Consider the following 53683-nt stretch of genomic DNA (forward strand, 5'->3'; position numbering starts at 1 on the left):
GGACCGACCCAGCCGGCCATGATCCAGCTGTCACCCGGGTACATCAGGTTGAAGCCGATGAGCCAGTACATGATCGCCGCGAAGGAGTAGAGGGCGATGTTCTTGGTCATCTGCATGGTGACGTTCTTCGAGCGGACGAGCCCGCCTTCGAGCATGGCGAAGCCGCAGGCCATGAAGAACACCAGGAAGCCTGCCATGCAGAACAGCAGGGTGGTCATGATGTACGGACCGATTTCGTCGAAGCCCGGGGCCGCGGCCTCCTGGGCGAGGGCGAGTGACGGCAGCGCGGTCAGTGCCGCGGCCCCAAGCCCGAATTTCACAAGACGTTTCATTAGATAAAGCTCCTTTCCCTGCACGCGGTATTTACAGCGCGTCTTCGTTGGTTTCGCCGGTGCGCACGCGCATGGCTTGTCCGATGTCGAGCACGAAAATCTTGCCGTCGCCGATCTTGCCGGTGCGGGCAGTCTTGGCGATGGTTTCGATTACCTGGTCGGCCATCGATGCGGAGACGGCGACCTCGAGCTTGATTTTCGGGACAAAGTTCACGGCGTATTCGGCGCCGCGGTAGATTTCGGTGTGGCCGGATTGAGCGCCGAAGCCCTTAATCTCGGTCACCATCATGCCGCGGACGCCGATCTCGGTCAGCGCTTCGCGAACATCCTCAAGCTTGAACGGCTTGATGGTTGCTACAATGAGTTTCACAGGACACCCCTTTCGGATTCTCAGTGCAAGGGTTAGTTTTGCACCCGCAGAAAAGCCGCCTGACCGGGCATTCGGAAGATGACTCGCAGGGTTGGGCGCGATAGAAACGGGCATCGTGCTTAAAAAATGAGCAGTAAAATTTGTATGCCTATTAAATAGGCTATTCAAAAAGACAAAGCAGGGGTCAACTTTGGACGGAAGGCAGTTTATCATCTGTCCATCGGGCAAGATCCGAATGGGGCGAGCATGAGCAATAATGGTCGGAAGGATCCGCGTCTTGTCGCGGACGATCGGCGCAGGAAAAAGACGGCGAAGCCGCAGGCGACAAAGGCCACCAAGACCACGCGGCGCAAGACGGCGCCGAAGCGGAAGAGCGGGCGCAGAGCGCCGCTGGTGGTGCGGCTGTTCGGGGGGCTGTTCGGCTGGATCTTCCGGCTGATCTGGGCCGCGACCTGGCGGATCACCGCGGTGGTGGTGCTGATCATCGGCATGGCGGTGCTGTATACCTATTCGACCCTGCCGGACGTGCGAGAGGTGCTGGACGGGCGCGCGCGGGGCTCGGTCACGCTGCGGGACCGCGACGGCGAGGTCTTTGCCTGGCGCGGCGACCAGTTCGGCGGCGTGGTGACCGCCGAGACGGTGAGCCCGCACCTGAAGAACGCCGTGGTCGCGACCGAGGACAAGCGGTTCTACCGGCATTTCGGGATCAGCCCGCGCGGCGTGGCCGGCGCGGTTCGCATCAACCTGAGCGAGGGGCGGGGGCCGCTGTCGGGGCATGGCGGCTCGACCATCACGCAGCAGACCGCGAAGCTTCTGTGCCTTGGCGTGAAATACGACAAGAGCGTCTGGGAGAGCGAGCAGGATTACGTGCAGGATTGCCGGCGCGGGTCACTTTGGCGGAAGGCCAAGGAAGCGATCTATGCGCTGGCGATGGAGGCCAAGTACACCAAGAACGAGATCCTCTCGATCTACCTGAACCGGGCCTACATGGGCAGCGGCGCCTTTGGCGCCGAGGCCGCGGCGCAGCGGTATTTCGGGCGCCACGCGGCCGAGCTGACCCCGCAGCAGGCCGCGATCCTGGCCGGGTTGCTGACCGCGCCGACGCGGCTGGCGCCGACCACGAACCTGGAGCGGTCGCATGACCGCGCGGCGACGGTGCTTCGGCTGATGTACCAGCAGGGCTACCTGAGCGAGGCCGAGATGGAGGAGGCGCAGAACAACCCCGCCATGCTGTCGGAGGCGGCGGAGGCCCAGACCGGCGGGTATTTCGCGGACTGGGTGATGGAATCGGGGCCGGACTTCTTCACCCGCGACACGACCGAGGACGTGCTGATCAGCACCACGCTCGACCAGCGCATCCAGCGCGCCGCCGAGGAGGCGCTTCAGGCGGTGTTCGACGAGAAGGTGAAGGACGGATCGAAGGCGCAGGCGGCGATCGTGGTGATGTCGGCCGACGGCGCGGTGCGCGCCATGGTGGGCGGGCGCAAGACCAAGGTGACGGGGGCGTTCAACCGGGCGACCATGGCCAACCGGCAGACCGGCTCGGCCTTCAAGCCGTTCGTCTATGCCACGGCGCTGGAGCTGGGCTACAGCTACAATTCGACGGTGGTGGACGAGCCCTATTGCCTGAACATTCCCGGATCGGGCCAGTGGTGCCCGGAGAACTATACCCGCAAGCATTACGGGCGGGTGACGCTGGCCGATGCGCTCAGGCGGTCGCTCAACGTGCCGGCGGTGAAGGTGTCGGAGGCGGTGGGGCGCGAGCAGGTGCGCAAGGTCGCCTCGGATTTCGGGATCGAGAGCAGCCTGGCGGACGGCCCGGCGCTGGCGCTGGGGGCGTCGGAAAGCACGCTTCTGGAGATGACAGGGGCCTATGCGGGCATCCTGAACGGCGGGTCGTCGGTGACGCCTTACGGGCTGGTGGAGCTGTCGCTCCTGGGCGAGGGCGAGCCGATGATGGGCGCCGGCGGCGGTATCGGCGAGCGGGTGATCCGCGAGGAGGCCGCGAAGGAACTGATGTTCATGATGAACCAGGTGGTGATGACCGGCACCGGCGGGCGGGCGAAGCTGCCCGACCGCGAGGTGGCGGGCAAGACCGGCACGACGCAGGCGGCGCGGGATGCGTGGTTCCTCGGGTTCTCGGCGGATTACGTGGCGGGCGTCTGGATGGGCTACGACGACAACTCGCCCCTGCAGGGGGTGACCGGCGGCGGGCTTCCGGCCGAGATCTGGCGCGAGGTGATGATCCGGGTGCACGAGGGGCTGGAGCCGAAGCCCTTGCCGATGCTGCGCGGGCAGCAGGTGGCGAGCGACCGGGACATCGACCCGCGCCCGCAGCAGCAACCCCAGCAGCAGCCGCAGCAGGGCCGGGGCGAGACCGCGGTGGAGCGAATCCTGCGGGACCTGCTTGGCGGGGGGAACCGGTAGGGGAATGGTGGCGGTGATGCACTGCACGCAGGCCGCCATTCACGATCCGGTGAGAAGCCGCGCATCGCCGGGCCGTGGTGCGGCGAACTAACGGTGGTATTGCCACTTTATGCCCGCAAAGCACCTCGGACCCAACGATGCTGCGCCTGTCTCACCAAATCGCCGTGCCGTGGCGACGGCCCGGCGATGCGCGGCGGGCTTCGCCCTGGATTCCGCGCAGGTGCCGGCCCCCTAGCCGGCGCGCTGGAGGTCCTGGATCAGGGCGTCGATATTGCCGCGGCGGGCGTCGAGCATGGCGCCGATCTCGGTGCGTTCGCTGAGGCGGAGGCTGACGCCCTCGATCAGCATGTCGAAGAACAGGTCGCGCCCGGAGCGGTCGGAGACGAGGAAGCGCACCTCGAACGGTGCCTCGCCGCGCAGGTAGACGGTGGAGATGACCTCGTGCCAGGATTTCACCTGGCGGACGCCCTGCACCTCGATCCGGCCGCCGACGAACTGGCGGAACTGCTTGCCGTACTTGCGGGCGATGTAGCCGCGGAAGGCATCGGTGAAGGCGCGCATCTGGGCCGCGCTGGCGCGGCGGGAATCGGCGCCGAGCGTGGATTGGGCGATGATGTTGACGTCGGCATAGCGGGCGAAGATGCGCTCGAAATCCTGGATCATCGCGCCGAGGGACTTGCCCGAGGCGATGACGCGGTTGATCTCGGCCACGACCTTGTCGATGAGGGCCTTGGCGGTCGCGTCGTTCAGCGCCAGTGCCGGCAGGGGCAGGGCCAGCGCCGTGGTGGCGGCGAGGCCTGTGCCCAGCAGGTGGCGGCGGGTGAAGTTACTCGGCATACGGGTCGTCATAGGGGTCCTCATAAGTCGCGCCATACGGGTCTTCGTAGGGATCAACATAGGTCTCGCCATCGGGCCCGCCCAGCTTGAACCTGCGATTCTGGAGATAAAGTGAGCGGGACTGCGCGTAGCTGTCGGCGCTGTCGTAGAGGATGGCGTCGATCGAGTCGCCGTAGCGGCCGCGCTGCGACAGGGTCGAGGAGAGCCGGGCCGCGGGCGGGATGTAGGATTCGGGCGATTCGAGGACGTATCTCAACGGGTTGGTGAGCAGGTCGACCCAGCGGCCGGCATAATCGCGTTCCGTCGAGGGGCCGAAGACGGGGGTTTCGACATAGGCCCCCTCGGGTACGCCCCAGACGTGCAGGGTTTCGCCGAAATCGGTGTCTGTCGCCTCGGGCATGCCCAGTTCGGTGGCCGGATCGAAGAAGCCGCCGAGCCCGATCGTGGTGTTGACGACGAATCGGTAGGTGTCCTCGGTGGCGCCGCGCATGTTGCCCTGGAGGATGTTGTTCACCACCGCCTGCGGGATCGACAGGTTGAAGGAAAACCGCGACACGGCGGTTTCGATGTCGTCGGGCATGAAGGCGCTGTAGCCGCGGCTGACCGGGCGGAGCACGTTGCGGTCCAGCCCCTTGTTGAACTTGTGAATCTTGCGGTTGCGCTCTTCATGCGGGTCCCAGGGCGTGCCCGGCGGATGGTCGGGGCCGGGGGCGGAACAGGCCGCGAGACCGGCCGCCAGCAGGCATGCCAGCAGGGCGCGCAGAAGGCGGGAGGGCGAGAGAGTAAGATGATAGGTCAAGAACTGGCAGCCACCGTGTTAATAGAACGGTACATAAACTATAGGATCATTCTGCCCAGAAGTCGCCCGCAGGATCGAGGAAGATGTGGCGCCCCGGCGACAGTAGGTCTATGGCAGGACGGAGGTAATTTGCAAGATCGGCCCGCAACAAGAAGAGCCACGATGCCATGACCAGTCAATCGCAGGATATGCGGCGGGGCAGGGCTGAACTTCGGGCCGCGCGGAACGAGAGCCGGGCGCTGTACTGGTTCGTCGGGCTGTTCAGCTTCTTCGTCAACCTGCTGATGCTGACCGGGCCGCTTTACATGCTGCAGGTCTATGACCGGGTGCTGGGCAGCCGGTCGGTCGAGACGCTGATCGCGCTGTCGGTGCTGGTGCTGTTCCTCTACTGCATGATGGGCCTGCTGGATTATGCCCGCGGGCGGATCATGGGGCGCGTGGCGGCCCGCTTCCAGGCCCGGCTCGACCGGCGGGTGTTCGACGCGGTGATCCGCAAGTCGGCGGTGGCGCCGGACGCCAACAGCGCGACCGGGCTGCGCGACCTCGAGGCGGTGCAGCGGCTGATGTCGTCGCCCGTGCTGATGGCGGTGTTCGACATTCCGTGGACGCCGTTCTTCCTGGCCGGGATCTTCATCTTCCACCCGTGGCTGGGCACGCTGGCCATCGTCGGCGGGGCCGTGCTTGTCCTGATCACCGTACTCAACCAGCGCCTGACGAATGCCCCGTTGCAGGAGGCCAATGCCGCGGTCGTGCGGGCGGAGCAGGTGGCCGAGCAGATTCGCACCGAATCGGAGATGGTGCAGGCGATGGGGATGCGCGACGCCGCCTTCGGCCGGTGGCAGGAGGCGCGGTCGCGGGCGTTGAACGGCCAGATCGAGGCGTCGGACCTTGGCGGCACCTTCTCTACCTCGACCCGGGCGTTCCGGCTGTTCCTGCAATCGGCGATGCTGGGGGTGGGCGCCTACCTGGTGCTGCAGGGCGAGCTGACGCCCGGCGCGATGATCGCCGGGTCGATCCTGCTGGGCCGGGCGCTGGCGCCGGTGGAGCAGGCGATCACCCAGTGGCCGCTGGTGCAGCGGGCGGTGCGGGGCTGGCAGAGCCTGGAAGAGCTTCTGTCGGCGGTGCCGCCGGAGGTGCCGAAGACGCCGCTGCCGCGGCCGATGGCGCGGCTTGACGTGCAGCGGATGACCGTGGCCCCGCCGGGCGAGAGCCAGGCCTCGCTGCGGGGGGTCAGCTTTACCGTCGAGCCGGGGCAGGCGGTGGGGGTGATCGGGCCGTCGGGGGCGGGCAAGTCGTCGCTGGCCCGCGCGATCACCGGGGTCTGGCGGCCGGCGGCCGGCTCGATCCGGCTGGATGGCGCGGCGCTGGACCAGTACGAACCGGCGGTGCTGGGCCAGCATATCGGCTACCTGCCGCAGCGGGTGCAGCTGTTCGACGGGACGATCGCCGAGAATATCGCGCGGCTGGCCGGGGCGCCGGATGCCGCGCAGGTGGTGGCGGCGGCGAAGATGGCCGACGCGCACGAGATGATCCTGAAGCTGCCGCAGGGGTATGACACGCGCGTCACCGCGTCGAGCGCGCGGCTGTCGGGCGGGCAGATGCAGCGGATCGGGCTGGCCCGCGCGATGTATGGCGATCCGGTGATCCTCGTGCTGGACGAGCCGAACTCGAACCTCGACAACGAGGGGAACGCGGCGGTGAACGCGGCGATCAAGCGGTTCAAGGCGCAGGAACGCTCGGTGCTCGTGATGGCGCACCGGCCCGCCGCGATCCAGGAATGCGACCGGATCCTGATGCTGGAGGGCGGGCTGGTGCGCGCCTTCGGACCCAAGGAGGAGGTGCTGAAACAGGTGGTGCACAACCACGCGGAGATTGCCAAGGCACGCGGCGCGGGGGGTGTGCAATGAGCGCCGCCGAAGGCCGGAGCTGGTCGGTCAGGGGGCCGATGACCGCGGGGCTGGTGGGGCTGTTCCTGCTGGTGGGCGGGTTCGGGACATGGGCCGGGGTGACGACGATTTCCGGTGCGATCATCGCGCCCGGGCGGATCGAGGTGGACCAGAACCGGCAGGTGGTGCAGCACCCCGATGGCGGTGTCGTGGCCGCGATCGAGGTGGACGAGGGCGACCGGGTGGAGGCGGGCGACGTGCTGATCCGGCTGGACGAGACGGCGCTGGCCTCGCAGCTGGCGATCACCGAGAACGAGCTGTTCGAGATCATGGCGCGGCGCGGTCGGCTGGAGGCCGAGCGCGACGAGAGCGGGGCGGTGCAGTTCGACCCGCTGCTGGTCGAGGTGGCGGCGGCGCGGCCGGACGTGGCGGGCCTGATGGAGGGCCAGAAGCGGCTGATGGAGGCGCGGGCCGAGTCGATCGCGCAGGAGATCGACCAGCTGGAGAAGCGGCGCGGGCAGATCGCCAACCAGATCGAGGGGATCGCCGCGCAGGAAAAGGCGCTGGCACGGCAGCTGGAGCTGATCGAGAGCGAGCTGGCGGATCAGCAATCGCTGCTCGACCGGGGGCTGGCGCAGGCGGCGCGGGTGCTGGGCCTGCAGCGCGAGCAGGCAAGGCTGAGCGGGCAGGTGGGGGAGCTGGCCGCCTCGAAGGCGCAGGCGGCGGGCCGGATCACCGAGATCGAGGTGGAAATTCTGCGGCTGGGCTCGCGCCGGCGGGAGGAGGCGATCACCAACCTGCGCGATATCCAGTACCGCGAGCTTGAACTGCTGGAGGAGCGGCGCGCGCTGCTGGAGCGGCTGGACCGGCTGGATATCCGGGCGCCCGCCGGCGGGGTGGTCTACGGGCTGACGGTGTTCGCGCTGCGGGCGGTGGTGCGGCCGGCCGACCCGCTGCTGTATATCGTGCCGCAGGACCGGCCGCTGATCATCAACGCCGAGGTGGACCCGATCCATATCGACAAGCTGTATCTCGACCAGGACGTGGTGCTGCGGTTCCCGGCGCTGGACCAGCGGACGACGCCGGAGCTGACCGGGACGGTGATGCAGATCTCGGCCGATGCGTTCCAGGAACAGGAGACGCGGCGGAGCTTCTACCGCGCCGAGATCGCGCTGAGCGAGGGGGAGCAGGCGAAGCTTCCGGAGGGGGTGGCGCTTATCCCGGGGATGCCGGTGGAGGCGTATATCCGCACGGCGGACCGGACGCCGATTGCCTACCTCGTGAAGCCGCTGACGGATTATTTCACCAAGGCGTTCCGGGAGTAGGGCAGCTGCGCGGAACAAAGGGCGAAGCCCGCCGCGCATCGACGGGCCGTCCCGACGGCACGGCGATTTGGTGAGGGCAGCGCGACGGTCTCTGGGTGGAGGGACTTGGCAGGCATAAAGTGGCATCCACTGGCGTAGGATCGCCGTACCACGGCCCGCCGATGCGCGGCTCCTCGAGAGCGGCATTCCCCCCTGACAGCGAAATCCGGCGTGGCGCGGACGTTTCGGGTTTTCAACCCGGATCGGCGCGGGTAGCGTCCGCCGCAACGGACACGGCAAGGAGGGAGCCATGGGTAAGTTCGAGGACAAGCTGGCCGAGATGGGGGTGAGCCTGCCCGACGCGCCTGCGCCGGCGGCCAATTACGTGCCGTACGTGCAGGTGGGTGACACGCTCTATGTCTCGGGCCAGATTCCCAAGGCGGGCGAGAAACTGATCACCGGCAAGCTGGGGGACGACATGGACACCGCCGCCGGGGCCGAGGCCGCGAAGGTTTGCGCCATCGCGCTCCTGGCGCAGGTCAAGGCGGCGTGCGGCGGTGACCTGGACCGGCTGAAGCGGGTGGTGAAGCTGACCGGGTTCGTGAACTCGACGCCTGACTATGGCGAGCAGCCGATGGTGGTGAACGGCGCGTCGGATTTCATGGCCGAGGCGCTGGGCGAGGCGGGGCGGCATTCGCGCTCGGCGGTTTCGGCGGCGTCCCTGCCTTTCGGCGTGGCGGTCGAGATCGAAGGCATCTTCCAGATCGGATGAGCGGGCTTCCGACAGATTTCCTGCGGCTGCCGATCGCGCACCGGGCGTTGCACGACGTGGGCGACGGCCGGCCGGAGAATTCGCGCGCCGCGATCGGGGCGGCGATCGAGGCGGGGTATGGAATCGAGATCGACCTGCAGCTCAGCCGGGATGGCCGGGCGATGGTGTTTCACGACTATGACCTCGGGCGGCTGACCGGCGACAAGGGGCCGATCCGCCAGCGCGAGGCGGCCGAGCTGTCAAAGATCGGGCTGCTGGGCGGGCACGAGGGGATCCCGGGTTTTGCCGAGGTGCTGGCGCTGGTGGGCGGCCGGGTGCCGTTGCTGGTGGAGCTGAAGGACCAGCACGGGCAGATGGGCGAGACGGACGGGGTGCTGGAACGGGCCGCGGCGGCGGACTTGCACGGATATGACGGGCCGCTGGCGCTGATGTCGTTCAACCCGCACATGGTGGTGCGGATGGCGGAGCTGGCGCCGGGCTGGCCGCGGGGCATCGTGTCCTGCGGGTACGAGGCCGAGGACTGGCCGCTTCTGAAGGACGAGACGCGGGCGCGGCTGCGGGATATCCCGGATTACGAGGCGGCGGGCTGTAGCTTCATCAGCCATCATGCGCCGGACCTTGGCCGCGAGCGGGTGGCCGGGCTGAAGGCGGCGGGGGCGGGCGTGCTGTGCTGGACGATCCGGACGCCCGAAGCGGAGGCAGAGGCGCGCAAGGTTGCCGATAACGTGACCTTCGAGGGGTTCCGCGCCGCCATTCCGGCTTGAACTCGGGCCCATCGGGCACAAGTCTAGGCGGGACACTCACGGCGAAGGCAGCAAGCAATGGACGGGCAGGCGGTCACCATCACGGTGCATGACCGGCTTGACCAGATCGGTCAGGCGGCTTGGGATGGCTGTGCCTGTCCGGAGGCCGAGGATGGCGGGCGGCCGCGCGACCCGTTCACCACCTACCGGTTCCTGAAGGCGCTGGAGGACAGCGGATCGGTCGGGCCCGGCACCGGGTGGCATCCGCAATACATGGCCGCCGAGATCGACGGGCAGGTGATCGCCTGTGCGCCGCTTTATGCCAAGACCCACAGCCAGGGCGAGTATATCTTCGATTTCAACTGGGCCCATGCCTATGAGCGTGCCGGTGGACGGTATTACCCCAAGCTCCAGGTCGCCGTGCCGTTCACGCCGGTGACGGGACGGCGGCTGCTGACCCGGCCGGGCTACGAGGAGGCGGGGCAGGCGGCGCTGGTGCAGGGAGCGGTGCAGCTGGCGGACCGGAACAGCATCTCGTCGCTGCATATCACCTTCTGCACCGCGGAAGAATCGGAGGCGGGGGAGGCGATGGGGCTGATGCCGCGGGCGTCGCAGCAGTTCCTGTGGCGGAACCGGGGCTACGCCGATTTCGACGGGTTCCTGGCCTCGATGTCGTCGCGCAAGCGCAAGAACATCCGCAAGGAGCGGCGGGAGGCCAATGATTTCGGCGGCGAGGTCAGGATGCTGACGGGCGCGGATATCGAGCCGCATCACTGGGATGCCGTCTGGACCTTCTACCAGGATACCGGCGCGCGGAAATGGGGGGTGCCGTACCTGACGCGGGAGTTCTTCGATATCGCCCACGAGGGGCTGCGCGACGATATCCTGCTGGTCCTGGCCGAGCGGCAGGGCCGGCCCGTGGCCGGCGCGCTGAACATGATCGGGCGGGAGGCGCTGTTCGGGCGCTACTGGGGCTGTACCGAGCATCACCCCTGCCTGCATTTCGAGCTGTGCTATTACCGGGCGATCGATTTCGCCATCGAGCAGGGGCTCGACCGGGTCGAGGCCGGGGCGCAGGGGGAGCACAAGCTGGCCCGCGGATACCTGCCGGCTGAGACGTATTCGCTGCACTGGATGCGCGATGCGGGTTTCGCCGAGGCGATTGCGCATTATCTAGAGGCGGAGAGGAACGCGGTGGAGGAGGATATCGAGATCCTCACCAGTTACGGCCCGTTCCGGAAGGACAATAGAGAGGAACGCCAGTGACCGAAAAACTCAGCGATACCGCCCGCAAGACCACGCTGGAGCCGCTGCTCGAGGCCGGCTGGGAGATGGATGGCGAACGCGACGCCATCAACAAGACCTACGAGTTCGGCAACTTCGTCGAGGCGTTCGGCTTCATGACGAAATGCGCCATGTGGGCGGAGAAGTGGAACCACCACCCGGAATGGTCGAACGTGTACAAGACGGTGAAGGTGACGCTGACCACGCATGACGTGGATGGGCTCAGCTCGCTTGACGTGAAGCTGGCCCGGAAGATGGACGGGTTGGCGGAGTAGCGCGCGGGGCTCAGGCGGGTTCGCGCAGGACGCGGGGCACCTTGAATTCGACGTTTTCCTGCGCCGTTTCCACCTGTTCGGTGGTCACGTCGTACCGGGCGCGGAAAGCGTCGATCACCTCGTCCACCAGCACTTCCGGCGCCGAGGCGCCGGCGGTGATGCCGATGGAGCGGATGCCGTCCAATGCGCGCCAGTCGATATCGGCGGCGCGCTGGACGAGCTGGGAATAGGTGCAGCCGGCCTTGGCGCCCACCTCGACCAGCCGGCGGGAGTTGGAGGAGTTGGGGGCGCCCACGACCAGCATGGCATCGGCCTTTGCCGCCATCGCCTTGACCGCCTCCTGGCGGTTGGTGGTGGCGTAGCAGATGTCTTCCTTGTGCGGGCCCTTGATGGCGGGAAACCGCGCGTTCAGCGCCGCGACGATATCGGTGGTGTCGTCGACAGAGAGGGTGGTCTGGGTGACGAAAGCCAGCTTCCCGGGGTCGCGGACGGTGACGCCCGCCACGTCATCGACGGTTTCCACGAGCAGGACGTCGCCGTCGGGCAGCTGGCCCATGGTGCCGATGGTCTCGGGGTGGCCGGCATGGCCGATCATGATGATCTGGAGGCCGTTGGCGGCGTGGCGCTCGGCCTCGATGTGGACCTTGGAGACCAGCGGGCAGGTGGCGTCGACATAGACCATCTCGCGGCGCGCGGCCTCGGCCGGGACGGCCTTGGGTACGCCGTGGGCCGAGAAGATCACGGGCCGGTCGGCGGGGCAGTCCTCAAGCTCCTCGACGAAGACGGCGCCCTTGGCGCGCAGGTCGTCGACCACGTACTTGTTGTGCACGATCTCGTGGCGCACGTAGACGGGGGCGCCCCATTTCTGCAGCGCCATCTCGACGATCTTGATTGCCCGGTCGACACCGGCGCAGAAGCCGCGCGGGGCGGCGAGGTAGAGGGTGAGGGGCGGTTTGGTCATCGGGCCTCCTGCGTCGTGGGCCAGAGGTAAGGCCTGTGGCGGCCCGCGTCCAGAGGGGGCGGACATGCGAAGGCCCGGGCGGCGGGCGCCCGGGCCGGATGGTGACAGATCACGGCGCTTCTAGCCGGAAGGCTCAGCTTTCCTGGGCGTAGGCCGCTTCGCGCTCGGTGTTCTGGTTGTCGCGCGGGGGGCGGCCGATCACGTCCTTGAGGTCTTCCAGCTCGATGAAGTTGTCGGCCTGGCGGCGCAGGTCGTCGGAGATCATCGGCGGCTGGCTGCGGATGGTCGACACGACCGACACGCGCACGCCCTGGCGTTGCAGGCTTTCCACGAGCGGGCGGAAATCGCCGTCGCCGGAGAAGAGCACGATATGGTCCACACGCGGGGCGAGTTCCATGGCATCGACCGCAAGCTCGATATCCATGTTCCCCTTGACCTTCCGGCGGCCCTGGCTGTCGGTGTATTCCTTGGCCGGCTTGGTGACCATGGAAAAGCCGTTGTAGTTCAGCCAGTCGACCAGCGGACGGATGGGCGAGTACTCGTCATTCTCCAGGAGTGCGGTGTAGTAGAACGCCCTCAGGAGCTTGCCCCGGCGCATGAATTCGGCACGGAGCAACTTGTAATCGATGTCGAAGCCCAGGGATTTGGCCGCCGCATACAGATTGGAACCATCGATGAACAGCGCAAGCCGTTCGTCCTTGTAAAACATCGAAATGTCCTTTCAAATGTAAAGCCCGGTCCGGTTTCGAGTGGTGTGAGTGGTGGTATGGCATTCCCGGAGTGGGCTGGCCAAGAAGGATAGGAGGTCCGCCGGGGATGCACAAGGGAGTTTGATGCGACCTCAATTCAACTTTGAGCGGTAAACCGGGCAAGGCGCTGTGTCAAAAGATCAATTTTATCTGATAGCTCTCGGCGCGAACCTGCCGTCGGCGGCGGGCGCGCCGGAAGTGACGTTGCGTTCCGCGCTGCAGAAAATGGCGGAGGCGGGGGCGAGAGACGTGGTGGCGAGCCGGTTTTTCGCCACGCCGTGCTTTCCGCCGGGGGCCGGGCCGGATTACGTGAACGCCGCCGCGGGCCTGTGGTTCGGCGGCGGGCCGGAGGCGCTGCTGGCGGTGATGCACCGGATCGAGGCGGATTTCGGGCGGGAGAGGGAGCAGCGCTGGGGGCAGCGGGTGCTCGACCTCGACCTGATCGCGGCGGGGGAGGCCGTGCTGCCGGACGAGGCGGGGTATCGGGCGTGGCTGGATTTGCCGCTGGAGGAGCAGAAGCGGCAGGCGCCCGACCGGCTGATCCTGCCGCATCCGAGATTGCAGGACCGGCCCTTCGTGCTGGTGCCGCTGGCCGAGGTGGCGCCGGACTGGCGCCACCCGGTGCTGGGCCGGAGCGTGGCCGAGATGGTGGAGGCGTTGCCGCAGGCGGCGCGGGACGAGGTCGTCCCGCTCTGAGCCCGTCAGTTGGCGGGGCGGCCCGTGGGGATCAGCGCCCAGTACTGCCCGCTGTAATTGGCGCAGGGCACGAGATGGGTGAAGTTGTCGAGCCCGCCGCCATTATGGACGTCGAGGCACATGTTCGGGCCGCGGAAATCGGTGGTCAGCCGGTAGCGGTTGTTGTCGGGCCGGATGGTCCAGAACTGGCCGGAATAGTTTCCGCAGGGCGCGAGGTGGGTCATGTTGTCCTGCGGCCCGCCATTGACCACGTCGAGGCACATGTCGCGGCCGCGGAACTCGGTCGTCAGGCGGTAGCGGTCGGCGCCCGCCGGTTCGAGCCGCCAGTATTGGCCCGAGTAGTTGCCGGCCGGGGCGAGGTGGCTGAAGTTGTTCATTGCCCCGCCATTGGCGATGTCGAGTTGCATCCCGGGCCCGCGGAAATCGGTGGAGAGCTTGTAGAAGACCGAGGTGTCGAAGGCCGAGGCGGGCGCGGCGAGGGCCAGCAGCGCGGACGCCGCGAGGGCGGCGAGGCCGCGGGGAATCGGGAAGGCGAACATATGCGAAATCTCCGGTGAATGGCGGGCGGTCCGAAATGGTTATGCGCCGCGCGGAGTATCGTTAGGCGGCGGCCGGAATAAATCAATCTTTCTTGTGGAAACGGGCGCCGGAACCGGGCGGTTGAGGCCAAATATCTCCTTGTAACTCGGGCGGAGAGGATTTAGATAAGGCACTTCCATATTTCTGTGCCACCCTCTGGAGGTCTCATGGCCCGCGTGACAACCGAAGATTGCGTCGACAAGGTTCCGAACCGGTTCGATCTGGTGATGCTTGCCGCCCACCGGGCGCGCGAGATTTCCGCCGGATCGCAGATCACCGTGGACCGCGACAACGACAAGAACCCGGTTGTCGCCCTGCGCGAGATCGCCGAGGAAACGCAATCGGCCGACGAGCTGCGCGAGCGGCTGATCGAGTCGAACCAGACCCAGATCGAGGTGGACGAGCCGGAAGACGATTCCATGGCGCTTCTGATGGGCGGCGGCGAGCCGGACAAGCCGGCCGAGGACGACATGTCGGAAGAGAACCTTCTGCGGGCGCTGATGGAGGCGCAGGGGCAGGGCTGACCTGTCCCCCGCCTTTGAGGGGTTTCGCACGGCATGATCGCGGCACAAGACCTTATCGAGCTTGTCCGCACCTATAACCCGCGAACCGATGAAAAGCTGATCACCGCGGCCTTCGATTTCGGCCGCGAGATGCACGAGGGGCAGTTCCGCCACTCGGGCGAGCCGTATTTCACGCATCCGGCCGCCGTGGCCGCCATCCTGGCCGAACAGCGGCTGGACGACGCGACCATCGTCACCGCCCTTCTGCACGATACGATCGAGGACACGCGCGCCTCGTACAAGATCGTGGCCGAGAAGTTCGGACCGGAGATCGCCGACCTTGTCGATGGCGTGACCAAGCTGACCAACCTGCAGCTTTCCAGCACCGAGACCCAGCAGGCCGAGAATTTCCGCAAGCTGTTCATGGCGATGTCGAAGGACATGCGGGTGATCCTGGTGAAGCTGGCCGACCGGCTGCACAACATGCGCACGATCAAGGCGATGCGGCCCGAGAAGCAGCTCAAGAAGGCGCGGGAGACGATGGATATCTTCGCGCCACTGGCGGGCCGGATGGGCATGCAGTGGATGCGCGAGGAGCTGGAGGACCTGGCGTTCCGGGTGATCAACCCGGATGCGCGCGCCTCGATCATCCGGCGGTTCATCACGCTGCAGAAGGAAGCCGGCGACGTGATCGAGCGGATCACCTCGGACATGCGGCACGAGCTGGACAAGGCGAAGATCGAGGCCGACGTGCTGGGCCGGGCGAAGAAGCCCTACTCGATCTGGCGGAAGATGCAGGAAAAGGAGATGGGCTTTTCGCGCCTGTCGGACATCTATGGCTTCCGCATCATCACCCGGAGCGAAGAGGATTGTTACCGCGTGCTGGGCGCCATCCACCAGCGGTGGCGGGCCGTGCCGGGGCGGTTCAAGGATTACATCAGCCAGCCCAAGTCGAACGGCTATCGCTCGATTCACACCACGGTATCGGGGCGCGACGGCAAGCGGGTCGAAGTGCAGATCCGCACCCGCCAGATGCATGACGTGGCCGAGACGGGGGTGGCGGCGCACTGGTCCTACCGCGACGGGGTGCGGGCCGAGAACCCCTTTGCCGTCGATCCCGCCAAGTGGATTTCCAGCCTGACCGAGCAGTTCGATTCGGAAGAGGATCACGAGGATTTCCTCGAGGCCGTGAAGCTGGAGATGTATTCGGACAAGGTGTTCTGCTTCACGCCGAAGGGGGACGTGGTGAAGCTTCCGCGGGGGGCGACGCCGATCGACTTTGCCTATGCCATTCACACGCGGATCGGCCATGCCTGTGTCGGCGCCAAGATCGACGGGATGCGGGTGCCCTTGTGGACACGGATCAAGAACGGCCAGTCGGTCGAGGTGATCACCGCCGACGGGCAGACGCCGCAGGCGACGTGGCTGGACATCGCCACCACCGGCAAGGCGCGGGCCGCCATCCGCCGGGCGCTGCGCGAGCTGGACCGGGACCGGTACATCAAGCTTGGCCGGGAACTGGCGCGGTCGGCCTTCGAGCACGTGCGCAAGCGGGCGACCGAGAAGGCGCTGACCGCCGCCGCCAAGACGCTTCGGCTGAAGAATGCCGACGAGGTGCTGGCCCGGCTGGGCAGTGCCGAGCTGACCGCGCAGCAGGTGCTGCACGCGGTCTATCCCGACATTGCCCCGGACGAAAGCAACGTGGTCGGCCGCGACCGCGCGGTGATCGGCCTGGCGCGGAACCAGAGTTTCGACCGGGCGCGCTGTTGCCAGCCCCTGCCGGGCGAGCGTATCGTGGGCATCACCTATCGCGGCAAGGGAGTCGTGGTGCACACGATCGACTGTGAAGCGCTGTCGGCGTTCGACGATCAGCCGGGCCGCTGGCTTGACCTGCACTGGCATGCCGGCAAGCACCCGGCCGAGTACGAAGTGACGCTCGATATCACGATGAGCAACGACGCGGGCGTGCTGGGACGTATTTGCACATTGATCGGAGAGCAGAAGGCAAATATCTCGGACCTGACATTCGTCGACCGCAAACCGGACTTTTACCGCCTGCTGATCGATGTCGAGCTGCGCGATGCCGAGCATCTTCACAGCGTGATCTCGGCACTGGATGCGGAAAGCGACGTGGCCGCGATAGAGCGTTTCCGCGATCCGGGCCGGGCCGGTGGCGGGGAGAACAAGTGAACCGGGGAGCCGCGCAAGGTGGTCTTCAAGCGCAGAGACAGACGACCATGGTGGAAGATCGTTTATGAAACGGTCTGGCCTAAGGGCGGCTGGAAACGTGCGTTCTATTACATCAAGCACCGGGTGCGCCGCCTGCCCGATCCGCCGCACCGGATCGCCCGGGGGATCTTTGCCGGGATCTTCGTGACCTTCAGCCCGTTCTTCGGGATGCATTTCTTTGCCGCGGCTTTGCTGGCGCTGATCATCCGGGGCAATATCATCGCCTCGCTGCTGTCGACCTTCGTGGGCAACCCGCTGACCTTCGTACCGATCGGGGCGATCTCGTTCCAGACGGGCAATTTCCTTCTGGGCCGGACCTTCAAGCACGAGACCGGCGCGCACCGGTCGCTGGGGGGCAAGTTCGTCGATGCGTGGACCGACCTGAAGGACAACTTCATGACGCTGTTCGGCGACGGCAAGGCCGACTGGCACAACCTGTACGTCTTCTATGACGAGGTGTTCTTTCCCTACATGATCGGCGGGATCATTCCCGGGCTGATCTGCGGGATGATCGGCTATTACGTCAGCCTGCCGGTGATCCAGGCCTACCAGAAGGGCCGCAAGGGGCGGATCAAGGACAAGTTGCTGGCGCTGAAAGAAAAAGCCGCGGGCAAGGCTGACGCCAAGCAGAATCAGGATTAGGGTGGCGGCGACCCCCGGTGGAAACGGGCTTGTAGAGGAGGGCGGCATGACGTCTGCGGGAAACCTGCGCCTTGGCGTGAACATCGACCACGTGGCGACCGTGCGGAACGCGCGCGGCGGTGAGTACCCAGACCCGGTGCGCGCTGCGAAGCTGGCCGAGGAGGCGGGCGCCGACGGCATTACCGCGCACCTGCGCGAGGATCGGCGGCATATCTCGGACGGGGATATCGACGGGCTGATGGCGGCCCTGAGCGTGCCGCTCAACTTCGAGATGGCGGCGACGGAGGAAATGCAGAAGATCGCGCTGCGCCACCGCCCGCATGCCGTCTGCATCGTGCCCGAGAAGCGCGAGGAGAAGACAACCGAGGGCGGGCTGGAAGTGGCACGCGAGGAGAACCGGCTGGCGCATTTCATCGCGCCGTTGCGGGATGCGGGCTGCCGGGTGTCGATCTTCATTGCCGCCGACAAGCGCCAGATCGAGGCCGCGCACCGGATCGGGGCGCAGGTGATCGAGCTGCATACCGGCGCCTATTGCGACGCCCATGCCGAGGGGCGGACCGGGGACCGCGACCGGGAACTGGCCGGGCTGCGCGAGATGTCGGCCTATGCCCATTCGCTGGGGCTGGAGGTGCATGCGGGCCACGGGCTGACCTACGACACGGTGCAGCCGGTGGCGGCGTTTCCGGAGGTGATGGAGCTCAATATCGGGCATTTCATCATCGGCGAGGCGATTTTCCGCGGGCTGCAGCCGGCCATTGCCGAGATGCGGCGGCTGATGGACGAGGCCCGCGGGACAGAGGCGCGGTCGGCGGGATGAGCGCCGTCAGCCTGATCCGCTATGCGCTGGTGTTCCTGGCCGTTGCCGTTGGCGTGGCGCTGTTGGTGGGGTTCCTGAACACGCAGGTTGATTCCGCGCTGGGGTCGTCGGCACAGCTTATGGTGCCGGCGATGATCGCCGCGGTGATCGAGGGGCAGCAATTCGCCCGGCGCGAGAAGCGCAAGCCGGGCGGCGCGGAAGCGTGGAACTTCGCCTGGATCGCGACGGTGATCGCGGTGGCACTGAACGTGGCGCTGGCCTATGGCGCGGGGCGGTGGCTGCCGGAGTTCGGCAAGCTGGCGGTGACGGCGCCGGGGTCAAGGCAGTTCCTGATATTGCTGGGGCTGTATGCCGGGGGCTACCTGATCTGCAACCGGTTCTTCCTTGGCATCGCGGCGGGCAACCAGGTGAGCCTGATGCGCGGGCGGGGAGAGATCGAATGAGGTGCGCGGTGAAGTCGGCGGCCTTCGGGTTGGGGCTGATGGCCGGCCTGCCGGCGGTGGCGCAGGAGGCGGTGCCCTGCGACTGGCCCGCGCGGGCCGACAATATCGCCGAGCCGTGGGAGGAGAACACGCGCACTTTCGCCAATGGCGATGTGCGGCTGGCGCTTCTCGACACGGTCGAGCCGGCGGGGGCGCCGTTTCATATCCTCGTGATGTCGCCGCCCTATGACGAGCTGGGCCTGCGGCAATGCCGGACGGTGGGGCTGAACGGCATGGGGTTCGGCGGGGCGGATTTCGGCAGTCTCGAGGCGGGTTATGACCCGGCGGAGGGGCTGGTCTTCACCATGGCGGTGAAGGTCTATGAGGGGGCGGATTTCCAGCCCCACACGCTGCGGTTCACGCTGAACCAGGCGACAGGGGCCATCGGGGCGCAGCTTCTGCCATGATCCTCGGCATCGGCACCGACCTTGCGAATATCGACCGGATCGCCGGCACGCTGGAGCGGTTCGGCGACCGGTTCCGCAACCGGGTCTTCACCGAGGTCGAACAGCGCAAGGCCGAGCGCCGGGCCGACACGCCGGGCACCTATGCCAAGCGCTGGGCGGCGAAGGAGGCCTGTTCCAAGGCGCTGGGCACGGGCCTTCGGATGGGGATCGCGTGGAAGGACATGGCGGTCAGCAACCTGCGCACCGGGCAGCCGGTGATGCACGTGACCGGCTGGGCCGCCGAGCGGCTGGCGGAGATGACGCCGGAGGGGCACGAGGCGATCATCCACGTGACGCTGACCGACGATCACCCCTGGGCGCAGGCCTTTGTGGTGATCGAGGCGCGGCCCCTGACCCGTTAGCTTTCGCGGAGCAGCTTCAGGAGTTTGCGCGACACGACCGACCGGTTTCCGGCGCGCAGAAATGGTGTCGGGATGGCCCGCAAACTGGGTTCGATGCGTGCCGGACGGTCTTTTCTGGCGATATGATCGAGGATGCGAAGCGCGTGCCCGCGGCTATAGGCCCACAGGACGTTTCCCTTGATGTCGACCTGATAGAACGCGTCCTGCGGCCAGTTCAGCACGTGGGCCCGGTTACACCCGCAATGGCGGCACAGGATCGTGCCGTGCATCGAGGACAGCATCTTCTCGTCATTTCCCCATCCCCTGGTGTAGCGATCTTCCGGCCCTAGCGAGGCGGATGGCAGGCGAAGGTCTCTGAACGACCTGGCCTGCGTGGCATACCGGCCGAACCTGGCGTTCAACGACGATTTGTAAGCCGAACGGAAGCGGTGCCCCTTTTTCTTCAGCCCGAGAGGATCGGCGGGGTTCGTCCATCGCGGCGGGTTATTCGCGAACGCCGCTTCGCGGCTGCAATCGGGGCAGGCGATCGAAACCTCGTGCAGATAGGCGTTCGGGTAGATGTGAGTCGCGGTATCGGTGCGATTGACCATGGGTTCCCTCAAATCGGCCGCCGCCGTCCGCACGAGTTTACAGGGTGGTCGGGACACTGCAACTCTGTCGGCTGTGTCGGATCACCACGGGCTGTGCGACTTGACACTATCCCGCGTGACGCTCATGAAACCCGCAACTACCCGGAAACCGAGGCGCGGAGACAGGCATGGCCGAAGAGGGCAAGAAATCGAGCTCGCTGTGGGAGACCGTCAAGACGGTGTTCTGGGCGCTGGTGATCGCGGGGATCTTCCGCACCATCTTCTTCCAGCCGTTCTGGATTCCCTCCGGTTCGATGAAGGATACGCTGCTGATCGGCGATTTCCTGTTCGTGAACAAGATGGCCTATGGCTATTCCTACGCCTCCTGCCCGTCGATCCGTATCCAGCGGTTCGGGATCAATATCGACGCCAAGGATATCTGCGGTTTCCTCGACGGCGACAACACGCGGCTTTTCGGCGGCGAGCCGGAGCGGGGCGACATCATCGTCTTCCGCCACCCGGTGCAGGGCACGGATTTCATCAAGCGGGTGATCGGCCTGCCCGGCGACCGGGTGCAGATGAAAGAGGGCGTGCTGCATATCAACGATGAGGCGGTCGGGCTCGAGGATGCGGGCACCTTCACCGAGATCAAGGAGCGGCAGGGCCCGCTCCAGGTGACGCCGCGCTGCGAGAACGGGCCGGTGGGCATGGGGGCCGAGTGCCGCAAGTCTCGCCAGATCGAGACGCTGCCGAACGGGCGGAGCCACGCGATCCTGAACATCTCGCGGCAGTCGCTGGACAATACCGGCGTGTTCACGGTGCCGGAGGGGCATTATTTCTTCATGGGCGACAACCGCGACAACTCGACCGACAGCCGCGTGCCGCTGGCCGCCGGGGGTGTCGGGTTCGTGCCGTATGAAAACCTGATCGGGCGCGCGGGGCGGGTGATGTTCTCGTCCGCCGGGCGGTCGATGCTGTTCTTCTGGACATGGCGGGGCGACCGGTTCTTCGAGAAGCTTGAATGAAGCTTTCGGGGGAGCTGAAGGCCTTCGAAGGCCGGCTGGGGCACCGCTTTGCCGAGCCGGAGTTGCTGGTGCGGGCGGTGACGCATTCCTCGATGTCGTCGCCCAACCGGGACGACAACCAGCGGCTTGAGTTCCTCGGGGACCGGGTGCTGGGTCTGGTGATGGCCGAGGCGCTGCTGGAACGGGACCTGGCGGCGCAGGAGGGGCAGTTGGCGCCGCGGTTCAACGCGCTGGTGCGCAAGGAAACCTGTGCCGACGTGGCAAGGCAGATCGACCTTGGCAAGGTGCTGAAGCTCGGCCGGTCGGAGATGATGTCGGGCGGGCGGCGCAAGCAGGCGCTGCTGGGCGACGGGATGGAGGCGGTGATCGCCGCCGTCTATCGCGATGCCGGGTTCGAGGCGGCGCGGGAGGTCGTGCTGCGGCTGTGGGGCAAGCGGATCGAGAGCGTCAAGGAGGACGCGCGCGACGCCAAGACCGCCCTGCAGGAATGGGCGCAGGCGCGGGGGCTCAACCCGCCGGACTATGTCGAGACGGCGCGGTCGGGTCCTGACCATGCGCCGAAGTTCACCATCGAGGCGCGGCTGGCCGACGGGCAGGCGGAGAGTGCCACGGCCGGGTCGAAGCGCCAGGCCGAGCAGGCGGCGGCGCAGGCTTTGCTGGCGCGGGTCGAGGCGGGGTAGGGTCGTCCGGCGCGGCGTCACGCCTTACAGCCGCGTCAAGGCATCCTCCAGGTACCTGACCCAGTTCGCCGGCGCGTGGTCGGCGCGGGCCTGTATCTGGGCCGTCTGGGCGATGGCCTGGGCGGCGTCGCTGTCGGTGAAGAGGCCCTCGATCGCCTCGGCCATGGCGTCGGTGTCGCCGGGGGCGACGCGGCTGTAGACCGTGCCGTCGGAGATGTATTCCGCCAGCCCGAGGCATTCCGTCGCCACCACCGGCACGCCCAGCAGCTTGGCCGCGACGAGGGTGATGTGGCCGCAGGCGGTCTCGTGGCTGAGAAGCGGCAGGGCAAGGCCGACCGAGCCGGTGGCCAGCCGCCATGTCACCGGGCCGGGCAGGTTGAGGCGGATATCGACATTGTCGGGAAATTCGATGCCCTGCACGCTGTAGGGGCGGGCGACGATGACCGCGTGGCGCCCGGGCAGGCGGCGCATGGCGGCGGCGAGCAGGCGGTAATCGCGCGCCTCGCCGCCGATCGAGCAGAGATAGGGCGTGTCGGGCGTGTCGGCGGAGGGGGCGACCTCGGGCGGGTCCATGGCCCATTTGAGCACGCGGATGCGCTCGGGCGGGAGGCCGAGTTCGCGGGCGTAGAGCTGTTTCTCATGCGCCGAGAAGACGACGAACTCGTCGATGCCGCGCAGGCCGCGGAGATAGGCCCTTCGGCGGGCGCCGTGGGGCAGGGCGGTGAAATTGAAGGAAAAGGCGATCTGGGGCACCGAGGGGCAGAGGTTTCGTCGGGTGAAATTGGTGAGCGCCGCCATGTTGGGCAGGTGCGAGACGAGGATCGGTTCCTGCCCGGCCTTGCCGGCACGGCGGGCGGCCAGCGCCGCGGCGGAGACCGCGCGCAGGCGGCGCAGGCGGGCGGGCCCGCCATAGGCCTGCGAGGAGAAGCTCGACCAGTCGAGCGCGGCGTCGGGCATGTGGCCGGCCATGAACCGCCAGCCGGGCGCCATCAGGTCTGTGGTGTTGATGAGCGCGCGCGTCATCCCGGCCCGGCCATTGGTTGCAAGTCTCTGCGCCCGACGCTAGCCAAGTTTCGCGCCGGGGGGAATAGCACGAGTTCTGGCAAAGCGGCCCGTGATGGGCTAAGGCGCATCAACTGAGCCAAGGAAGAGAGAATGACCCAGCGCGCCGGTTTCATCGCCCTGATCGGAGAGCCCAATGCGGGCAAGTCCACGCTTCTGAACCGCATGGTGGGGGCGAAGGTGAGCATCGTGACCCACAAGGTGCAGACCACCCGCGCCCGCATTCGCGGCGTGGCGATGGAGGGCGAGGCGCAGCTGGTGTTCGTGGATACGCCGGGCCTGTTCAAGCCGCGCCGGCGGCTGGACCGGGCGATGGTGGCGGCCGCATGGGGCGGGGCGGCGGATGCCGACGTGGTGGTTCTGCTGGTCGAGGCGCATCGCGGGATCACCGAGGGGGTGGGCCATATCCTCGATGCGCTGGGCGAGGCCACGAAGGGCCGCAAGGTGGCGCTTGCGATCAACAAGATCGACCGGGTGAAATCTGAGGCGCTGCTTGGGCTGACCGAGGAGCTGAACGCGCGGTTCCCGTTCGAGCGGACCTTCATGATTTCCGCCGAGCGGGGGCACGGGGTGGACGATCTGCGCGAATGGCTGGCGGGCGAGGTGCCGGAGGGCCCGTGGCTTTACCCCGAGGACCAGATCGCCGACCTGCCGATGCGGATGATCGCCGCCGAGATGACGCGCGAGAAGCTGACCCTGCGGCTGCACCAGGAATTGCCGTATCAATTGACGGTCGAGACCGAGAGCTGGGAGGAGCGGAAAGACGGCTCGGCCCGGATCGACCAGGTGGTTTACGTGGCGCGGGACGGGCACAAGGGCATCATCCTTGGCCGCAAGGGTGAGACGATCAAGGCCGTGAGCCAGGCCGCGCGGGAGGAGCTGGAAGAGTTTCTCGGGCGGAAGGTGCACTTGTTTTTGCAGGTGAAGGTGCGGCCGGGATGGCTCGAGGAAGCCGAGCGGTATTCCGAGATGGGGCTGGAGTTCAAGGACGGGAACGGGTGAGCGAGTCCGGTCCGGCAAGGTGGGGAGGTGGGTTGGCACCCACCCTACGGGGCCCGGGACGGGGGACGTGCCGGGTGGCAGCCGCCCTACGGCATATGCGGCGGTTGGAGGCCCCGGATCGGGTCCGGGGCGGGTAGAATGGCGCGGCTGACGGCGGAGTTCTGGGTGCAGGCCTACCTGGCAAGGCTGCGGTTGCAGGATATTCCGGCCTTCGTGACGGCGCATGGCGATGACACCGCCGGGGCGGTGCTGGTGAAGCTCAACACGCTGGACGGGCAGGCGCAGGCGTTTCAGCGCAGTTTCGACCTGATGAGCGGGGAGCGCGCCTGGGTCGTGCTGGCCGAGGGCGAGGAGCGGGCGGTGGACGAGGCGATTGCGAAGCAGCGGGGATTCGACCCCGACCTGTGGGTGATCGAGGTCGAGGACCGCGCCGGGCGGCACCTGTTGGACGAACCGGGGCTGGCGGATTGAGGCCGGGTCAGGCGACCTGCCGGGCGATCCACCATGTCACGCCGCCGGGCCCGCGGACGCCGCCGCGGCGGTCGCCGTCGCCCTTCTCGGTCATCGGCTGGACGACCTCGGCGCCGGCCGCGACGGCGCGGTCGAAGGCGGCGTCGGCATCGGCGAGGTAGAGGTGCAGATGCGCCTCCGGCCCGCCGGGCATTTCGCCCATCATCACCACGCTGTCGCCGATGCGGGTTTCCGCGTGCATGATTCCCGTGTCGCCCTCGCGGGTGATGACACGGAGGTCTTCCGCGCCGAAGACGGCGGCGCAGAAGTCGAGCACCGCGCGGGCGTCCTCGACCAGCAGGTAGGCCGAGACATCGGGGTAGCCGTCGGGCTTGTGCATGGGGCCTACTCCACGGTGATGACCTTGCGCGCCAGCACCTGCTGGTTGCTGACATCGAGGAAGCGCAGCTCGTAGATGCCGGGATCGTCGGGCAGGGTCAGGCTGACCGGCGGTTCGCCGGTGATCTTGACCGCCTCGATCCACGTGAAGATGGCCTGGTCGGCGGCGGCGATGGTGATCCGCTGGTCGGCGCTTTCGGCGGCGACCGTCCAGCCCACCTCGATGGTGCTGCCGGGCCCGGCGGTGTCGGGCGCGGTGAGTTCCGCGCCGGAGTTGAGGGCGGCATCGGCGTCGAGCACCTCGACCGGCTGGCGGGCGAGCACGCGGCCGCCCTCGCGCAGGATGTAGCGGAGCTCGTACATGCCGGGGGTTTCGGGGGCTTTCATGTCGTGCTCGGTCTTGTCGCGGATGGTGAAGTAGTTCGAGAAGTCGTCATCCTTGCTGCCCATCGGCGCCAGCGCCACGTAGTCGCCGGGATCGACCGCGCCGGTCCATGAAACCTTGAGCGTGTCGGTGGCGCGCACTTCGGCGGGGCCGGATACGGTGACCTCGGGCTCGGTGATCTCGATGGGCCGGGTGGCCAGGGTCTTGCCGCCCTCGCGGAGGATGTAGCGGATCTCGTAGAGGCCGGGGCTGGACGGCGCGCGCAGGTCGTTCTCGGACTTGTCGCGGACGGTGAAGTAATTGCCGAACTCACCCTCTTCGGCACCGGTGGGGACGATGGCGATATAGTCGCCGTTGGCGACCGTGCCCGTCCACGAGACGCGGATGGCGGAGCCGGCGAGCGCCGTGTCGGGCGCGGTGACCGAGACCTTGGGCGCGGTGATTTCGATCATGTCGGTGGCCAGCGTCTTGCCGCCCTCGCGCAGGACATAGCGGACCTCGTACATGCCGGTGTCCGCAGGTGCCTGGATCTCCTTCTCGGTGGCGTCGCGGACGGTGATGTAATTGCCGAACTCGCCCTCGGCCGTACCGGCGGGAACGATGTTGATATAGTCGCCGGCGTTGACCGTGCCGGTCCAGGACACGACGAAGCGTTCGCCTGTCTGGGCGGTGTCGGGCGCGTCGACCGTGACCTCGGGCGCGGTGATCTCGATGGGGGTGGTGGCGAGGGTCTTGCCGCCTTCGCGCAGGACGTAGCGGACCTCGTACATGCCGGTATCCGCGGGGGCCTGAAGCTCGTTCTCGGTCCGGTCGCGGACGGTGATGTAGTTGCCGAACTCGCCCTCGTCGGTGCCGGCTGGCACGATGTTGATATAGTCGCCGGCGTTGACCGTGCCTGTCCAGGAGACCGGGAATTTCGAGCCCGTGGCCGCGGTTTCGGGTGCGGTCACGGTAACTTCGGGTGCGGTGATCTCGATGGGCGTGGTGGCCAGCGTCTTGTTGCCCTCGCGCAGGACGTAGCGGACCTCGTACATGCCGGTTTCGGCCGGCGCCTGAAGGGTGTTCTCGGTCTTGTCGCGGACGACAATGTAGTTGCCGAATTCGCCCTCGTCGGTGCCGGCGGGCACGACGGTGACATAGTCGTTGCCGCTGACCGCGCCGGTCCAGGAGACCGGGAATTTCGAGCCGGTCTGGGCGGTCTCGGGCGCGGTGACCGTGACCTCGGGCGCGGTGATCTCGATGGGGGCGGAGGCCAGCGTCTTGTTGCCTTCGCGCAGAACGTAGCGGACCTCGTAGAGGCCGGTTTCGGCGGCGGCCTGAAGCTGGTTCTCGGACTTGTCGCGGACCACGAAGTAATTGCCGAACTCGCCCTCGTCGGTGCCGGCCGGGACGACGGTGATGTAATCCTGCGCGTTGACCGTGCCGGTCCAGCCGACGGTGAACCTGGAGCCGGCGAGCGTGGTGTCGGGCACGTCGAGCGTGACCTCCGGGGCCGTCACCTCGATGGGGCGGGTGGCGACGGTGCGCTTGTCGACGCTGAGCACGTAGCGCAGCTCGTAAAGGCCGGGATCGGCGGGCGCGCTGAGTTCGCCTTCGGATTTGTCGCGCACGGTGACGTAGCTGTCGGAGGTGCCGGTTTCGGCACCGGCCGGCACGATGGTGACATAGTCGTTCGGGTTGATCGTGGGCGACCAGCCGGCGTCGAAATCCTCGCCCGTCAGCACCATTTCGGGACCGGTCAGCACGACCTCGGGCCTGGTGATCTCGAGCGCGTCGGTGCCGAGCACCTCTTTGCCGTCGGCGTGGATGTAGCGGATCTCGTACATGCCCTGGTCGGCTGGGACGGTGAAGTTGACGGTCTTGTCCTCGTTGACGCTTTGGGTTTCCTCGTACTCGGCCGGGTCGGTGCCGGCGGAAACGATGGTGAGGAAGTCGCCGGGTTCGGCGGTGGGGTCCCAGGTGACCTCGATGATCGAGCCGCCGATGGCGGTGCCGGGGCCGGTGACGGTGACCTCGGGCAGGGCGGGCTCGGGGTCGGGGGTGGTGTCGGCGACGGCGGTGCTGACGCTCGACATGGCGGCCTTGAGTTCCTCGGCGTTGGAGGCCTGGATATAGGTGCCGCCGGTTTCCTCGGCGATGCAGGAAAGGGAGGTGTCGTCCTGGTCGGCGCCGAGGCCGAAGCCCACGACATGGGCGGTGAAGCCGACGCCGCCCTGTTCGAGCGCGCGGGCCAGTTCGCAGGGGTTGCGTTCGCAGCTTTCGAGCCCGTCGGAGATAAGCACCACGGTGGCGGGGCGGTCGGTATAGGCAAGCTCTGTCGCCGCGCGTTCGACGGCGTCGGTGAGGGGGGTCTTGCCGGTGGGGGTGATGCTGCCCACCTGTTCGAGGATGGTGGCGCGGGTCTGGGCGCCGGGCTGGACGAGGGTTTCGATATCGCCGCAATCGCCGCGGCGGCGGTGGCCATAGGCCATCAGCCCGACCTCTCGGTCTTCGGTCCAGTCGCCGAGGAGGGTGTCCATCACGTTGCGGGCGATCTCGATCTTGGCGGTGCCGTCGATCTGGCCCCACATGGAGTTGGAGCCGTCGAACACGACCATGACGTTCTCCTGGGCCGCGGCGGTTGTGGCGGCGACTGCGAGGCCCGTGGCCAGAACGGCTTTGCGGTAAAATGACGACATGACTATCCCCCTCGAAAAAATCTGATTTCCGGGGAGATAAGCACATAACGCGAGTCGGTTCCATCCGCTTGGCATTGGCGGCGATCTGGTGTCCAATCGGCGGCGATCGAGGCAGGGGACGGGCATGGAGTGGCGAGACCAGGGCATATTGCTTTCCAGCCGCGCGCATGGCGAAACCTCTGCAATCATTGAGGTTTTCACGCCCGGGAAGGGCCGGCACGCGGGGGTTGTGCGGGGCGGTGCGTCGCGGCGGATGGCGCCGGTGCTGCAGCCGGGGGCGCAGCTGGACGTGACATGGCGGGCAAGGCTCGAGGATCATATCGGGACGTTTTCGGTGGAGCCGGTGCGCTCGCGCGCGGCGGCGTCGATGGGGGACAGGCTGGCGCTGTCGGGGCTGAACGCGGTGGTGAGCCTGTTGCTGTTCTGCCTGCCGGAACGGGAGGCGCATGAGCGGCTCTACCGGCGGACCGAGGCGCTGCTGGACCTGCTGGGGCAGGGCGAGATCTGGCCGCTGGCCTACATGCAGTGGGAGATGGTGCTGCTGGATGACCTCGGATTCGGCCTTGATTTGCAGGCCTGTGCGGTGATGGGGCCGCGGGCGAACGACCTCAGCTATATCTCGCCCCGGACGGGGCGGGCGGTGTCGAGGGCCGGGGCGGGGGAGTGGGCCGACAAGCTCTTGCCGCTGCCGCCCTGCATGGTGGGGCACGGGCCGGCGCCGGACGCGGAGGTGGCCGAGGCGCTGGGGGTAACGGGGTATTTCCTGCAGAACCGGGTGGCGCCGGAGTTGGGGCACAAGCCGTTGCCGGAGGCGCGGGGGCGGTTCGTGGAGAGATTCAGGGCCAGCGTGGCGAATCAGGGTTAACAGACTGACTTTGCGGGGAAACCGGGTGTCGGTTTCGCGTCGGTATCACGTCGGTATTGCGTCGGTGTTTCTTCGGTGGACGGGCCGGGTTAATGTGGCGGGCGGTGCGCGGCAGCCGGAATTTTCGAAAATTCCGGGTTGGAAAATGCGTATTTTCCAGCCCGTTTTCCGCGCGGAAAACGGCGGCGCGGGCGGCGATCGGGGGATGTCGCCAGAGGGGGATGCAAGGGGTCGGGAGGGTGCGGGGCGATATCTTGAAAAGATATCGGGTCGAATTCTTTTGAAGAATTCGGGGCGGTGCATCAGCGGAACCAGTGGCGGGGCGCGTCCCAGAATCGGCGGGCGGCCTCGGCGCGGGCGGCGTCTTCGGTGAGGCCCACGTCGCGGAGGAGGTGCGGGTCGAGCCGCGCGAGGGCGCGGCGTTGGCGGTGGAGGGAGAGGTAGGCCCGGAGCGAGAGGCGGCGGCTCGGGGAGTTTTGGCGGCGGCGGGAGAGGGTGATCATGGGAGATCCTTTCGGTGTGTGTGAGAGGATCATGGCCGTTTGCGCGCGGGCGGGCGAACCGGATCGTGCGGGAATGTGGCGACCCGGTTGTTGCGGAAAGTGGTGGGGTGGTGCGAGGCCCCGGGTCAGGCCCGGGGCGGGTGGTGAGAGGCCCCGGGTCAGCGCCCGGGGCGGGGGCTCAGCGCAGGGCCAGGACCAGGTCGACCAGGGAGCCGATGGAGCCGCGGTTATCGCCCGTGCCGGTCTGGCCGAGGCGTTCCATGCCGATGCCGGCGGCGTAGATGATGCGGGCCATCTCGGGGTTGCCGATGCCGGTTTCGGACAGGAGCCCTTGCAGCGCCGAAAGGCGGGCCTCGTCGACGCGGGCAAGCGTGGCGCGGGCCGCGGCGGACGTGGTGGCCCAGGAGCGGATGGCGGATTCGGTGGCGGTGCCGGTCTCGGGCTCGGCGATGGACTGGGCCAGCGCGCGCAGGCGGGGGACGGCGCCGGTTTCGCCCTCGAGGACCGAGGAGAGATCGGCCAGCGCGGCCTTTTCCCAAGCCGAGAGGATCTGCGCGTGGTAATCCGGCACGTCCTTGAAATGCCAGTAGAACGAGCCCTTGGTGGTCTTCATGTGGCGCGCCATGGGCTCGGCCTTGAGCGCCTCGGCCCCGGCGGCGGCCAGCCGTTTCGCCCCGGCGGAAAGCCAGTCGTCACGGGTGAGTCGCTTGGGGCGCGCGGCGGTCATGGCGCTGGCATACGCGGGCGTATGCCATGGCGCAAGGGTCTCGGGCGTTCAGAAAACGCCTGTTTTGCGGGCATGGGCGGGCACGGGGCGGGCCGGGCGGCGTGCGTCATGAAACTTTTACCGAACCGTCGCAAATGCTTTGAGGTTTGCGCCTAGCACGTCCCCAAATCCAGGGGGACATTCATTTGCTGGACATCAAGTCGCTGACCAAGGCTTTCGGTCGGAACACGGCGGTCGACGCCGTGTCCTTCACCGTGGAGAAACCCGCGATGATCGGCATCATCGGCCGGTCGGGGGCGGGCAAGTCGACCTTCCTGCGGATGCTGAACCGGCTGACCGACGCGACCGAGGGGCAGATCCTGTACGAGGGGCGCGACGTGACCGCGCTGAAGGGTGCCGAGAAGCGGGCGTGGCAATCGGACTGCGCGATGATCTTCCAGCAGTTCAACCTCGTGCCGCGGATGGACGTGGTGTCGAACGTGCTGCACGGCACGCTGAACCGGCGCTCGACCCTGGCGACCATGTTCAACCTCTACCCCGAGGAGGACATTCACCGGGCCATCGACATTCTCGACCGGCTGGGCATTGCCGAGCACGCGCCCAAGCGGGCCGAGGCCCTGTCGGGCGGGCAGCAGCAGCGCGTGGCGATTGCCCGGGCGATCATGCAGCAGCCGAAAATCGTTCTGGCCGACGAGCCGATTGCCAGCCTCGACCCGATGAACGCGCAGCTTGTCATGGATGACCTGCGCCGCATTCACGAGGAAGACGGCCGCACCGTCATTGCCAACCTTCACACGCTCGATACCGCGCGGCGCTATTGCGACCGGGTGATCGGGATGCTGCACGGCCGGGTCGTGTTCGACGGCACGCCGGCGCAGCTGACCACCGGCGTCGCACGGGACATCTACGGCGCGGACGGGAGTTTTTCCGAGGCCGCGACCTCGACCGATATCGCGGCGCTCGAGCGCGAGTTTGCCTGAGTTTCATCTGCCCGCCGCAGCGGTTGCGGGGGCACAACAACCCAACCGGAGGACCAAGATGAAAAGACTGTTTGCTGCCATTCTGGCGACCACTGCCCTGACCGTGCCCGCGGTTGCACAGGAGATCGAGGAGTTCCGCATCGGCATCCTTGGCGGCGAGAACGCCCAGGACCGGCTGAACTCGAACGAGTGCCTGCGCCAGTATACCGAGGAGGCGCTTGGCGTTCCGGTCAAGCTGTTCGCGCCGGCCGATTATAACGGCGTGATCCAGGGCCTGCTGGGCGGCACGATCGACATGGCGTGGCTGGGTGCCAGCGGCTATGCGAAGACCTACCTGGAGAACCCCGACGCGGTGACGCCGGTGTTGGTGAAGGTGAACGTGGACGGCAGCTATGGCTACCACTCGATCGGGTTCGCCCGGAAGGACAGCGGCATCACCTCGCTCGAGGGGCTCAAGGGCAAGGTGTTCGGCTTCGGCGATCCGAACTCGACCAGCGGCTACCTGATCCCGTCGATCGAGATCCCGGAAGAGACCGGCGCCAGCATGGAGTCGGGTGACTATTTCGGCGAGGTGAAGTTCACCGGCGGTCACGAGCAGACCATCGTCGCGGTCAACAACGGCGACGTGGATGGCGGCGTGACCTGGGCCGATGGCCTGGGCAACTGGGAAGATGGCTACAACTCGGGCGCGCTGCGCAAGGCCGTGGATGCGGGCCTCGTGGACATGAACGACCTGGTGGAAATCTGGCGGTCGAAGCCCATCCCGGAAGGCCCGGTGGTGATCTCGAACGCGATGCCCGAAGAGGTTAAGGCGACCATGACCGAGCTGTGGGACAATCTGTCGGAGAAGGACGCGGATTGCTTCTACGGCGTGGCCGCGGGCGAGGCGAAGAGCTTCGATCCGATCACCCATGACGCGTATCTCTCGATCATCGAGGCGCGCAAGTCGCAGTCGCAGTAAGCGGCGGTTGAATGGTGCGGGTCCCGCCTGGCGGGGCCCGCACGTGCATTGAGCGGCAGGGGGTCAGATGGCGGAACTGAGCGCGGGCGGCACCGGGCGGAGCGGCGAGATCCGCGAGGATTACATGGCCATGGTGCGCCGGAAGCGGGCGTATTCGGGCATATTGCTGATCGTGTTCGTGGCGCTGATGGTGTCGGGCTTCATGCTGGCCGACAGCCGCAATGCCGGGGGGTTCTGGGACGGGTGGCACAACGTGCTGGCGTTCCCGGCGCAGGTCTGGGGCGAGGCGTGGGAGAAGGCGGGCGAGTTGCCCGGTCACCTGCTGCACTTCCTGCCGGCGCTGATCGAGACGGTGAATATTGCCGCCGCGTCGACGCTGTTGGGCGGGCTGGGGGCGATTGTGATTTCGCTGCTGGCCACAAGGGGGATGGCGCGGTGGCCGCGGCTGATCCCGGTGTTCCGGCGGGTGATGGACGTGATGCGGGCGGTGCCGGAGATCGTCATCGCGCTGGTGCTGATTTTCGTGCTGGGCGGCGGGCCGGTGCCGGCGATGATCGCGATTGCGTTTCATACCGTTGGCGCGCTGGGGAAGCTGTTTTCCGAGGTGAACGAGAATGCCTCGCTGAAACCGGTTGAAGGGCTGCAATCGGTCGGTGCGAGCTGGGCGCAGCGGATGCTGCTGGGGGTCATTCCGCAGGTGTCGCCGAATTACCTGAGCTATGCGCTGCTGCGCTTCGAGATCAATATTCGCGCCTCGGCCATCCTTGGTTTCGTGGGCGCGGGCGGGATCGGGTACGAGCTGAAGAACGCCATGTCCTGGGGGCAGGGGCAGTTCGACGAGGCGGCGGCGATCTTCCTGCTGCTGTTCCTGACGATCATGTTCTTCGACCAGGTATCGTCGCATTACCGTGACCGGCTGACCCGGGGGAGGCCGCTATGACCATGACAGTAGACGGCGGGCCGTCGCTGAAGGAGCAGGCCGAAAGCCTGTTCCGGCGGAAGCGGCTGCTGAATTTCGGGATGCCGGCGGTGATCGTCGCCTATTTCGTCTATATCTTCTTCAGCTTCGACATTGCCGGGCTGGCGGAGCGGGCGAGCTTCGACAACGCGCGTACGCTGGTGGCGGACAGCTACAGCTACAAGACGCACGTGACGCTGGACGACCGGTCGGACGAGCTGGTGATCGCCATCGAGGGCGAGCGGAAGGGGACCTATCCGGAAGGCATGACGCCCGAGTGGGTGACGCTGACCGAGACCGGGCTGGTGGCCGAGCTGGGGCGGGGCTATCGCGTGGTCTACGAGGGCGCGCGGGTGTTCTTCGACATTCCCGGTTACGGCACGCTGGAGGCGGAGCCGTCGCGGCAGGGGGTGGACATGGTCTTCCCCTCCGGGGGCATGGAGGACCAGCCCGACTGGATCAACGCGTCGAAGAACCGGCTGGCGGTGACGACGGAGGCCGGGCGGCTGACGGTGACCCGGACGCGGGCGGAGCTGTTCAAGTACCAGTTCGGCTGGGAGCTGTTCTTCTTCACGCTGGAGAGCCCGTTTCACGGCAAGAGTTTCGGCGAGCTGGTGGGGCTGGCGATGTCGGACGAGCGGCTGGTCGAGGGCAAATCGAACGCGGCCGCGATGTGGCACGATTTCTGGAACAACGCCATGTGGCGGCATTCGGAGGTGGCCTGGGCGATCTTCGAGACGGTGCTGATGGCGTTCCTCGGCACGTTCGGCGCGGCCATCGTGGCGTTGCCGCTGGCCTTCCTTGCGGCGCGGAACTTCACGCCGGTGAAGGTGCTGATGTTCGGGGTGCGCCGGGTGTTCGACTTTGTCCGGGGGGTGGATGCGCTGATCTGGACCATCGTCCTGGCGCGGGCCTTCGGGCCGGGGCCGATGACCGGGGCGCTGGCGATATTGCTGACGGATACCGGCACGTTCGGGAAGCTGTTCTCGGAGACGCTGGAGAACGTGGACGACAAGCAGATCGAGGGCATCCAGTCGACGGGCGCCAAGCCGTTGCAGCGCTATCGGTTCGGGGTGATCCCGCAGATCACGCCGGTGCTGTTGTCGCAGCTTCTCTATTACCTCGAGTCGAACACGCGGAGCGCCACGATCATCGGGGCGATCACCGGCGGGGGGATCGGGCTTTTGCTGACACAGGCGATCATCACCCAGAAGGACTGGGAAGAGGTGAGCTATTACATCGTGCTGATCGTGCTTATGGTGATGGCGATGGATACGATATCCGGCTGGTTGCGGAAGCGGCTTATCACCTCGGACGACAGCGGGGTCTGAGGCGTCGGACGCCTTCGGCGAGAGTATTTGGACCAAGAAGAAGCGAGGGGTGGGCCCATGCCGGAGCTGGGGCTGGAGCCGTATGTGCATCCGGGGTGCGAGATCACGGAGAGCACCTTCGGGCGGTATTGCGAGATCGGGCAGGGGGCCCGGGTGCAGCATACGGTGATGGGCGATTATTCCTATTGCGACCGGTATTGCGACATCGCGAATGCGGATGTGGGCAAGTTCGCCAATATCGCGAGTTTCGTGCGGCTGGGGGCGAGTGATCATCCCCTCGACCGGGCGAGCCTGCATCATTTCATGTACCGGTCGGCCTATTACTGGCCCGAGGAGGCGGATGACGCCGCGTGGTTCGAGGCACGGCGGGCGCGGCGGGTGGTGATCGGGCATGACACCTGGATCGGGCACAACGCGCAGGTGAAGCCGGAGGTGACGGTGGGGCATGGCGCGGTGGTGGCGGCGGGGGCCGTGGTGACGAAGGATGTGGCGCCCTACATGATCGTGGCCGGGGTACCGGCGAAGCCCATGCGGGAGCGCCTGCCGGGGCCGGTGGCGGAGCGGCTGATGGCGCTGGCGTGGTGGGATTGGGACCACGAAAGGCTGCGGGCGGCGCTGGAGGATTTCCGGGGGCTGATGGCGGAAGCGTTCCTTGAGAAATACGGCGGATGAGGGAAAGCGGGCGACCCCTGGGGGGCCGCCCTTATTGGTGCTGAAATGCTTGTTTTTAACGCGGCCCGGGATAGGCGGGGTTTGCGACGGGGGCGTGTCGGGCCTGCAAAGCTTTCGTGACGCTCATTCGGCCGCCATGGCGAGGCGGCCGGGGGAGGCGAGGAAGCGGAGGGCGGCCTCGCCCGTCAGGTGGGTGACGCGGCCGGCGACGAGCGTGGCCTCGACCTGGCGGGTTTCGGTGTTGACGATGGCGAGGTCGGCGCGCTTGCCCTCGGCGATGGTGCCGCGATCATTCAGGCGCATGATGCGGGCGGGGTTTTCGGAGATGAGCTTCCATGCCCGGGCGAAGGAGAGCACGCCCTCATCCGCCAGCCGGAAGGCGGCGGCGGCCATCGAGGGGTAATGGTAGTCGGAGACGAGCGCGTCGCATTTGCCGAGCGCCACCAGTTCGAGCGCGGAGACGTGCCCCTTTTGCGAGCCGCCGCGCACCACGTTGGGGGCGCCCATCAGCACCGGGTCGCCCACCGCGCGGGCGAGCTTGGCGACGGCGCGGGTGAGGGGGAATTCGCAGATCTTGGCGCCGATCATCGAGTAGGTTTCGCGGGTTTCAGGATGGCGGTCGTCGTGTGACCCGTAGCGTATGCCGAGCCGGTCGAAGGCGGCGGCCAGCGTGCAGAGGTAGCGGGGCACGGCCTGGGCCTGGCGCTTGGCGTGGTGGAGCGCGTCGGTATAGGCCTCGGGCGACTGGCCAATGGCGCGGGCCATCATCTCGAGCCGCGTGCTGTCGGTTTCGGCGAGCGCGAGGGTCTCGTCGAGGTGGTTGTTGAAGATGACGTAGCCGACGGCGTGCGCCTCGACCGCCTCGAGGAGGCGTTCGAGCGTGTCGGTGGTGTGGGTCTCGCAGCGGATCTGGACGCGCAGGTCGGTCTGCATCCGGGGGCGGTAGGTGTCGAGGGCCTGCAGGAAGGTCTCGGCGAAACCGGGGCCGCGGTGGCCGCCTTCCCAGGACCAGCTTTGCGCCATCCAGGCGGTGGTGAGCCCGTTGGCGGCGGCGTCGCGGTCGGTGGAGACGAGGGCCTGTTCGGCCGGGAAGGGCGCCGAGGGGCGGGGCCGGAGGTGGCGTTCGAAGGCGTCGCCATGCAGGTCGACGATGCCGGGCAGGACGAGGAAACCCGAGAGGTCGACCTCGGGCAGGCGGGCGTCGGAGATCAGGCCGCCCTCGACCGCCACGGGGGCGGCGTGAAACTCGCCGTCGCGCAGGATGGCCGCGCCGGTCAGGCGCATGGCGGGGGGGCTGGCGGACATGGGGCTGCTCTCATGCTCGGGTTTTCCACAGGGTAGCCGATTTGTTTATCGGTTTGGTGACAGGGGGTTCGGGGTTTCGATCACGGGTCCGCGACCGTGAGGGTGACGCGGTCGCCGGAGAACCAGGTGCGGCCGTATTCGACCGGTTTGCCGGCCTCGTCGACGTTGAGGGAGAGGGTGCGCAGGAGGGGCGCGCCTTCGCGGGTTTGCAGGTGGAGGGCCTGGGTGGGGGTGGCGAGCTTGGCGTTCAGCCGGGTCCAGGCGCGGGTGTAGTCGGGCAGGCCCTGTTCGGCGAGCGCGGCAGTGACGGAGCGGAGGCGGGTGAGCGCTTCTGGCAGGGTGGGGAAGCGGGCGGCGGGGAAGATGCTTTGGAAAAGCGCGACGGGCTGGCCGTCGGAGAGGGAGAGGCCTTCGTAGACATGGACGGGGTCGCCGGGGGAGAGGGCGAGGAGGTCGGCCTCGGTCGCATCGGCGGCGCGGGTTTCCATGGCGAGGATCTGCTTGGCGGGCAGGTGGCCCGCGGCGCGGAGGTTCTGGTGGAAACGGACGCGCTTGCCGATGGGATAGTCGGTGTGGCTTTGGGCGACGAAGACGCCGGCGCCGCGGCGCGGGTGGACGAGGCCGTCTTCGGCGAGCGTGGCCAGAGCGCGGCGGACGGTGTGGCGGTTGACGCCGAAGCGCTGGGCGAGGGCGGCCTCGGTGGGCAGCTTGTCGCCGGGGGCGTAGCGACGTTCGGAGATGTCGCGGCGGAGGGTGTCGTGGATCGACTTCCAGATCGGGGTGCGCTTGGCGGTGGGGGCCATGTCACGAAACTTTCACGTCGGAATGCCTTGTCCGACTCGGCAAGTCGGTCTATTGATTTGTCTAGTTGTATAGTAAATTAGACAAGCTGGCAAGGTGTCTAGATGACCGCGAATGACGAGCGCAAGGCATGGATGGGCCTTCTGGCCAAGGCCCCGGCGACGGAGCTGGCACGGCTTTGGGAGGCGTTCGGGGAGGAGCCCGGGCATGACTGGCTTCGGGCGCCGGAGGCCGGCGGCGTGATGGTGCGCGGCCGGGCCGGGGCGACGGGGGCGCCGTTCAACCTGGGCGAGATGACGGTGACGCGCTGTTCGCTGAAGCTGGAAGGCGGCGCGGTGGGGCATGGCTATGTGCAGGGGCGCGACAAGCGGCAGGCCCGGCAGGCGGCGCTGGTGGATGCGCTGATGCAGACGGGCGAGGCCGCGACGGTGCGCGAGGCGATCCTCGATCCGCTGGCGGAGACGCTGGAGACGGCAAGGGCCGCGAGGGCGGCGAAGGCCGCGGCGACGAAGGTGGATTTCTTCACCATGGTGCGGGGAGAGGATTGATGGACGCGGCGGTTCTGGAAGGCGGGTTCGGGGATGCGCCGGTGGAGGCCGCGCGGGCGTTTCGCGCGGCGATGCGGGTGATGGCGCGGCCGGGCACGATAGAGGATCTCGACGCGGCACGGCCGCCGGCGCCGGTGTCGGTGGCGGCGGGGACGCTTTTGCTGACGCTGTGTGACCATGAAACGGGGGTTTATCTGGCCGGGGCGTATGACACGGGCGAATTGCGGGAGTGGCTGGCGTTTCATACCGGGGCGCCGGTTGTGGCGGCTGAGCGCGCGCAGTTCGCGCTGGGGGACTGGGATGCGCTGATGCCATTGTCGCAGTACGCGGTGGGGACGCCGGAATATCCGGATCGTTCAGCGACGCTGATTGTCGAGATGGAGCGGCTGGAGGCCAAGGGCACGGGGCTGCGCGGGCCGGGGATCAAGGAGCGGGCGGAGCTGAGCCTGCCGGATGCGGACGCGATGCGGAGTAATGCGCGGCGGTTTCCGCTGGGGGTGGATTTCTTCCTGACCTGCGGCAACCGGGTGGCCGCCTTGCCGCGCTCGACCAGACTGGAGGATGCGCCATGTACGTAGCGGTCAAGGGTGGCGAACGGGCGATCGACAACGCCCATGCGTGGCTGGCCGACGAGCGGCGGGGCGACCGGGGCGTGGCCGAGCTTTCGGTGGCGCAGATCCGGGAGCAGTTGAGCCTGGCGGTGAACCGGGTGATGGCGGAGGGGTCGCTGTACGATCCGGACCTTGCGGCGCTGGCGATCAAGCAGTCGCGCGGCGACCTGATCGAGGCGATCTTCCTGATCCGGGCGTACCGGACGACCCTGCCGCGGTTCGGCGCGTCGAAGCCCATCGAGACGGGCGAGATGGCCTGTGACCGGCGGATCTCGGCGACGTTCAAGGATGCGCCGGGCGGGCAGGTTCTGGGGCCGACCTTCGATTACACACATCGTCTGCTGGATTTCAAACTGGCCGCCGATGGCGAGGTGCCGGAGGCGCCGGAGGGCACGCCGCAGGGCGGGGACGTGCCGCATATTACCGGGTACCTGAACCGCGAGGGGCTGATCCAGGACGAGCCGGAGAGTGACGAGGTGCCGCCGGACCTGACGCGGGAGCCGATGGAATTGCCTGCCGGGCGGCCGCTAAGGCTGCAGTCGCTGACGCGGGGCGACGAGGGGTTCGTGCTGGGCATGGCGTACTCGACCCAGCGGGGCTATGCGCGCAACCACGCCTTCGTGGGCGAGCTGCGCATCGGGGCCGTGGCTGTGGAGATGGATATCCCCGAGCTGGGCTTCGCCATCGAGATCGGCGAGATCACGGTGACGGAATGCGAGACGGTGAACCAGTTCAAGGGGTCGAAGACCGAGCCGCCGCAGTTCACGCGCGGCTACGGGCTGGTCTTCGGGCAGACCGAGCGGAAGGCGATTTCCATGGCGCTGGTCGACCGGGCGCTGCGCTGGAAGGAGCTGGGCGAGGATGACCAGGGGGCGCCGGCGCAGGACGAGGAATTCGTGCTGATGCATTCGGACAATATCCAGGCGACCGGGTTCCTGGAGCATATCAAGCTGCCGCATTACGTGGATTTCCAGAGCGAGCTGGAGCTTGTGCGGAAATTGCGGCGGGAGGTGGAGGCGGCGCGCTCTTCCGTCCTTTCGGACGGCCTCGCCCCGGGGGAGGCGGCGGAATGAGACGGGTGTCGCGAAGGGCGAGGCAAGCCGAAGCCGGGCCCGTGCGGGGCCGGCCTCGGCCGCTTCGTCATTCCGCGGGGGTGTGGTCGTCCGCGTCGTCGGCCGGTTTGCGTCCGAAACCGGAATTCGGGAACATGTCCATGAGCATCTTCCCGACAAGTGCCGCGCCGAAGATTACCATCAGCGCAACGATTACCATCGTCGTCATCTGTTCTCATCCCTCTCTTGATTTGAACATGGGGACACTCGCTAACCGGGAATGTCGGCGAGACCATGGCTGAAAGGGTCCATTTCATGACAAATGAAGCCGAAAATGTGACGGCCTACAACTTTGCCTACCTGGACGAGCAGACCAAGCGGATGATCCGCCGGGCGATCCTGAAAGGGCTGGCCATTCCGGGCTACCAGGTGCCCTTCGCGAGCCGGGAGATGCCGATGCCCTATGGCTGGGGCACGGGGGGCGTGCAGGTGAGTGCCGCGACGCTGACGCCCGAGGATTGCTTCAAGGTGATCGACCAGGGGGCGGATGACACCACGAACGCCGTGTCGATCCGGAAGTTCTTCGAGAAGACCGCCGGGGTGGCCACGACCGAGGAGACGGCGAAGGCCACGGTGATCCAGACGCGGCACCGGATTCCGGAGGAGCGGCTCACGGAGGACCAGGTGCTGGTTTACCAGGTGCCTATTCCCGAACCGCTCAGGTTTCTCGAGCCGAGGGAGACCGAGACGCGGAAGATGCACAGCCTCGAGGAGTACGGGCTGATGCATGTGAAGCTGTACGAGGACGTGGCGCAGCACGGGGCGATTGCCACCGCCTATGCCTATCCGGTGAAGGTGGAGGGGCGGTACGTGATGGACCCGTCGCCCATTCCGAAATTCGACAATCCGAAGCTGGAGATGGACGCGATCCAGCTGTTCGGGGCGGGGCGGGAGCAGCGGATCTACGCGCTGCCGCCGCATTCGAAGGTGGTGAGCCTCGATTTCGAGGATCACCCGTTCGAGGCGTCGAAGGCGGATCATGCCTGCGACCTGTGCGGGGCGGAGGACAGTTACCTCGACGAGGTGATCACCGACGATGCGGGTGGGCGGATGTTCGTCTGTTCGGACACGGATTACTGCCGCTCGCGCCGGGCGGCGGGGCATGTGGGCGCGCAGGGTGCGCCTTACGAGGAGGGCGTGGCATGACACCGCTTCTGCAGGTTCAGGGTGTGTCGAAGTATTACGGCGCGCGGATCGGGTGCGAGGATGTGGGCTTCGAGCTGTATCCGGGCGAAGTGATGGGAATAGTCGGGGAGAGTGGATCGGGAAAATCCACGCTCCTGGGCTGCCTCGCCGGCCAGTTAGCTCCTGATGCCGGCGAGGTTCTGTTCGACACGCGGGGCGAGGGGCTGCGCGATACTTTGAAGATGTCGGAGCCGGAACGGCGGATGCTGGGGCGGACGGATTGGGCGTTCGTGCATCAGAACGCAAGGGATGGCCTGCGGATGGGCGTGAGTGCCGGGGGCAACGTGGGCGAGCGGCTGATGGCCGTGGGCGCGCGGCATTACGGGCAGATCCGGGGGCAGGCGATCGACTGGCTGGGGCGGGTCGAGATTTCGGAGGACCGGGTGGACGACCGGCCGGGGATGTTCTCGGGCGGCATGCAGCAGCGGTTGCAGATCGCGCGGAACCTGGTGACCGGGCCGAGGTTGGTATTCATGGACGAGCCCACCGGCGGCCTTGACGTGTCTGTGCAGGCAAGGCTGCTGGACCTGCTGCGGGGGCTGGTGCGCGAGATGGGGCTTTCCGCCATCATCGTGACGCATGATTTGGCCGTTGTCCGGCTGCTGGCCGACCGGCTGATGGTGATGAAGGACGGGCATGTCGTCGAGGCCGGACTGACGGACCAGGTGTTGGACGACCCGCAGCACGGGTATACGCAGTTGCTGGTGTCGAGTGTTTTGCAGGTGTAGCCGATGATCGAGAGTTTCAGACCGGACGAGGCCGGGGGGCTTGCGCGCGAGGAGGGGATCGGGACCGATGCGGTCTGGATCGACCTTCTGGAGCCCACGCCGGAGGAACTGGTGGAGGTGGGCCGGGCCACGGAGGCCGAGCTGCCGAGCAAGGAGGATATGGAGGAGATCGAGCTGTCGAGCCGGCTGTACCGGGACGGCGAGATCGACTTCATGACACTGGTGCTGCCGGCGCTGTCGGAGACCGAGAAGCACGAGGTGGCGCCGGTTACTTTCGTGATGTGCAAGGGGCGGCTGGTGACGATCCGGTACCACGCGCCGCGGCCGTTCAAGACCTATCCGGCAAGGGCGGCGCACAGCCCCTATGACACCAATTCCTCGCAGGAGGTGCTGTTCGGGCTACTGGACGAGATCATCGACCGGCTGGCGGATATCCTCGAGCTGACCGACGGGCGGATCGAGGGGGTGTCGCGGGGCCTGTTCGGCAACGGCCTTGAGGTCGAGGTGGCCGACCGGCGTTCGGCCCTGGCGACGCTGGGGCAGGCGGGGGCGCTGGTGTCGGACGTGCGGAACAGCCTTGTGACGATCGAGCGGGCGCTGACCTTCCTGAACCGCGAGGCGGCGGGAGGCGGGAAGAAGCCGCCGCGCGCGCTGAAGGTGCTGTCGAGCGACGTGGCGTCGCTGGCGGAACATGCGGGGTTCCTGACGCAAAAGCTGAGCCTGATCCTCGATACGTTCTTCGGCCTGACCACGATCGAGCAGAATGCCGTGACCAAGACCTTCTCCCTGGTCGCCGTCCTGTTCATGCCGCCGACGCTGATCGGGGCGGTGTTCGGGATGAATTTCGCGTGGATGCCGTGGATCGCCACGCCCTGGGGCTTTGGTGCCTCGGTGGTGGCGATGGTGGCGTCTTCGGTGCTGTCTTACCTCTATTTCCGCTGGAAGAACCTGTTATGACCCATGATCCCGTGATCGCGCTGAGCGATGTGTCGAAATCTTTCGTGCTGCATAACCAGGGGGGCGCGCGGATCCCGGTGATGGCGGGGGCTGACCTGTCCGTCGCCGCGGGGGAATGCGTGGCGCTGACCGGCGCGTCGGGGGCGGGGAAATCGACCCTGATGCGGATGATCTATGGCAATTACCTTGCCGCGTCGGGCCGGATCATGGTGGCCGGGGTGGACGTGGCGAAGGCCGAGCCAAGGGAAATACTGAGCTTGCGGCGGCAGACGCTGGGCTACGTGAGCCAGTTCCTGCGGGTGGTGCCGAGGGTGCCGACGCGGGAGGTGGTGGCGGAGCCGCTACTGGTGACGGGGCACGAGCGGCAGGAGGCGATGGCCCGGGCCGAGCGCCTGCTGGCACGGCTGAATATCCCTGAGCGCCTGTGGGATCTGAGCCCGACGACCTTTTCGGGGGGCGAGCAGCAAAGGGTGAATATCGCAAGGGGGTTTGCCTATACCTATCCGGCGATGCTTCTCGACGAGCCGACCGCGAGCCTGGATGCGGAGAACCGGGACACGGTTCTGACGCTGATCGAAGAGGCCAAGGCGCGGGGTGCGGCGATCCTGGGGATCTTCCACGACGTGGCGGCGCGGGAGCGGGTCTGTGACCGGGAGGTCGACGTCTCGGCCTTCACGCCGGCCGCGGCATGAGCGAGGGCGCGCTCATTGGCGTGGTGGGGCCGTCGGGCGTGGGCAAGGACAGTGTCATGCAGGCGCTGGTGGAGGCCGAACCGTCGATGGGGCTGGTGCGGCGGGTGATCACCCGGCCGGAGGCGGCGGGCGGCGAGGATTTCGAGGGCGTGAGCGAGGCGGAGTTTGCCCGGCGGCGGGAGGCGGGCGCGTTCGTGCTGCACTGGCCGGCGCACGGGTTGTTCTATGGCGTGCCGGCGACGGTGACGGCGCGGCTGGCCGAGGGCGAGACGTGCCTTGTGAACCTGTCGCGGGCCGTGCTGGGGCAGGCGGAGCGGCTGTTCGAGCGGTTCGTCACCCTGCACCTGACGGCGCCGGCGGAGGTGCTGGCGGCGCGGCTGGCAAAGCGGGGCCGGGAGGACGAGGCGGAAATCGCGCGGCGGCTGTCGCGGCAGGGGTTTGCCCTGCCCGAGGGGCTGGGGCAGGTCATCGAGGTGGCCAATGACGGGCCGCTGGGCAGAACCGTCGAGACGGTTCTGGCGCGGCTTCAGGCGGGGAAGGTGTGACGTTGGATCAGGTGGAAGAAGCCATCCTCCCCCTCGCCCACGAGGCTGAGCCCGTCGAGGGTGAAGGGTTCGGGCACGAGCCCGTCGAGCTGTTGGGCGAGGACCGCTTTCACCGGTTCGATCCGGTCCTTCGGCAGCTTGGAGGACAGGGTCATGTGGAAGCGGAATTCGTCCATCACGTAAGGATAGCCCCAGCGTTCGAGCAGCGCCTCCTGCCGGTCGGAGAGGCCCGCGGCGCGGCGTTTTGCAAGCTCGGCCTCGGTGGGCGGGGCGCGGAAGCTGTCGAGGGTTTCGACGGTCATCGCCGCCACCCCCTGAAGCTTGGTCGCATCGCCCCGGGGCACGAGGGCAAGGAAGCGGCCCAGCGCGGCCAGCTCCAGCCCGTCGACGATAGCGGCGGGCATCTGGGTGCAGAGCCGGTCGAAGGCGGTGAAGAGCGCGTCTTCGGCCTGGTCCGGGGCCAGCCGGAAGGGTGGCTTTATCGTGGCGTGAAACCCGTAGGGCCGGGGCGATTCCGTCAGCTCGGCCAGCGGCGCCGGCAGGCCCGCGATCTCGGGCTGGTCGGCCGGTTCGCCGCGGGCGATGTCCCATCCCAGCCAGTCCGCCCCGAAGCGGGCGAGCCCCTCGTCGGAGGGTGTGTAATAGACCGCGTAGCGCTTGTATTCCATCGTTCCGCCTTTCCCGTCATTCCCTGCCACCGAAGAGTATCTCTGACATGACACAGGAAATCGTTCTCGCCAATGCCGCCGTGGTTCTGCCGGGGGAAACCGTCGCCGGATCGGTCCGGTTCCGCGGCGAGGAGATCGTGGATATCGCGACAGGTCGCGGCGTGCCCGCGGGCGCGGTGGATTGCGGTGGCGATTACGTGGCGCCGGGGCTGGTGGAGCTGCATACCGACAACCTCGAACGGCATATCCAGCCAAGGCCGATGGTCGACTGGCCGCATAACGCCGCGATCCTGGCGCATGACGCCGAGCTTGCCGGGACGGGGATCACCACGGTGTTCGACGCGATGCGGGTGGGTTCTATTCCCAACGGGCAGGGGCGGTACCTGAAATATGCCCGGCAGCTGGCGTCGGAATTGTGGACGCTGCGGGCGGAGGATGCGCTGAAGATCAGCCATTTCCTGCACCTGCGGGCGGAGGTGTGTTCGGAAACGCTGATCGAGGAGATGGCGGAGTTCGGGGCGGCCGACCGGGTGGGGCTGGTCAGCCTGATGGACCACACGCCGGGGCAGCGGCAGTTCCGCGATATCAGCAAGCTGGAGGATTACCTGAAGGGGAAGAAGGGGTTTTCCGATGCCGAGTTCGCCGAGCACGTGGCGCAGTTGAAGGCGCTGCGGGCGCAGTATGGCGACCGGCACGAGGCCGAGGCGGTGAAGGCGGCGGGGCGGTATGGGGCGGTGCTGGCGAGCCATGACGACACGACCGAGGCGCAGGTGGCGGTCTCGCATGGCTATGGCATCAGGCTGGCGGAGTTTCCCACGACGCTGGAGGCGGCAAGGGCCTGTCACGCCTGCGGGATCGCGGTGATGATGGGGGCGCCGAACCTCATTCGCGGCGGGTCGCATTCGGGGAACGTGGCGGCGCGGGAGCTGGCCGAGGCGGGGCTTCTGGATATCCTGAGTTCGGATTACGTGCCGGCCGCGTTGCTGATGGCGGCGGTGCAGCTGGGCGAGATCTGGGGCGACATGGCGCGGGGGATCGCGACGGTGACGCGGAACCCGGCGAGGGCGGTGCACCTGGAGGACCGGGGCGAGATTGCCGGGGGCCAAAGGGCGGACGTGGTAAGGTTCGCGCTGCGCGGCGGCGTGCCGGCGGTGAGGGGCGTGTGGTCGCGCGGGGTGAGGGTGGCGTGAGCGGGCTTTGACTTCGTGCTTGGCGGCGCCCATAAGGCGGGCGAACGCCAAAGGAGACGCCCATGCCTGCCGAGTACCTGTTCGATGCGCCCGAGCAACCCGTGGTGCCCGTGGAGGGCGAGGCGCGGGAGTTTCCCGTGCGCCGCATCTTCTGTGTCGGGCGCAACTATGCCGCCCATGCCGCCGAGATGGGCAACGAGGTCGACCGTGAGGCGCCGTTCTATTTCACCAAGTCGGCCCATGCGCTGTGCCTGTCGGGGGGCGAGATCGACTATCCGCCGGGGACCGCGGATTGCCATCACGAGATGGAGTTCGTGGTGGCGCTGGACAAGGGCGGCAGCGATGTCGCCGAGGCCGACGCGCTGGGGCTGGTCTATGGCTATGCCTGCGGGATCGACCTGACGCGGCGGGACCTGCAGGCGGCGGCGAAGGAGAAACGGCGGCCCTGGGACCTGGGCAAGGATTTCGAGAACGCGGCGATCATCGGGACGCTGACGCCGAAGGCGGCGTTCGGCGAGATCGGGGAGCAGCGGATCGCGCTCAGGAAGGATGGCGAGACGGTGCAGGAGGCGGTGCTGTCGGAGATGGTGTGGAGCGTGCCCGAGCTGATTGCGCACCTGTCGCGGTTCTACACTCTGGCGCCAGGAGACCTGATCTATACCGGCACGCCGGCGGGGGTGGGGCCGGTACAGCCCGGGTCCGTGCTCGAGGGGGAGATCGAGGGGCTGTCGCCGCTCCGGATCGGGATTTCGGGGTAGGGTCGGGCCGGTGCGGCTGCGGATCGGCCGGGTCGGGTCAGCGATCCTGTCCGTGGCGTGCCTCGGGCTGTTCGTGGTGTTCGGGGCGCTGTTTCATCTGCAGTATTCCAGGTGGCGGGGCTGTTTCAACGAGCAGGGCCGGTGCTTCGACGCGGAGGCCGGGGTGGTGTACCAGGCGCAATCCGGTATCGTCTGGGGCGCGCTTGCGGTCGTGGCGCTTGGTGTGTCGGGGATGTTTTTGTGGGGGTTGGTCAGGGCTGGAAGGTAAGGTGGGTGCGGCCGGGGCGATTGGTTGAGGGGATAGGTTGGAGGGATGTCGACGTTGGAACAAGCCAGTCAGGATCGTCATGAGGGATGATATTTCCGAAACCTCGGCATGCTTGCATGAGAGTTTGGTCATAAGGACGTTTGCATGAAGGATGTTTCCATGCGCCTGTGTTTCCTTGTCTTGTTGTTTCTGCTTCCTGCACGCGTGGTCTTGGCGGATACAGAACGCCTTCTGGGCCCTTTCGTGATTGCTCTACCGGATGATTTGCAAACCTTTCCCGGTGATGAGTACGGATCGGATGACCTGCTTAACCTGATGTGGAAACGCGAGTTGGATCCTCAAAGGATTGCCGAACTCAGGCAAACGAGCGAGGAGGGGCAATTTGACGATCTCGAGGCGACCATTGCGTCCGGGAATACGGGGAATATCATTCTCGCTGCAGAACCTCTTCGGACGGACCTTCTGGGCATGGACGCCAAGGAGCAACACGAACGGTACTGCGACGCGTTCCGCGAATACTGGGGTTACGGGTTCAGCAAGTTCGACCAGGGCAGGCAGATTGGCCACTGCGCATCGCCCGTGGGGGCAATGACCTACGTGATGTGCCGATATTTCGAACGGGACCGCGTTTGCGCATCGGGCATGGATTACATTGAGTTGCTGACCACGAACAGTTTCACCGAGGGCACTTTCTGGACGGACATGGTCGATGGCCTGGCAGACCCTTCATCAGCGAGAGCTGCAGACACGGTGTTACGGAACATGGCCGCCGGTGCGGCGGTCGACAAGGTGAATGATCTGCTCCTCCGGGTCAGGCTTCGAGCCGGTTCGGAATAGTGACGATCCCGGCCATCCTGGCGCCTGTCAATGTTGGAAATATTCACCCGATCCGATTATGAGCTGCAGTACCTTATGAAACGCCAGGCCAAGCCAATGACCGAAAAGCATGTTTGTCTGATGGGGGATTCCGTTTTCGACAATGACGGGTACATCCCGGGCGAACCCGGCGTCATCGAACAGATGCGTCGTTCGGTTCCCCAAAACTGGTCCGCATACAAGGTCGCTGTTGATGGGGACTGTATCGAGGATATCCCCGATCAGCTGGAAAACGTGCCGACGCATGCGACAGACATCGTCGTGAGCATTGGCGGAAATGATCTCAGGAAATTCAGACATCTTCTGACGCAGGCGGCACAAGGTTCAACGCTGGAGGACCTCATTGCGGCTCCGCTCGCGGATTTTGAAATCGCGTATGGCTGGATGCTGGACACGGTAGCCGAGCGCGGCGTGCCGGTTCGCGTCTGCACCATCTACACGGCGATTCCATTCGCGGAGCCGGAAATGAGGGATCATGCCCCGTCTGCGATCGGTGCCTTCAACGCGTTGATCATGCGCCTTGCGGAAAATCGCGGAGTGCCGGTCGTTCGGTTGGACCTGGCCTGTAGAGACGACAGTGACTTCTCGGAGATCTCTCCGATAGAACCGTCCTCGCAAGGTGGGCAGAAGATTGTCGATGCAATTCTACAGTCGCTTGGGCAGGGCTGAGCGTTCAATACCGCCAGCAGGATTCGCCCTATCCGCGACCCCTTCCCGCCAACACGTTTCAAAAAACATTGCAACACCACATTTCTGAAACATTTTCCCTGATGACAGTTGCAAAACGGATCAATTCAATGCCAACATCGGAGCGGCCCAAGACCCGGTGAACGGGCGGGGCGGCTTCGGCTGACGAAGGACGGCCCGCGCGGGACGCGCCGGGAGAAGCGATCTCAAGGGAGGAGACCCGAGAATGACATTTGTGACGAAAGCCATGCGCACCGCACTGGCCGGCGTCGTGGCGGCCGGGATCGGCGGCGCGGCGATGGCGCAGGAGGTGACGCTGAAGATGCACCAGTTCCTGCCGCCGCAGGCGAACGTGCCCAAGCTGATCCTGCAGCCCTGGGCCGACCGGATCATGGAAGCCTCGGACGGGCGCATCAAGATCGACCATTACCCGGCGATGCAGCTTGGCGGCAAGCCGCCCGAGCTGGCCAGCCAGGTGACCGACGGCGTGGCCGACATCATCTGGACGGTGGCGGGCTATACCCCCGGCCGGTTCCCGCAGGCCGAGGTGTTCGAGCTGCCCTTCATGATGACCAACGCGGAGGCGACCTCGCGCGCGTTCTGGCAGTATGCCGAAGCCAACATGATGGACAGCGATTTCAGCGACATCAAGATCCTGGGCGTGTGGGTGCACGGGCCCGGCGTGATCCATTCCAGCTCGCCGGTGAACGAGATCGCCGATCTCAACGGGCTGAAGGTGCGGGGCCCGACGCGGGTGATCACCGGCATGCTGACCGACCTTGGCGCGACCGCCGTGGGCCTGCCGGTGCCGGCCATTCCCGAGGCGCTGTCGAAAGGCGTGATCGATGCCTGCGTGATCCCGTGGGAGGTGACCGCCGCGCTGAAAGTGCCGGAGCTGGTGCAGAACCACACGGTTTTCGGGGGTGAGGCGCTGTACACCACCGCGTTCATCTTCGCGATGAACAAGGACAAGTACGAAAGCCTTCCCGACGACCTGAAGGCGATCATCGACGAGCACACGGGCGAGGATTTCTCGGCCATGGCCGGCAAGCTTCAGGCCGGGGCGGACGTGCCGTCGCGCAAGCTGGCCGAGGACATGGGCAACAACATCATCGACCTGACCCCCGAGCAGGTGGCCGAGTGGAAGGACGCCGCCAGCGGCACCGAGGCCAAGTGGATCGAAGAGATGGACGGCAAGGGCTTCGACGGGCAGGCGCTGGTCGACCAGGCCAAGTCGCTGATCGAAGAGAACACCACCGAGTGAGGCTGACAGGGTCCGGCGCCGGGTGACCCCCGGCGCCGGACGTGTTTCCGGGACAGGTTCCGCAATGCAAAGACTGTTCATGACCCTGGCCCGCGTGATGGCCGTTCTCGGCGGGGCGGTTCTGACGCTGGTGATCTTCGTGACCTGTTTCTCGGTCGCGGGGCGGATGCTGAACGGGTTCCTGCATGGCGGCGTGGCGCAGGGGCTGTTTCCCGAGCTGGCCGACCGGATGATCGCCGCCGGAGTTGGCCCGCTGCTGGGGGATTTCGAGCTGGTCGAGGCCGGGGTGGCCTTTGCCATCTTCGCCTTCCTGCCGCTCTGCCAGATTACCGGGGGCCACGCGAGCGTGGATATCTTCACCTCGAGCCTGCCCAAGGCGGTGAACCGGGGCATTCAGCTTGTCATCGACTGGGTCTTTGCCGCCGTGCTGATCCTGATCGCGTGGCAGCTTTACCAGGGGATGCTGGAGAAGGTGCGCTACAACGAGACGACATTCATGCTGCAATTCCCGGTCTGGTGGGCCTATGCGGCGAGCCTGTGCGCCGCCGTGGTGGCGGCGCTGGTGGGGGTGTTCGTGGCGCTGGCGCGGCTGGGCGAGATCCTGACCGGCCGGGTGATTTTGCATGGTAACGAAGGGGCGGATGCGTGACGAGCCTCGAGATCGGACTGGCGTCGTTCCCCGTGCTGATGGGGCTGATTTTCCTGCGGGTGCCGATCGGCCTTGCGATGTTCCTTGTGGCGCTGGGCGGGCTTTATTTCGTCACTGACGGGATGTCCGTGGCGCTGTCGCGGCTCAAGCACGAGACGTTCTCGACCTTTTCCAGCTACTCGCTGTCGATCGTGCCGATGTTCCTTCTGATGGGGCATTTCGCGACGCTGGGGGGCATGTCGGCGGCGCTGTTCAAGGCGGCGGAGGCGTTTCTGGGCCACCGCAAGGGCGGGGTGGCGATGGCGTCGGTGGGCGCGTGCGCGGGGTTCGGGGCGATCTGCGGGTCGTCGCTGGCCACGGCGGCGACGATGAGCCAGGTCGCGTTGCCGGAGCTGAAGCGGTACGGGTATTCGGGCGGGCTTTCCACGGCGACGCTGGCCGCGGGCGGCACGCTGGGCATTCTCATTCCGCCCTCGGTCATCCTTGTGATCTACGCCATTCTGACAGAGCAGAATATTGCCAAACTCTTTCTGTCGGCGTTCATTCCGGGGATCCTGGCCGCGGTCGGCTACATGTTGACCATCGCGATTTACGTAAGGGTTAACCCGTCGGCCGCCGGATTGCGGGAACCCATCCCGATGAGCGAGCGGTTCCGGGCATTGATGGACGTGTGGCCGGTGCTGCTGGTGTTCCTGCTGGTGGTGGGGGGCATCTACCTTGGCTGGTTCACGCCCACGGAAGGCGCGGCGGTGGGCGCCGCGGGCACCGGGCTGATCGCGCTGCTGAACCGCGGGCTGACGCGGAAGACGCTGGTGCAGAGCTTCTATGCCACGGCGCGCAACACCGCGATGATCTTCTTCATCGTGCTGGGTGCCGCGTTCTACAACGGGTTCCTGGCGCTGACTCAGGTGCCGCAGGAGCTGTCGCAATGGGTGGTGGCGCAGGGGATGAGCCCCTGGGCGGTGCTGGCCTGCATCCTGCTGCTGTACCTGGTGTTCGGCTGTTTGATGGACAGCCTGTCGATGATCCTGCTGACGATTCCGATCTTCTTCCCGATCATCTCGGAGCTTGATTTCGGCTTTGTTTCACTGGCCGCGATGCAGGCCGACGCGGCGAAGGCGGCGCTGGCGGCGGGCGTGCCGGACGTGGCGCCGGAGATGCTGGAGGGGATACGGGCCGCGATGGCGTCGGGGGCCGAGCTGACGCGGGAGCAGATGCAGGCGATCGGGATCAACGTGACGCCGATCATGGCGAACCGTATTGCCGCCGAGGAGGTGGCGATCTGGTTCGGGATCCTCGTGCTGATCGTGGTGGAGGTCGGGCTGATCACGCCGCCGGTGGGGATGAACCTGTTTGTCATCAACTCGATGGACCCCAAGACGCGGATGATCGACACCTACAAGGCGGTGATGCCGTTCGTGGCCTCGGACATCGTACGGGTGGTGATCCTGGTGGCGTTTCCGGGGATCACGCTGTTCCTGTTGAGGGTGCTGCATTAGGGGCGTCGCGGGGTGGGTTGGCACCCAGCCTACGGGGATTTGCGACGTCGGCATCACGTCGGTATTTTGTCGGTATTGCGTCGGTGTTTTTATCGCGGGCGGTGTGGTGGGTTTGCACCCACCCTACGTCGATCCGCCGGGCGAGCGCCGGTCCGTGGGGAGGCGCTGCGACGGTGGTGGATGGCATTTTATGGTGCCGGGTACTTCTTCGTCCACGACGTCACGCGACCTCTCGAAAGCGCCTGCCCGCCGGGACGGGCCGGCGCTCGCCCGGCGCCGCGCCAAGGCGCGGCTTTGTTCCGGGCGTGTGCCACGTTCAGCCGTAGGGTGGGTGACAACCCGCCACAAACGAGGTCCCGGCTCAGGGCCGGGACGGGGAGGGGTGTGGTGCGAGGTTCCGGCGCGGGGGCCGGGACGGGTCAGCCCATCGAGCGGTAGCGGAACACGCCGGTGGCGGTGGCGAGGAGGGTGCCCTCGTCGTCGGTGAGGCGGCCCTCGGCGAAATAGGTCTTGTGGCCGCCGCCGGTCATGCGGCCTTCGGCGATGAGGCGGGTGCCCTTGGCCTGGCCCACGTAATTCACCGTCAGCGACAGGGTAAGCGCGTTCTGCTTGCGGTCGGGATCGCCGGTGTAGCAGCCGGCATAGCCCATCGCCGTGTCGAGCAGGGTGGCGTGGATGCCGCCATGGGTCAGGCCCTGACGGTTGCCGAGGAAGGGCTGTATCGGCAGTTCGATTGTGGCGGCGCCGTCGGACCACGCGGTCATCTCGAGGCCGAGATGGGTTTGCAGGGGGTACGGGGCCTCGATGAGGTTCGGGTCGAGATCGTCTTTCATCGTTTTGCCGCCTCGAGCCCCGAGCGGGCGAATTCGGGCACGTAGGCGCCGAGTTTCAGGCCGCGCTCGGGGTCCGATGCGTTGCCGTCGAGGGCGCGTTTCTTCACGCCCTGCAGGATCGCCGCCATCCTGAAGAAGCAGAAGGCGAGGTAGAAGTTGAAATCGCCGATGCCGGGGATGCCGCGGCGTTCGCAATAGGTGTCGATGAAGCGCTGGTCGGACCAGAGGCCCTTTGCCTCGCGGTCGACCCCGCCGAGGCCGCGGCCCTCGGTGGTGGCGGGCATCGACCATTGCATGACGACGGCGGCGAGGTCGGCATAGGGGTGGCCGGTGGTCGACAGCTCCCAGTCGAGCACCGCCAGCACGTTCGCGCTGTCGGGGGCGTAGAGCAGGTTGTCGAGCCGGTAGTCGCCGTGCACCAGCGTGCGCTGGCCGTCGTCGTCGGGCATGTTGGCCTTCAGCCAGTCGATCAGCGCCTCCATGTCGGGGAGGTCTTCGGTTTGGGTGGCGTGGTACTGCTTGGTCCAGCGGTCGGTCTGGCGCTGGCAGTAATGGCCGGGAGGGCCGTAATCGGCGAGGCCCATGGCGTCGAGGTCGACCGAGTGGATGGCGGCGAGGACGCGGTTCATCTCGTCGATGATGGCGGAGCGGTCCTCGGGCGACTGGTCGGGCAGGCTGGGCTGGTCGAAGGTGCGGCCGTGGACGAGGTCCATGATGTAGAAGGCCGAGCCGATCACGTCATCGTCTTCGCAGAGGGCGTGCATTTTCGCGACCGGCACGTCTGTGTCCTGCAGCGCGGATTGCACGCGGTATTCGCGGTCGACCGCGTGGGCGGATTTCAAGAGCACGCCGGGCGGTTTGCGGCGGAGCACGTAAGAGCGCGAGGGCGTGTCGAGCCGGTAGGTGGGGTTCGACTGCCCGCCCGAGAACTTGGTGGCGGTGACGGGGCCGGTGAAGCCGGGGATGTTGGCCCTGGCCCAGCTTTCGACCGCTTCGACGTCGAGCGCGAGGCCGCTCATGCCGTGCCCTCGCGGAATTCGGGCAGGACGTAGTCGGAGAACTTTTCGCGCAGGGTTAGCTTGGAGACCTTGCCGGTGGCGGTGAGCGGCAGGTCGTCGACGAAGACGATGTCGTCGGGAAGCTGCCACTTGGCGAAATGGTCGGACATGAAGGCGTGGAGCGCGTCGAGGGTGATGCGGTTCTCGCCAGAGGGCACGACGACCAGGACGGGGCGTTCATCCCATTTCGGGTGGGGCACGGCGATGACCGCGCAGGCGGAGATGTCGGGATGGGCGGTGGCGTGGTTCTCGAGGTCGATGGAGCTGATCCATTCGCCCCCCGATTTCACGAGGTCCTTGGCGCGGTCGTGGATCAGGAGGCGGCCGTCTTCGCCGACCGAGGACACGTCACCGGTGCCGAACCAGCCGTCGCCATCGAAGGCGGACCGGGTGGCCTCGTCGTTGCCGTAATAGGCGCGGATGACGGTGTTGCCGCGCACGTAGAGCTCTCCGGTGGTTTCGCCGTCATGGGGCAGGCGGTTGCCGTCGTCGTCGACGATCTTGAACTCGACCCCGAAGAGGCGGCGGCCGGCGCCTGTCTTGGCGTCGATCTGTTCGTCTTTCGACGCGGATTTGAGCCATTCGGGCAGCATGCCGCGGGTGCCGATGGGGCTCATCTCGGTCATGCCCCAGGCCTGGCTGACGTTGACGCCCATGCCCTCGAAGGCGGCGATCATGGCGCGAGGGGCGGCGGAGCCGCCGACGAG

The 53683-nt window shown here is 66.8% G+C and carries 61 protein-coding genes (2 of these 61 running past the window's edge); 41 read left to right on the plus strand and 20 right to left on the minus strand.

The window, feature by feature from the left end:
• Positions 1-332: the 5' end (the start) of an ammonium transporter gene (locus QUV18_RS21070; RefSeq protein ID WP_300896100.1), read on the minus strand. 1000 nt of this gene lie to the left of the window's left edge; only the first 332 of its 1332 coding nucleotides appear in the window; its start codon is at positions 330-332; its stop codon lies off the left edge, out of view.
• A gap of 31 nt (positions 333-363) precedes the next feature.
• On the minus strand, positions 364-702 hold the full coding sequence (locus tag QUV18_RS21075) for a P-II family nitrogen regulator (RefSeq protein WP_057812913.1): 339 nt from the start codon (positions 700-702) through the stop codon (positions 364-366).
• 246 nt (positions 703-948) lie between these two features.
• Between QUV18_RS21075 and QUV18_RS21080 the strand changes: the two genes are divergently transcribed.
• Positions 949-3129, plus strand: a complete 2181-nt coding sequence (locus QUV18_RS21080) for a transglycosylase domain-containing protein (protein ID WP_300896103.1) — start codon at positions 949-951, stop codon at positions 3127-3129.
• Between the two features lie 231 nt (positions 3130-3360).
• Here QUV18_RS21080 and QUV18_RS21085 read toward each other — a convergent pair whose 3' ends face one another.
• Positions 3361-3966, minus strand: a complete 606-nt coding sequence (locus QUV18_RS21085) for a phospholipid-binding protein MlaC (protein WP_300896228.1) — start codon at positions 3964-3966, stop codon at positions 3361-3363.
• Positions 3956-4765, minus strand: coding sequence for a VacJ family lipoprotein (locus QUV18_RS21090; protein ID WP_300896104.1), 810 nt, complete (start codon positions 4763-4765; stop codon positions 3956-3958). Before QUV18_RS21090 ends, QUV18_RS21085 begins: the two co-directional genes overlap by 11 nt.
• A 167-nt stretch (positions 4766-4932) precedes the next feature.
• On the opposite strand from QUV18_RS21090, the gene QUV18_RS21095 reads away from it, so the two are divergent.
• From QUV18_RS21095 to QUV18_RS21120, 6 genes are all read left to right on the plus strand, one after another.
• Positions 4933-6672, plus strand: a complete 1740-nt coding sequence (locus QUV18_RS21095; protein ID WP_300896105.1) for a type I secretion system permease/ATPase — start codon at positions 4933-4935, stop codon at positions 6670-6672.
• Entirely contained in the window at positions 6669-7976 is a 1308-nt protein-coding gene (locus QUV18_RS21100; protein WP_300896107.1) for an HlyD family type I secretion periplasmic adaptor subunit, read from the plus strand. Before QUV18_RS21095 ends, QUV18_RS21100 begins: the two co-directional genes overlap by 4 nt.
• Before the next feature lie 289 nt (positions 7977-8265).
• Positions 8266-8727 carry a RidA family protein gene (locus QUV18_RS21105; RefSeq protein WP_300896108.1) on the plus strand — a complete coding sequence of 154 codons (462 nt, stop codon included), beginning with the start codon at positions 8266-8268 and terminating at the stop codon, positions 8725-8727.
• Positions 8724-9491 carry a glycerophosphodiester phosphodiesterase family protein gene (locus QUV18_RS21110; RefSeq protein ID WP_300896110.1) on the plus strand — a complete coding sequence of 256 codons (768 nt, stop codon included), beginning with the start codon at positions 8724-8726 and terminating at the stop codon, positions 9489-9491. The genes QUV18_RS21105 and QUV18_RS21110 overlap by 4 nt, the downstream gene beginning before the upstream one ends.
• Positions 9492-9548: 57 nt before the next feature.
• Positions 9549-10736, plus strand: coding sequence for a GNAT family N-acetyltransferase (locus tag QUV18_RS21115; RefSeq protein WP_300896111.1), 1188 nt, complete (start codon positions 9549-9551; stop codon positions 10734-10736).
• Positions 10733-11029: a 4a-hydroxytetrahydrobiopterin dehydratase gene (locus tag QUV18_RS21120; protein WP_300896112.1), complete on the plus strand. Its 297-nt coding sequence runs from the start codon at positions 10733-10735 to the stop codon at positions 11027-11029. The genes QUV18_RS21115 and QUV18_RS21120 overlap by 4 nt, the downstream gene beginning before the upstream one ends.
• Positions 11030-11039: 10 nt before the next feature.
• Here the strand turns inward: QUV18_RS21120 and ispH are convergent, their stop codons facing one another.
• On the minus strand, positions 11040-11990 hold the full coding sequence (gene ispH, locus QUV18_RS21125) for a 4-hydroxy-3-methylbut-2-enyl diphosphate reductase (protein ID WP_300896113.1): 951 nt from the start codon (positions 11988-11990) through the stop codon (positions 11040-11042).
• Between the two features lie 133 nt (positions 11991-12123).
• Positions 12124-12699: an NYN domain-containing protein gene (locus tag QUV18_RS21130; protein ID WP_300896114.1), complete on the minus strand. Its 576-nt coding sequence runs from the start codon at positions 12697-12699 to the stop codon at positions 12124-12126.
• 169 nt (positions 12700-12868) lie between these two features.
• On the opposite strand from QUV18_RS21130, the gene folK reads away from it, so the two are divergent.
• Positions 12869-13435 carry a 2-amino-4-hydroxy-6-hydroxymethyldihydropteridine diphosphokinase gene (gene folK, locus QUV18_RS21135; RefSeq protein ID WP_300896115.1) on the plus strand — a complete coding sequence of 189 codons (567 nt, stop codon included), beginning with the start codon at positions 12869-12871 and terminating at the stop codon, positions 13433-13435.
• Between the two features lie 5 nt (positions 13436-13440).
• On the opposite strand, the gene QUV18_RS21140 is transcribed toward folK, so the two are convergent.
• Positions 13441-13974 (minus strand): RICIN domain-containing protein, encoded by a 534-nt coding sequence (locus QUV18_RS21140; RefSeq protein ID WP_300896116.1) that lies wholly within the window; start codon positions 13972-13974, stop codon positions 13441-13443.
• Positions 13975-14181: 207 nt separating this feature from the next.
• Between QUV18_RS21140 and rpoZ the strand changes: the two genes are divergently transcribed.
• The 7 genes from rpoZ to acpS are packed head-to-tail and all read left to right on the plus strand — an operon-like array spanning position 14182 to position 19495.
• On the plus strand, positions 14182-14538 hold the full coding sequence (gene rpoZ, locus QUV18_RS21145) for a DNA-directed RNA polymerase subunit omega (protein ID WP_300896117.1): 357 nt from the start codon (positions 14182-14184) through the stop codon (positions 14536-14538).
• Between the two features lie 33 nt (positions 14539-14571).
• Positions 14572-16707, plus strand: coding sequence for a bifunctional (p)ppGpp synthetase/guanosine-3',5'-bis(diphosphate) 3'-pyrophosphohydrolase (locus tag QUV18_RS21150; RefSeq protein WP_300896118.1), 2136 nt, complete (start codon positions 14572-14574; stop codon positions 16705-16707).
• Positions 16708-16725: 18 nt separating this feature from the next.
• On the plus strand, positions 16726-17388 hold the full coding sequence (locus QUV18_RS21155; RefSeq protein ID WP_300896119.1) for a DUF2062 domain-containing protein: 663 nt from the start codon (positions 16726-16728) through the stop codon (positions 17386-17388).
• Positions 17389-17434: 46 nt separating this feature from the next.
• Positions 17435-18205, plus strand: a complete 771-nt coding sequence (locus tag QUV18_RS21160) for a pyridoxine 5'-phosphate synthase (protein WP_300896120.1) — start codon at positions 17435-17437, stop codon at positions 18203-18205.
• The gene (locus QUV18_RS21165; protein ID WP_300896122.1) at positions 18202-18648 is read left to right on the plus strand and encodes an ABZJ_00895 family protein; all 447 of its coding nucleotides are present in this window, start codon (positions 18202-18204) and stop codon (positions 18646-18648) included. The genes QUV18_RS21160 and QUV18_RS21165 overlap by 4 nt, the downstream gene beginning before the upstream one ends.
• Positions 18645-19094 (plus strand): hypothetical protein, encoded by a 450-nt coding sequence (locus QUV18_RS21170; RefSeq protein WP_300896123.1) that lies wholly within the window; start codon positions 18645-18647, stop codon positions 19092-19094. The genes QUV18_RS21165 and QUV18_RS21170 overlap by 4 nt, the downstream gene beginning before the upstream one ends.
• The gene (gene acpS, locus QUV18_RS21175; protein ID WP_300896124.1) at positions 19091-19495 is read left to right on the plus strand and encodes a holo-ACP synthase; all 405 of its coding nucleotides are present in this window, start codon (positions 19091-19093) and stop codon (positions 19493-19495) included. The genes QUV18_RS21170 and acpS overlap by 4 nt, the downstream gene beginning before the upstream one ends.
• Here the strand turns inward: acpS and QUV18_RS21180 are convergent.
• Positions 19492-20085, minus strand: a complete 594-nt coding sequence (locus QUV18_RS21180; RefSeq protein ID WP_300896125.1) for a hypothetical protein — start codon at positions 20083-20085, stop codon at positions 19492-19494. The two genes, acpS and QUV18_RS21180, sit on opposite strands and share 4 nt — an antisense overlap.
• 167 nt (positions 20086-20252) lie before the next feature.
• Here QUV18_RS21180 and lepB point away from each other — a divergent pair, with 167 nt between their 5' ends.
• Positions 20253-21089, plus strand: coding sequence for a signal peptidase I (gene lepB / locus QUV18_RS21185; protein ID WP_300896127.1), 837 nt, complete (start codon positions 20253-20255; stop codon positions 21087-21089).
• Positions 21086-21769: a ribonuclease III gene (gene rnc, locus QUV18_RS21190; RefSeq protein ID WP_300896128.1), complete on the plus strand. Its 684-nt coding sequence runs from the start codon at positions 21086-21088 to the stop codon at positions 21767-21769. The genes lepB and rnc overlap by 4 nt, the downstream gene beginning before the upstream one ends.
• Positions 21770-21793: 24 nt before the next feature.
• Here rnc and QUV18_RS21195 read toward each other — a convergent pair whose 3' ends face one another.
• Complete coding sequence (locus QUV18_RS21195) at positions 21794-22792, minus strand: glycosyltransferase (RefSeq protein WP_300896129.1); 999 nt, start codon at positions 22790-22792, stop codon at positions 21794-21796.
• 132 nt (positions 22793-22924) lie between these two features.
• Between QUV18_RS21195 and era the strand changes: the two genes are divergently transcribed.
• Positions 22925-23833, plus strand: a complete 909-nt coding sequence (era, locus tag QUV18_RS21200; protein WP_300896131.1) for a GTPase Era — start codon at positions 22925-22927, stop codon at positions 23831-23833.
• Between the two features lie 138 nt (positions 23834-23971).
• Positions 23972-24304 carry a DUF1491 family protein gene (locus tag QUV18_RS21205; RefSeq protein WP_300896132.1) on the plus strand — a complete coding sequence of 111 codons (333 nt, stop codon included), beginning with the start codon at positions 23972-23974 and terminating at the stop codon, positions 24302-24304.
• A gap of 7 nt (positions 24305-24311) precedes the next feature.
• On the opposite strand, the gene QUV18_RS21210 is transcribed toward QUV18_RS21205, so the two are convergent.
• Positions 24312-24683, minus strand: coding sequence for a VOC family protein (locus QUV18_RS21210; protein ID WP_300896134.1), 372 nt, complete (start codon positions 24681-24683; stop codon positions 24312-24314).
• 5 nt (positions 24684-24688) lie between these two features.
• Positions 24689-27745 carry a VWA domain-containing protein gene (locus QUV18_RS21215; RefSeq protein WP_300896135.1) on the minus strand — a complete coding sequence of 1019 codons (3057 nt, stop codon included), beginning with the start codon at positions 27743-27745 and terminating at the stop codon, positions 24689-24691.
• A 124-nt stretch (positions 27746-27869) separates the two neighbouring features.
• Between QUV18_RS21215 and recO the strand changes: the two genes are divergently transcribed.
• Positions 27870-28610 carry a DNA repair protein RecO gene (gene recO / locus QUV18_RS21220; protein WP_300896137.1) on the plus strand — a complete coding sequence of 247 codons (741 nt, stop codon included), beginning with the start codon at positions 27870-27872 and terminating at the stop codon, positions 28608-28610.
• Positions 28611-28912: 302 nt separating this feature from the next.
• Here the strand turns inward: recO and QUV18_RS21225 are convergent, their stop codons facing one another.
• On the minus strand, positions 28913-29113 hold the full coding sequence (locus tag QUV18_RS21225; protein ID WP_300896138.1) for a DUF1127 domain-containing protein: 201 nt from the start codon (positions 29111-29113) through the stop codon (positions 28913-28915).
• A gap of 178 nt (positions 29114-29291) precedes the next feature.
• Entirely contained in the window at positions 29292-29840 is a 549-nt protein-coding gene (locus QUV18_RS21230; RefSeq protein ID WP_300896139.1) for a TetR/AcrR family transcriptional regulator, read from the minus strand.
• Positions 29841-30025: 185 nt separating this feature from the next.
• Here QUV18_RS21230 and phnC point away from each other — a divergent pair, with 185 nt between their 5' ends.
• From phnC to QUV18_RS21255, 5 genes are all read left to right on the plus strand, one after another.
• On the plus strand, positions 30026-30820 hold the full coding sequence (phnC, locus tag QUV18_RS21235; RefSeq protein ID WP_300896140.1) for a phosphonate ABC transporter ATP-binding protein: 795 nt from the start codon (positions 30026-30028) through the stop codon (positions 30818-30820).
• Positions 30821-30878: 58 nt separating this feature from the next.
• Complete coding sequence (gene phnD / locus QUV18_RS21240) at positions 30879-31781, plus strand: phosphonate ABC transporter substrate-binding protein (protein WP_300896141.1); 903 nt, start codon at positions 30879-30881, stop codon at positions 31779-31781.
• A gap of 67 nt (positions 31782-31848) precedes the next feature.
• A complete protein-coding gene (phnE, locus tag QUV18_RS21245; RefSeq protein WP_300896142.1) occupies positions 31849-32721 on the plus strand; it encodes a phosphonate ABC transporter, permease protein PhnE in 873 nt (290 codons plus the stop codon).
• The gene (gene phnE / locus QUV18_RS21250; protein WP_300896143.1) at positions 32718-34070 is read left to right on the plus strand and encodes a phosphonate ABC transporter, permease protein PhnE; all 1353 of its coding nucleotides are present in this window, start codon (positions 32718-32720) and stop codon (positions 34068-34070) included. Before phnE (QUV18_RS21245) ends, phnE (QUV18_RS21250) begins: the two co-directional genes overlap by 4 nt.
• 57 nt (positions 34071-34127) lie before the next feature.
• The gene (locus QUV18_RS21255; protein ID WP_300896144.1) at positions 34128-34742 is read left to right on the plus strand and encodes a chloramphenicol acetyltransferase; all 615 of its coding nucleotides are present in this window, start codon (positions 34128-34130) and stop codon (positions 34740-34742) included.
• Between the two features lie 123 nt (positions 34743-34865).
• Here the strand turns inward: QUV18_RS21255 and QUV18_RS21260 are convergent, their stop codons facing one another.
• Positions 34866-36047 carry an alpha-D-ribose 1-methylphosphonate 5-triphosphate diphosphatase gene (locus tag QUV18_RS21260; RefSeq protein ID WP_300896145.1) on the minus strand — a complete coding sequence of 394 codons (1182 nt, stop codon included), beginning with the start codon at positions 36045-36047 and terminating at the stop codon, positions 34866-34868.
• Positions 36048-36127: 80 nt separating this feature from the next.
• A complete protein-coding gene (phnF, locus tag QUV18_RS21265) occupies positions 36128-36850 on the minus strand; it encodes a phosphonate metabolism transcriptional regulator PhnF (RefSeq protein ID WP_300896146.1) in 723 nt (240 codons plus the stop codon).
• A 102-nt stretch (positions 36851-36952) separates the two neighbouring features.
• On the opposite strand from phnF, the gene phnG reads away from it, so the two are divergent.
• Genes phnG through QUV18_RS21280 form a run of 3 tightly spaced genes read left to right on the plus strand, consistent with a single transcriptional unit; the run spans position 36953 to position 39080 of the window.
• Positions 36953-37396 carry a phosphonate C-P lyase system protein PhnG gene (gene phnG / locus QUV18_RS21270; RefSeq protein ID WP_300896147.1) on the plus strand — a complete coding sequence of 148 codons (444 nt, stop codon included), beginning with the start codon at positions 36953-36955 and terminating at the stop codon, positions 37394-37396.
• Positions 37396-37974 carry a phosphonate C-P lyase system protein PhnH gene (gene phnH, locus QUV18_RS21275; protein ID WP_300896148.1) on the plus strand — a complete coding sequence of 193 codons (579 nt, stop codon included), beginning with the start codon at positions 37396-37398 and terminating at the stop codon, positions 37972-37974. Before phnG ends, phnH begins: the two co-directional genes overlap by 1 nt.
• The gene (locus tag QUV18_RS21280) at positions 37965-39080 is read left to right on the plus strand and encodes a carbon-phosphorus lyase complex subunit PhnI (protein WP_300896149.1); all 1116 of its coding nucleotides are present in this window, start codon (positions 37965-37967) and stop codon (positions 39078-39080) included. Before phnH ends, QUV18_RS21280 begins: the two co-directional genes overlap by 10 nt.
• A 67-nt stretch (positions 39081-39147) precedes the next feature.
• Here the strand turns inward: QUV18_RS21280 and QUV18_RS21285 are convergent, their stop codons facing one another.
• Positions 39148-39288 (minus strand): hypothetical protein, encoded by a 141-nt coding sequence (locus tag QUV18_RS21285; RefSeq protein ID WP_300896150.1) that lies wholly within the window; start codon positions 39286-39288, stop codon positions 39148-39150.
• Positions 39289-39395: 107 nt separating this feature from the next.
• Here QUV18_RS21285 and QUV18_RS21290 point away from each other — a divergent pair, with 107 nt between their 5' ends.
• The 5 genes from QUV18_RS21290 to phnN are packed head-to-tail and all read left to right on the plus strand — an operon-like array spanning position 39396 to position 43226.
• Complete coding sequence (locus tag QUV18_RS21290) at positions 39396-40265, plus strand: alpha-D-ribose 1-methylphosphonate 5-phosphate C-P-lyase PhnJ (RefSeq protein ID WP_300896229.1); 870 nt, start codon at positions 39396-39398, stop codon at positions 40263-40265.
• A complete protein-coding gene (phnK, locus tag QUV18_RS21295) occupies positions 40262-41032 on the plus strand; it encodes a phosphonate C-P lyase system protein PhnK (protein ID WP_300896151.1) in 771 nt (256 codons plus the stop codon). Before QUV18_RS21290 ends, phnK begins: the two co-directional genes overlap by 4 nt.
• A gap of 3 nt (positions 41033-41035) precedes the next feature.
• A complete protein-coding gene (locus QUV18_RS21300) occupies positions 41036-41989 on the plus strand; it encodes a CorA family divalent cation transporter (protein WP_300896152.1) in 954 nt (317 codons plus the stop codon).
• A gap of 11 nt (positions 41990-42000) precedes the next feature.
• Positions 42001-42681: a phosphonate C-P lyase system protein PhnL gene (gene phnL / locus QUV18_RS21305; protein ID WP_300896230.1), complete on the plus strand. Its 681-nt coding sequence runs from the start codon at positions 42001-42003 to the stop codon at positions 42679-42681.
• The gene (gene phnN, locus QUV18_RS21310; protein ID WP_300896153.1) at positions 42678-43226 is read left to right on the plus strand and encodes a phosphonate metabolism protein/1,5-bisphosphokinase (PRPP-forming) PhnN; all 549 of its coding nucleotides are present in this window, start codon (positions 42678-42680) and stop codon (positions 43224-43226) included. Before phnL ends, phnN begins: the two co-directional genes overlap by 4 nt.
• On the opposite strand, the gene QUV18_RS21315 is transcribed toward phnN, so the two are convergent.
• A complete protein-coding gene (locus QUV18_RS21315) occupies positions 43208-43894 on the minus strand; it encodes a DUF1045 domain-containing protein (protein ID WP_300896155.1) in 687 nt (228 codons plus the stop codon). The genes phnN and QUV18_RS21315 overlap by 19 nt on opposite strands.
• 47 nt (positions 43895-43941) lie before the next feature.
• Between QUV18_RS21315 and QUV18_RS21320 the strand changes: the two genes are divergently transcribed.
• The 8 genes from QUV18_RS21320 (at position 43942) to QUV18_RS21355 (ending at position 51085) form a co-directional block, all read left to right on the plus strand.
• Positions 43942-45084, plus strand: coding sequence for an alpha-D-ribose 1-methylphosphonate 5-triphosphate diphosphatase (locus QUV18_RS21320; protein WP_300896156.1), 1143 nt, complete (start codon positions 43942-43944; stop codon positions 45082-45084).
• Positions 45085-45146: 62 nt separating this feature from the next.
• Positions 45147-45842 carry a fumarylacetoacetate hydrolase family protein gene (locus tag QUV18_RS21325; protein WP_300896158.1) on the plus strand — a complete coding sequence of 232 codons (696 nt, stop codon included), beginning with the start codon at positions 45147-45149 and terminating at the stop codon, positions 45840-45842.
• Positions 45843-45852: 10 nt separating this feature from the next.
• A complete protein-coding gene (locus QUV18_RS21330; protein WP_300896159.1) occupies positions 45853-46110 on the plus strand; it encodes a hypothetical protein in 258 nt (85 codons plus the stop codon).
• Positions 46111-46254: 144 nt separating this feature from the next.
• Positions 46255-46947 (plus strand): hypothetical protein, encoded by a 693-nt coding sequence (locus QUV18_RS21335; RefSeq protein WP_300896161.1) that lies wholly within the window; start codon positions 46255-46257, stop codon positions 46945-46947.
• 75 nt (positions 46948-47022) lie between these two features.
• Positions 47023-47655 (plus strand): SGNH/GDSL hydrolase family protein, encoded by a 633-nt coding sequence (locus tag QUV18_RS21340; protein WP_300896162.1) that lies wholly within the window; start codon positions 47023-47025, stop codon positions 47653-47655.
• A 244-nt stretch (positions 47656-47899) separates the two neighbouring features.
• A complete protein-coding gene (locus QUV18_RS21345) occupies positions 47900-48937 on the plus strand; it encodes a TRAP transporter substrate-binding protein (protein WP_300896163.1) in 1038 nt (345 codons plus the stop codon).
• 64 nt (positions 48938-49001) lie between these two features.
• On the plus strand, positions 49002-49586 hold the full coding sequence (locus QUV18_RS21350) for a TRAP transporter small permease (protein ID WP_300896165.1): 585 nt from the start codon (positions 49002-49004) through the stop codon (positions 49584-49586).
• Positions 49583-51085, plus strand: coding sequence for a TRAP transporter large permease (locus QUV18_RS21355; RefSeq protein WP_300896166.1), 1503 nt, complete (start codon positions 49583-49585; stop codon positions 51083-51085). The genes QUV18_RS21350 and QUV18_RS21355 overlap by 4 nt, the downstream gene beginning before the upstream one ends.
• Positions 51086-51504: 419 nt before the next feature.
• Here the strand turns inward: QUV18_RS21355 and QUV18_RS21360 are convergent, their stop codons facing one another.
• The 3 genes in view from QUV18_RS21360 to QUV18_RS21370 are tightly spaced (each overlapping or abutting the next) and all read right to left on the minus strand, a layout consistent with a single transcriptional unit that may run on beyond the window.
• Positions 51505-51918: a PaaI family thioesterase gene (locus QUV18_RS21360; protein ID WP_300896167.1), complete on the minus strand. Its 414-nt coding sequence runs from the start codon at positions 51916-51918 to the stop codon at positions 51505-51507.
• Positions 51915-52937, minus strand: a complete 1023-nt coding sequence (locus tag QUV18_RS21365; protein WP_300896168.1) for a phosphotransferase family protein — start codon at positions 52935-52937, stop codon at positions 51915-51917. The genes QUV18_RS21360 and QUV18_RS21365 overlap by 4 nt, the downstream gene beginning before the upstream one ends.
• Positions 52934-53683 carry the 3' portion of a long-chain fatty acid--CoA ligase gene (locus QUV18_RS21370; RefSeq protein WP_366914694.1) on the minus strand. Its footprint extends 888 nt past the window's final position, so only the last 750 of its 1638 coding nucleotides appear in the window; its start codon lies off the right edge, out of view — the gene reads right to left on this strand; it ends in the stop codon at positions 52934-52936. The genes QUV18_RS21365 and QUV18_RS21370 overlap by 4 nt, the downstream gene beginning before the upstream one ends.

It is taken from the genome of Roseovarius sp. (assembly GCF_030373445.1).
In the GTDB taxonomy this organism is placed as follows: domain Bacteria; phylum Pseudomonadota; class Alphaproteobacteria; order Rhodobacterales; family Rhodobacteraceae; genus Roseovarius.

Excerpts from the sequence above, each read along its gene's own strand:
- QUV18_RS21365 (WP_300896168.1), bottom strand. The coding sequence starts at position 52,937 with ATGAGCGGCCTCGCGCTCGACGTCGAAGCGGTCGAAAGCTGGGCCAGG.
- QUV18_RS21225 (WP_300896138.1), bottom strand. The coding sequence starts at position 29,113 with ATGATCACCCTCTCCCGCCGCCGCCAAAACTCCCCGAGCCGCCGCCTC.
- QUV18_RS21110 (WP_300896110.1), top strand. The coding sequence starts at position 8,724 with ATGAGCGGGCTTCCGACAGATTTCCTGCGGCTGCCGATCGCGCACCGG.
- QUV18_RS21315 (WP_300896155.1), bottom strand. The coding sequence starts at position 43,894 with ATGGAATACAAGCGCTACGCGGTCTATTACACACCCTCCGACGAGGGG.
- QUV18_RS21105 (WP_300896108.1), top strand. The coding sequence starts at position 8,266 with ATGGGTAAGTTCGAGGACAAGCTGGCCGAGATGGGGGTGAGCCTGCCC.
- QUV18_RS21300 (WP_300896152.1), top strand. The coding sequence starts at position 41,036 with ATGATCGAGAGTTTCAGACCGGACGAGGCCGGGGGGCTTGCGCGCGAG.
- QUV18_RS21325 (WP_300896158.1), top strand. The coding sequence starts at position 45,147 with ATGCCTGCCGAGTACCTGTTCGATGCGCCCGAGCAACCCGTGGTGCCC.
- phnN (WP_300896153.1), top strand. The coding sequence starts at position 42,678 with ATGAGCGAGGGCGCGCTCATTGGCGTGGTGGGGCCGTCGGGCGTGGGC.
- rpoZ (WP_300896117.1), top strand. The coding sequence starts at position 14,182 with ATGGCCCGCGTGACAACCGAAGATTGCGTCGACAAGGTTCCGAACCGG.
- QUV18_RS21100 (WP_300896107.1), top strand. The coding sequence starts at position 6,669 with ATGAGCGCCGCCGAAGGCCGGAGCTGGTCGGTCAGGGGGCCGATGACC.
- phnE (WP_300896143.1), top strand. The coding sequence starts at position 32,718 with ATGACCATGACAGTAGACGGCGGGCCGTCGCTGAAGGAGCAGGCCGAA.
- QUV18_RS21215 (WP_300896135.1), bottom strand. The coding sequence starts at position 27,745 with ATGTCGTCATTTTACCGCAAAGCCGTTCTGGCCACGGGCCTCGCAGTC.
- phnH (WP_300896148.1), top strand. The coding sequence starts at position 37,396 with ATGGACGCGGCGGTTCTGGAAGGCGGGTTCGGGGATGCGCCGGTGGAG.
- QUV18_RS21165 (WP_300896122.1), top strand. The coding sequence starts at position 18,202 with ATGAGCGCCGTCAGCCTGATCCGCTATGCGCTGGTGTTCCTGGCCGTT.
- phnK (WP_300896151.1), top strand. The coding sequence starts at position 40,262 with ATGACACCGCTTCTGCAGGTTCAGGGTGTGTCGAAGTATTACGGCGCG.
- rnc (WP_300896128.1), top strand. The coding sequence starts at position 21,086 with ATGAAGCTTTCGGGGGAGCTGAAGGCCTTCGAAGGCCGGCTGGGGCAC.
- recO (WP_300896137.1), top strand. The coding sequence starts at position 27,870 with ATGGAGTGGCGAGACCAGGGCATATTGCTTTCCAGCCGCGCGCATGGC.
- QUV18_RS21095 (WP_300896105.1), top strand. The coding sequence starts at position 4,933 with ATGACCAGTCAATCGCAGGATATGCGGCGGGGCAGGGCTGAACTTCGG.
- QUV18_RS21260 (WP_300896145.1), bottom strand. The coding sequence starts at position 36,047 with ATGTCCGCCAGCCCCCCCGCCATGCGCCTGACCGGCGCGGCCATCCTG.
- acpS (WP_300896124.1), top strand. The coding sequence starts at position 19,091 with ATGATCCTCGGCATCGGCACCGACCTTGCGAATATCGACCGGATCGCC.
- QUV18_RS21230 (WP_300896139.1), bottom strand. The coding sequence starts at position 29,840 with ATGACCGCCGCGCGCCCCAAGCGACTCACCCGTGACGACTGGCTTTCC.
- QUV18_RS21115 (WP_300896111.1), top strand. The coding sequence starts at position 9,549 with ATGGACGGGCAGGCGGTCACCATCACGGTGCATGACCGGCTTGACCAG.
- phnE (WP_300896142.1), top strand. The coding sequence starts at position 31,849 with ATGGCGGAACTGAGCGCGGGCGGCACCGGGCGGAGCGGCGAGATCCGC.
- QUV18_RS21350 (WP_300896165.1), top strand. The coding sequence starts at position 49,002 with ATGCAAAGACTGTTCATGACCCTGGCCCGCGTGATGGCCGTTCTCGGC.
- QUV18_RS21340 (WP_300896162.1), top strand. The coding sequence starts at position 47,023 with ATGAAACGCCAGGCCAAGCCAATGACCGAAAAGCATGTTTGTCTGATG.
- QUV18_RS21335 (WP_300896161.1), top strand. The coding sequence starts at position 46,255 with ATGAAGGATGTTTCCATGCGCCTGTGTTTCCTTGTCTTGTTGTTTCTG.
- QUV18_RS21345 (WP_300896163.1), top strand. The coding sequence starts at position 47,900 with ATGACATTTGTGACGAAAGCCATGCGCACCGCACTGGCCGGCGTCGTG.
- QUV18_RS21280 (WP_300896149.1), top strand. The coding sequence starts at position 37,965 with ATGTACGTAGCGGTCAAGGGTGGCGAACGGGCGATCGACAACGCCCAT.
- QUV18_RS21150 (WP_300896118.1), top strand. The coding sequence starts at position 14,572 with ATGATCGCGGCACAAGACCTTATCGAGCTTGTCCGCACCTATAACCCG.
- QUV18_RS21180 (WP_300896125.1), bottom strand. The coding sequence starts at position 20,085 with ATGGTCAATCGCACCGATACCGCGACTCACATCTACCCGAACGCCTAT.
- QUV18_RS21195 (WP_300896129.1), bottom strand. The coding sequence starts at position 22,792 with ATGACGCGCGCGCTCATCAACACCACAGACCTGATGGCGCCCGGCTGG.
- QUV18_RS21170 (WP_300896123.1), top strand. The coding sequence starts at position 18,645 with ATGAGGTGCGCGGTGAAGTCGGCGGCCTTCGGGTTGGGGCTGATGGCC.
- phnF (WP_300896146.1), bottom strand. The coding sequence starts at position 36,850 with ATGGCCCCCACCGCCAAGCGCACCCCGATCTGGAAGTCGATCCACGAC.
- QUV18_RS21160 (WP_300896120.1), top strand. The coding sequence starts at position 17,435 with ATGACGTCTGCGGGAAACCTGCGCCTTGGCGTGAACATCGACCACGTG.
- QUV18_RS21205 (WP_300896132.1), top strand. The coding sequence starts at position 23,972 with ATGGCGCGGCTGACGGCGGAGTTCTGGGTGCAGGCCTACCTGGCAAGG.
- QUV18_RS21130 (WP_300896114.1), bottom strand. The coding sequence starts at position 12,699 with ATGTTTTACAAGGACGAACGGCTTGCGCTGTTCATCGATGGTTCCAAT.
- QUV18_RS21255 (WP_300896144.1), top strand. The coding sequence starts at position 34,128 with ATGCCGGAGCTGGGGCTGGAGCCGTATGTGCATCCGGGGTGCGAGATC.
- lepB (WP_300896127.1), top strand. The coding sequence starts at position 20,253 with ATGGCCGAAGAGGGCAAGAAATCGAGCTCGCTGTGGGAGACCGTCAAG.
- ispH (WP_300896113.1), bottom strand. The coding sequence starts at position 11,990 with ATGACCAAACCGCCCCTCACCCTCTACCTCGCCGCCCCGCGCGGCTTC.
- phnG (WP_300896147.1), top strand. The coding sequence starts at position 36,953 with ATGACCGCGAATGACGAGCGCAAGGCATGGATGGGCCTTCTGGCCAAG.
- QUV18_RS21140 (WP_300896116.1), bottom strand. The coding sequence starts at position 13,974 with ATGTTCGCCTTCCCGATTCCCCGCGGCCTCGCCGCCCTCGCGGCGTCC.
- QUV18_RS21080 (WP_300896103.1), top strand. The coding sequence starts at position 949 with ATGAGCAATAATGGTCGGAAGGATCCGCGTCTTGTCGCGGACGATCGG.
- QUV18_RS21285 (WP_300896150.1), bottom strand. The coding sequence starts at position 39,288 with ATGACGACGATGGTAATCGTTGCGCTGATGGTAATCTTCGGCGCGGCA.
- phnD (WP_300896141.1), top strand. The coding sequence starts at position 30,879 with ATGAAAAGACTGTTTGCTGCCATTCTGGCGACCACTGCCCTGACCGTG.
- QUV18_RS21210 (WP_300896134.1), bottom strand. The coding sequence starts at position 24,683 with ATGCACAAGCCCGACGGCTACCCCGATGTCTCGGCCTACCTGCTGGTC.
- QUV18_RS21085 (WP_300896228.1), bottom strand. The coding sequence starts at position 3,966 with ATGCCGAGTAACTTCACCCGCCGCCACCTGCTGGGCACAGGCCTCGCC.
- QUV18_RS21320 (WP_300896156.1), top strand. The coding sequence starts at position 43,942 with ATGACACAGGAAATCGTTCTCGCCAATGCCGCCGTGGTTCTGCCGGGG.
- QUV18_RS21360 (WP_300896167.1), bottom strand. The coding sequence starts at position 51,918 with ATGAAAGACGATCTCGACCCGAACCTCATCGAGGCCCCGTACCCCCTG.
- era (WP_300896131.1), top strand. The coding sequence starts at position 22,925 with ATGACCCAGCGCGCCGGTTTCATCGCCCTGATCGGAGAGCCCAATGCG.